Source organism: Noviherbaspirillum massiliense JC206, from assembly GCF_000312045.1.
GTDB lineage: Bacteria > Pseudomonadota > Gammaproteobacteria > Burkholderiales > Burkholderiaceae_D > Noviherbaspirillum > Noviherbaspirillum massiliense.
The window spans coordinates 2,511,105-2,558,588 of sequence record NZ_HE978634.1; the positions used below are offsets into that span (position 1 = coordinate 2,511,105).

The 47,484-nt window shown below is 61.6% G+C and carries 37 protein-coding genes and 1 tRNA gene (1 of these 38 cut by a window edge); 17 read left to right on the top strand and 21 right to left on the bottom strand.

Annotated elements, in window-relative coordinates; genetic code table 11:
• Positions 1 to 1,509 carry the 5' portion of a cytochrome o ubiquinol oxidase subunit I gene (cyoB, locus tag HGHM_RS12355; RefSeq protein WP_019141847.1) on the bottom strand. It extends 495 nt beyond the left edge of the window, so only the first 1,509 of its 2,004 coding nucleotides appear in the window; the start codon lies at positions 1,507 to 1,509; its stop codon lies beyond the left edge, outside the window.
• Between the two features lie 2 nt (positions 1,510 to 1,511).
• Entirely contained in the window at positions 1,512 to 2,525 is a 1,014-nt protein-coding gene (gene cyoA, locus HGHM_RS12360) for a ubiquinol oxidase subunit II (protein WP_034348516.1), read from the bottom strand.
• A 136-nt stretch (positions 2,526 to 2,661) separates the two neighbouring features.
• On the opposite strand from cyoA, the gene HGHM_RS12365 reads away from it, so the two are divergent.
• A complete protein-coding gene (locus HGHM_RS12365; protein WP_019141849.1) occupies positions 2,662 to 4,011 on the top strand; it encodes an MFS transporter in 1,350 nt (449 codons plus the stop codon).
• Positions 4,012 to 4,045: 34 nt separating this feature from the next.
• Here the strand turns inward: HGHM_RS12365 and HGHM_RS12370 are convergent, their stop codons facing one another.
• Positions 4,046 to 5,461 (bottom strand): TAXI family TRAP transporter solute-binding subunit, encoded by a 1,416-nt coding sequence (locus tag HGHM_RS12370; RefSeq protein ID WP_245549212.1) that lies wholly within the window; start codon positions 5,459 to 5,461, stop codon positions 4,046 to 4,048.
• Between the two features lie 760 nt (positions 5,462 to 6,221).
• On the bottom strand, positions 6,222 to 7,058 hold the full coding sequence (locus HGHM_RS22325; RefSeq protein WP_019141851.1) for a hypothetical protein: 837 nt from the start codon (positions 7,056 to 7,058) through the stop codon (positions 6,222 to 6,224).
• Between the two features lie 524 nt (positions 7,059 to 7,582).
• Between HGHM_RS22325 and HGHM_RS12380 the strand changes: the two genes are divergently transcribed.
• Together HGHM_RS12380 and HGHM_RS12385 are read left to right on the top strand one after the other, a co-directional pair.
• Positions 7,583 to 9,061 carry an NAD-dependent succinate-semialdehyde dehydrogenase gene (locus HGHM_RS12380; protein ID WP_019141852.1) on the top strand — a complete coding sequence of 493 codons (1,479 nt, stop codon included), beginning with the start codon at positions 7,583 to 7,585 and terminating at the stop codon, positions 9,059 to 9,061.
• 79 nt (positions 9,062 to 9,140) lie between these two features.
• A complete protein-coding gene (locus HGHM_RS12385) occupies positions 9,141 to 9,431 on the top strand; it encodes a hypothetical protein (RefSeq protein WP_026075966.1) in 291 nt (96 codons plus the stop codon).
• A gap of 30 nt (positions 9,432 to 9,461) precedes the next feature.
• Here HGHM_RS12385 and HGHM_RS12390 read toward each other — a convergent pair whose 3' ends face one another.
• Entirely contained in the window at positions 9,462 to 11,054 is a 1,593-nt protein-coding gene (locus HGHM_RS12390) for an FAD-dependent oxidoreductase (RefSeq protein WP_051155295.1), read from the bottom strand.
• A gap of 358 nt (positions 11,055 to 11,412) precedes the next feature.
• Here HGHM_RS12390 and HGHM_RS12395 point away from each other — a divergent pair, with 358 nt between their 5' ends.
• Positions 11,413 to 12,585 carry a multidrug effflux MFS transporter gene (locus HGHM_RS12395; protein ID WP_245549263.1) on the top strand — a complete coding sequence of 391 codons (1,173 nt, stop codon included), beginning with the start codon at positions 11,413 to 11,415 and terminating at the stop codon, positions 12,583 to 12,585.
• A gap of 14 nt (positions 12,586 to 12,599) precedes the next feature.
• Here the strand turns inward: HGHM_RS12395 and HGHM_RS12400 are convergent, their stop codons facing one another.
• The 9 genes from HGHM_RS12400 to HGHM_RS12440 form a co-directional block, all read right to left on the bottom strand.
• Positions 12,600 to 12,914, bottom strand: coding sequence for a cytochrome C oxidase subunit IV family protein (locus HGHM_RS12400; RefSeq protein WP_019141856.1), 315 nt, complete (start codon positions 12,912 to 12,914; stop codon positions 12,600 to 12,602).
• A gap of 8 nt (positions 12,915 to 12,922) precedes the next feature.
• Positions 12,923 to 13,630, bottom strand: a complete 708-nt coding sequence (locus HGHM_RS12405) for a heme-copper oxidase subunit III family protein (protein ID WP_019141857.1) — start codon at positions 13,628 to 13,630, stop codon at positions 12,923 to 12,925.
• A 21-nt stretch (positions 13,631 to 13,651) separates the two neighbouring features.
• Complete coding sequence (locus HGHM_RS12410) at positions 13,652 to 14,305, bottom strand: cytochrome c oxidase subunit 3 (protein ID WP_019141858.1); 654 nt, start codon at positions 14,303 to 14,305, stop codon at positions 13,652 to 13,654.
• Positions 14,302 to 16,059 carry a cytochrome c oxidase subunit I gene (gene ctaD, locus HGHM_RS12415; protein ID WP_019141859.1) on the bottom strand — a complete coding sequence of 586 codons (1,758 nt, stop codon included), beginning with the start codon at positions 16,057 to 16,059 and terminating at the stop codon, positions 14,302 to 14,304. Before ctaD ends, HGHM_RS12410 begins: the two co-directional genes overlap by 4 nt.
• Before the next feature lie 30 nt (positions 16,060 to 16,089).
• Positions 16,090 to 17,238 (bottom strand): cytochrome c oxidase subunit II, encoded by a 1,149-nt coding sequence (locus tag HGHM_RS12420; RefSeq protein WP_019141860.1) that lies wholly within the window; start codon positions 17,236 to 17,238, stop codon positions 16,090 to 16,092.
• Between the two features lie 147 nt (positions 17,239 to 17,385).
• Entirely contained in the window at positions 17,386 to 17,877 is a 492-nt protein-coding gene (locus tag HGHM_RS12425; protein ID WP_019141861.1) for a hypothetical protein, read from the bottom strand.
• 82 nt (positions 17,878 to 17,959) lie between these two features.
• Positions 17,960 to 18,466, bottom strand: coding sequence for a hypothetical protein (locus HGHM_RS12430; protein WP_019141862.1), 507 nt, complete (start codon positions 18,464 to 18,466; stop codon positions 17,960 to 17,962).
• A 96-nt stretch (positions 18,467 to 18,562) separates the two neighbouring features.
• Positions 18,563 to 18,778, bottom strand: coding sequence for a hypothetical protein (locus HGHM_RS12435; protein ID WP_019141863.1), 216 nt, complete (start codon positions 18,776 to 18,778; stop codon positions 18,563 to 18,565).
• Positions 18,769 to 19,662 carry a LysR family transcriptional regulator gene (locus HGHM_RS12440; RefSeq protein ID WP_019141864.1) on the bottom strand — a complete coding sequence of 298 codons (894 nt, stop codon included), beginning with the start codon at positions 19,660 to 19,662 and terminating at the stop codon, positions 18,769 to 18,771. The genes HGHM_RS12435 and HGHM_RS12440 overlap by 10 nt, the downstream gene beginning before the upstream one ends.
• Before the next feature lie 118 nt (positions 19,663 to 19,780).
• Between HGHM_RS12440 and HGHM_RS12445 the strand changes: the two genes are divergently transcribed.
• A complete protein-coding gene (locus tag HGHM_RS12445) occupies positions 19,781 to 20,875 on the top strand; it encodes a YeiH family protein (protein WP_019141865.1) in 1,095 nt (364 codons plus the stop codon).
• Positions 20,876 to 20,997: 122 nt separating this feature from the next.
• On the top strand, positions 20,998 to 23,307 hold the full coding sequence (locus HGHM_RS12450; protein ID WP_019141866.1) for a tetratricopeptide repeat protein: 2,310 nt from the start codon (positions 20,998 to 21,000) through the stop codon (positions 23,305 to 23,307).
• 117 nt (positions 23,308 to 23,424) lie between these two features.
• Here the strand turns inward: HGHM_RS12450 and HGHM_RS12455 are convergent, their stop codons facing one another.
• Positions 23,425 to 26,655, bottom strand: coding sequence for a DUF6701 domain-containing protein (locus HGHM_RS12455; RefSeq protein WP_161603781.1), 3,231 nt, complete (start codon positions 26,653 to 26,655; stop codon positions 23,425 to 23,427).
• A 303-nt stretch (positions 26,656 to 26,958) separates the two neighbouring features.
• On the opposite strand from HGHM_RS12455, the gene HGHM_RS12460 reads away from it, so the two are divergent.
• A tRNA-Gly gene (locus HGHM_RS12460) sits at positions 26,959 to 27,032 on the top strand.
• A 21-nt stretch (positions 27,033 to 27,053) separates the two neighbouring features.
• Positions 27,054 to 27,818 carry a tRNA (guanosine(46)-N7)-methyltransferase TrmB gene (gene trmB / locus HGHM_RS12465; protein ID WP_154652080.1) on the top strand — a complete coding sequence of 255 codons (765 nt, stop codon included), beginning with the start codon at positions 27,054 to 27,056 and terminating at the stop codon, positions 27,816 to 27,818.
• Positions 27,819 to 27,831: 13 nt separating this feature from the next.
• On the opposite strand, the gene recQ is transcribed toward trmB, so the two are convergent.
• From recQ to HGHM_RS12485, 4 genes are all read right to left on the bottom strand, one after another.
• Positions 27,832 to 29,655, bottom strand: a complete 1,824-nt coding sequence (gene recQ, locus HGHM_RS12470; RefSeq protein WP_019141868.1) for a DNA helicase RecQ — start codon at positions 29,653 to 29,655, stop codon at positions 27,832 to 27,834.
• A gap of 9 nt (positions 29,656 to 29,664) precedes the next feature.
• Positions 29,665 to 30,498 carry an undecaprenyl-diphosphate phosphatase gene (locus HGHM_RS12475; RefSeq protein ID WP_019141869.1) on the bottom strand — a complete coding sequence of 278 codons (834 nt, stop codon included), beginning with the start codon at positions 30,496 to 30,498 and terminating at the stop codon, positions 29,665 to 29,667.
• Between the two features lie 92 nt (positions 30,499 to 30,590).
• A complete protein-coding gene (locus HGHM_RS12480) occupies positions 30,591 to 31,148 on the bottom strand; it encodes a DUF1439 domain-containing protein (RefSeq protein WP_075111714.1) in 558 nt (185 codons plus the stop codon).
• Positions 31,145 to 31,432 carry a YkgJ family cysteine cluster protein gene (locus HGHM_RS12485; RefSeq protein WP_019141871.1) on the bottom strand — a complete coding sequence of 96 codons (288 nt, stop codon included), beginning with the start codon at positions 31,430 to 31,432 and terminating at the stop codon, positions 31,145 to 31,147. The genes HGHM_RS12480 and HGHM_RS12485 overlap by 4 nt, the downstream gene beginning before the upstream one ends.
• A gap of 269 nt (positions 31,433 to 31,701) precedes the next feature.
• On the opposite strand from HGHM_RS12485, the gene HGHM_RS12490 reads away from it, so the two are divergent.
• The 6 genes from HGHM_RS12490 to HGHM_RS12515 are packed head-to-tail and all read left to right on the top strand — an operon-like array spanning position 31,702 to position 39,208.
• Positions 31,702 to 32,355 carry a TetR/AcrR family transcriptional regulator gene (locus HGHM_RS12490; RefSeq protein ID WP_019141872.1) on the top strand — a complete coding sequence of 218 codons (654 nt, stop codon included), beginning with the start codon at positions 31,702 to 31,704 and terminating at the stop codon, positions 32,353 to 32,355.
• Positions 32,356 to 32,366: 11 nt separating this feature from the next.
• Positions 32,367 to 33,539 carry an efflux RND transporter periplasmic adaptor subunit gene (locus HGHM_RS12495; protein ID WP_245549214.1) on the top strand — a complete coding sequence of 391 codons (1,173 nt, stop codon included), beginning with the start codon at positions 32,367 to 32,369 and terminating at the stop codon, positions 33,537 to 33,539.
• A gap of 45 nt (positions 33,540 to 33,584) precedes the next feature.
• On the top strand, positions 33,585 to 36,806 hold the full coding sequence (locus HGHM_RS12500) for an efflux RND transporter permease subunit (RefSeq protein WP_019141874.1): 3,222 nt from the start codon (positions 33,585 to 33,587) through the stop codon (positions 36,804 to 36,806).
• A gap of 41 nt (positions 36,807 to 36,847) precedes the next feature.
• Entirely contained in the window at positions 36,848 to 37,510 is a 663-nt protein-coding gene (locus HGHM_RS12505; RefSeq protein WP_019141875.1) for a protein-L-isoaspartate O-methyltransferase family protein, read from the top strand.
• Positions 37,511 to 37,518: 8 nt separating this feature from the next.
• Complete coding sequence (locus HGHM_RS12510; RefSeq protein ID WP_019141876.1) at positions 37,519 to 37,842, top strand: rhodanese-like domain-containing protein; 324 nt, start codon at positions 37,519 to 37,521, stop codon at positions 37,840 to 37,842.
• A gap of 31 nt (positions 37,843 to 37,873) precedes the next feature.
• Positions 37,874 to 39,208 (top strand): TolC family outer membrane protein, encoded by a 1,335-nt coding sequence (locus tag HGHM_RS12515; RefSeq protein ID WP_019141877.1) that lies wholly within the window; start codon positions 37,874 to 37,876, stop codon positions 39,206 to 39,208.
• A 77-nt stretch (positions 39,209 to 39,285) separates the two neighbouring features.
• On the opposite strand, the gene HGHM_RS12520 is transcribed toward HGHM_RS12515, so the two are convergent.
• Entirely contained in the window at positions 39,286 to 39,933 is a 648-nt protein-coding gene (locus tag HGHM_RS12520) for a TetR family transcriptional regulator (protein ID WP_019141878.1), read from the bottom strand.
• Positions 39,934 to 40,188: 255 nt separating this feature from the next.
• On the opposite strand from HGHM_RS12520, the gene HGHM_RS12525 reads away from it, so the two are divergent.
• From HGHM_RS12525 to HGHM_RS12535, 3 genes are read left to right on the top strand one after another with little or no spacing between them, the layout of a single operon-like run.
• Positions 40,189 to 41,424: an efflux RND transporter periplasmic adaptor subunit gene (locus HGHM_RS12525; protein WP_019141879.1), complete on the top strand. Its 1,236-nt coding sequence runs from the start codon at positions 40,189 to 40,191 to the stop codon at positions 41,422 to 41,424.
• An 11-nt stretch (positions 41,425 to 41,435) separates the two neighbouring features.
• Complete coding sequence (locus tag HGHM_RS12530; protein ID WP_019141880.1) at positions 41,436 to 44,582, top strand: efflux RND transporter permease subunit; 3,147 nt, start codon at positions 41,436 to 41,438, stop codon at positions 44,580 to 44,582.
• The gene (locus tag HGHM_RS12535) at positions 44,579 to 46,024 is read left to right on the top strand and encodes an efflux transporter outer membrane subunit (RefSeq protein WP_019141881.1); all 1,446 of its coding nucleotides are present in this window, start codon (positions 44,579 to 44,581) and stop codon (positions 46,022 to 46,024) included. Before HGHM_RS12530 ends, HGHM_RS12535 begins: the two co-directional genes overlap by 4 nt.
• A gap of 54 nt (positions 46,025 to 46,078) precedes the next feature.
• Here HGHM_RS12535 and waaA read toward each other — a convergent pair whose 3' ends face one another.
• The gene (waaA, locus tag HGHM_RS12540) at positions 46,079 to 47,350 is read right to left on the bottom strand and encodes a lipid IV(A) 3-deoxy-D-manno-octulosonic acid transferase (protein WP_019141882.1); all 1,272 of its coding nucleotides are present in this window, start codon (positions 47,348 to 47,350) and stop codon (positions 46,079 to 46,081) included.
• Positions 47,351 to 47,484 lie beyond the last annotated feature (134 nt).

Below are 47,484 nucleotides of genomic sequence, written 5' to 3' on the forward strand. Positions count from 1 at the left end.
GATCTGCAGCGAAGTATCCTCGAAGTGGCTCATGCGGCGCGTCACGCCCATCAGGCCCAGCACATACAACGGCATGAAGGCGAGATAGAAGCCGATGACCCAGAACCAGAACGAGCACTTGCCCCAGAAGACGTCGAGCTTGTAACCGAAGGCTTTCGGGAACCAGTAGTTGATCGCGGCAAACACGCCGAACACCACGCCGCCGATGATCACGTTATGGAAGTGCGCGATCAGGAACAGGCTGTTGTGCAGCACGAAGTCAGCCGGCGGTACCGCCAGCAGCACTCCCGTCATGCCGCCGATCACGAAGGTGATCATGAAGGCAACGGTCCACATCATCGGCAGCTCGAAGCGGATACGGCCGCGATACATGGTGAACAGCCAGTTGAAGATCTTGGCGCCGGTCGGAATCGAGATGATCATCGTCGTGATGCCAAAGAACGAGTTCACGCTCGCGCCGGACCCCATCGTAAAGAAGTGGTGCAGCCAGACCAGGTAGGACAGGACCATGATCACCGCGGTCGCGTACACCATCGAGGTGTAGCCGAACAGGCGCTTGCCGCAGAAGGTCGCAACCACTTCGGAGAAGACGCCGAACACCGGCAGGATCAGGATGTACACCTCAGGGTGGCCCCAGATCCAGATCAGGTTCACGTACAGCATCGGGTTGCCGCCCAGGTCGTTGGTGAAGAAGTTCGAGCCGAAGACGCGGTCCATGGACAGCATCGCCAGCACGGCGGTCAGCACCGGGAAGGTCACGACGATCAGGATGTTGGTGCACAGGGCGGTCCAGGTGAACACCGGCATCTTCATCAGGCTCATGCCGGGTGCACGCATCTTGACGATGGTCGCAATCAGGTTCACCCCGGACAGCAAGGTTCCCACCCCGGCAATCTGCAAGGACCAGATGTAGTAATCGACCCCCACATCCGGACTGAGCTGCAATCCCGACAAGGGCGCGTAGGCGAGCCAGCCGGTACGCGCATATTCGCCGACGAACAGCGAGACCATCGTCAGCGCCGCGCCACAGGCGGTCATCCAGAAGCTGAAATTGTTCAGGAACGGGAAAGACACGTCGCGCGCGCCGATCTGCAGCGGCACGACATAGTTCATCAGGCCGGTCACGAACGGCATCGCGACGAAGAAGATCATGATCACGCCGTGTGCCGTGAAGATCTGGTCGTAGTGGTGCGGCGGCAGGTAGCCGGTGGCGTCGCCAAAGGCAACCGCCTGCTGGGCACGCATCATGAGCGCGTCGGCAAAGCCGCGCAGCAGCATCACCAGGCCCAGTATCATGTACATGATGCCGATTTTTTTGTGGTCGATGCTGGTGATCCAGTCACGCCACAGGGGGCCCCAGAGGCGGAAACGCGTCAGCGCGGCGAGGACCACCACGCCGCCGATCGCCACCATGGCAAAAGTCGCAATCAGGATGGGCTCATGATATGGAATGGCATCCCAGCCCAGCCGGCCGAAGATGAGCTTCGTCAGGTTAATTTGGTCTAGCATCGTTACTCCTGATGAATGTGGGAGTGCGAGGGGGAGGCTTCGGCGCTGCTTTGCGCAACAGGGCGCACCGGCTTCTCTTCCTCCGTGGCTTTACGCGCGGCATCGGCCTTGATGCGCTCACTGTCGGCAGCCATCATGTCGCTCATGCATACCGTTCCGGGCGCCACGCAGCGGTTGACGATGGCGTCGTACAGATGCGGCGTCACCTTTCCGAAATGCCGCACCGGCTCGCGTTCACTGGGCTTTTCCAATTGCAGGTAGTCGTCACGCTCGAGCGCGCCGCCTCCCGCCTTGGTTTTTTGCACCCAGCCTTCAAAGTCCGCAGCGCTCACGCCGTGGTACTTGAAGCGCATGTGGGAGAATCCCGCGCCGCTGTAGTTGGCCGAAAAGCCTTCGTAGACACCGGGCTTGTTCATGACGGCGTTCAGCGTGGTATCCATACCCGGCATGGCGTAGATCTGCCCGGCAAGCGCAGGAATGTAGAAAGAGTTCATCGCATTGGATGCGGTAATCTTGAATCGAACAGGCACATCCACCGGCGTGACGAGTTCATTGACCGTCGCAATACCCTGTTCCGGATAAATGAACAGCCATTTCCAGTCGAGGGCGACGACCTGGACAACCAGCGGCTCGGTGCCGGCAGGAATTTCGCGCTTGGCATCAAGACGTTGCAGGGGCCGGTACGGGTCCAGCTGGTGAGTGCTGATCCAGGTCAGCAAGCCCAGGGCGATGATGATCAACAGCGGAGCGCCCCAGATCACCAGTTCGAGCTTGGTCGAATGGTCCCAGTCGGGATCGTATTTGGCAGAGGTATTGCTTTTCCTGTAGCGCCATGCAAAGAGGATGGTCAGGGCGATCACGGGAACGATGATCAGGAGCATCAACAGCGTGGAAATAACAATGAGATGCCCCTGCTGGGCGGCAATGTCGCCAGAGGGATTCATTACCACCGTATCACAACCGGCAAGCAAGATGACTGGCAACAACAGCCCGCTACGAATTATCAAGGAAATCATGCGGTAGAGTTACAGAGATTGGCGAACATGGTACTGTACTGCTAACGACGCGCATTTCCGATTGGACATTTTGTCCCACCCTGGAACAAGGCCGGAACAGGTCAGACGCGTCGGGCAAAATGACTGAGGAGACGACATGGCAAGCATGAGCACTTCCGCCACCCGCATTTCTTCCGCTTCGCAGCCGCACCCGGACAGCAGCGGCGCGCGACACATCAATGCCCGCGACGGGCAGATTGCACCCGGCGAAATCGCCATCGGCGTCGTCATAGGCCGCGCATCCGAATACTTCGATTTCTTCGTCTATGCGATCGCCTCGGTGCTGGTGTTTCCCTCCGTATTCTTCCCGTTCGAGGGAAGGCTGGAGGGCACCCTGTACGCCTTCGCGATTTTCGCCCTTGCCTTCGTGGCGCGGCCCTTCGGAACGGTTGCCTTCATGGCGATCCAGCGCCGGTTCAGCCGGGAAGTGAAGCTCACGCTCGCGCTCTTTGTCCTCGGCGCATCGACTGCCGGCATGGCCTTCCTGCCAACCTACGCGCACCTGGGTACGGCCTCGATCGTCCTGCTGGCGCTGCTGCGCATCGGCCAGGGCATCGCGCTCGGCGGTTCATGGGACGGGCTGCCCTCGCTGCTGGCGCTCAGCGCGCCGCAACACCGTCGCGGCTGGTATGCAATGCTGGGTCAGCTCGGTGCACCGGTGGGCTTCATCGTTGCCGCCGGACTGTTCTCCTACCTGCTGTCCACGCTGTCCTCCCTGGACTTTATCGAGTGGGGCTGGCGTTATCCGTTCTACGTGGCATTTGCCATCAACGTGGTGGCACTGTTCGCCCGCCTGCGCCTGGTATCCACCTCCGAATACTCGCGCCTGCTTGACGAACGCGAGCTGGAGCCGACCAATGTCATTGAAATGACCCGTTCGCAAGGACGCAATCTGATCATCGGTGCCCTCGCGGCGCTGGCGAGTTACGCGCTGTTCCATCTCGTCACGGTGTTTCCGCTGTCGTGGATCGCCTTGTATTCCTTGCGCTCGATCAGCGACTTCCTGATGGTCCAGATGGCGGGCGCGGCACTGGCGATCCTCGGCATCATCGCCTCCGGCGTGATCGCCGACCGCTTCGGCCGGCGCACGACACTAGGCAGCCTCGCATTCCTGATCGCCCTGTTCAGCGCATCCGTTCCGACCCTGCTGAACAGCGGCGAGCTGGGGCAGGACTTGTTCATCCTGCTCGGTTTCGGCCTGCTCGGCTTGTCATACGGCCAGGCAGCCGGCGCGGTTACCGCCAACTTCCCGGCAAAGTACCGCTACACCGGCGCAGCCCTCACCTCCGATCTGGCCTGGCTCGCCGGCGCAGGCTTCGCTCCGCTGGTGGCGCTTGGCCTGTCCGCGCATTTCGGTCTGGCCTACGTCAGCCTGTACCTGCTGTCAGGCGCCGCGGGTTCGCTGGCTGCGCTCAGCCTCAACCGCGCCCTCGAAATCCGGGACTGACCACGCTGCGCCGCCGGGCGCAGTAGCCAGAGAATCAACTGCCGCTCGGAGCGCGTTCATGCAACGCGCTCCTGTCACTTCTCCCGGCGTACATCGATTGTTCCGATATCGGGGCGGGCCCTTGGGATCGCAAGGTATTGCGGACAAAACCGATATGCCCGCGCAGACCGTAAAACAGGTCGCCGAAGGAAGCGGGCACCACGATCTTGCTGACCGCATTCTCGATCTCATCAAGGTGTTGCAAGAGCTCTTCGCGCCGCTTCGGGTCCGCGCCGGGCTTGAATGCATCGCGTTCAAGGTCCAGCAAGGCCCGGTACCAGCGGTAGATGCGTGACTCCATGCGCCAGCGATAGATGGCCGGTGCGAGTCTCAGCGCGGGAATCAGCAACAAGGCGAACGGCACGAAGAAGGCCACGATGCGCGTGATGATGCTGGCAACCCCGTAGGGGAACATGCGATAAAAGAAACTCTTGCCCGAGGTGTAGTAGCGGGTCGCATCCGGGCTGATCCGGAATTCATGTTCCTGCGGCGCCGGGAACTCGCCGCGCTTCTTGAAGAGGCTGGCACCGCCGTGTACTTCGCGCGCCGCTTCAAGCAGCAGGTCCGACAGCGCCGGGTGCAGGCTGTCCCGGGCAATGATTTCGACGGTCGGGCCGATGAGAGCAGTGTCTTCGGCAGGAATGTCCTTGCCAAAATCCAGCGACCCCCTGGGCAGGCTCAGCTTGTTCAAATAGTTGATGCGTCGGGTATAGCCATCGGCTTGCTCAAAGTTAAACAGGTGAATGTCCGGCGTATGCAGCAGTTCGCGCATCATGTCGGTGGCCGTGGAATCCCCCATGACGAAAATCGCATCCACCCGGTTCTCGCGCAAGGCGCGCACCAGGTCGCCGGGAACGGTGCTGACGAAGGCCGTGTCACCACCGGGTTCGATGCCATTCGCCTTGAGCAGCGTGAGCGCCAGCGAATGCGCCCCGCTGCCTTCCGGCCCGATGTCGAGGCGCAGTCCCCTGAAATCGGAAAGCAAGGTCTTTGGGCTGCCGCGATAAAAGATCATGAGCGGCTGGTAGGAAATGCTCCCGAGCGACACCAGATTCCCCTTGTCCGCCTTGCCAACTTCGCCACCCAGCACAAAGCCGACATCGACCGCCACTTTAGGATCGGACAACTTCTTGAGGTTGTCCCTGGACCCTTCCGAAGGAAGTATCTTCACCGTGACGCCTTGCCGCGCCAGGATCTGCCTGTACTTCTCGGCATTTCGCTGGAATACGCTGCCATTGGGCCCGCTGGCTATGGTGATGGTGTTGGGGGCGCCGAAATTCGCGAATGCGAGGATCGCCATGCCCGCGACGACGCCGAACACCAGGATGGCACTGACGGACATCACCTGCCCTTTTCCAAACAGGCCGTTGAGCTTCGCGAGCATTCTGGACAAATAGATTTTGGGACTCACTGAAGTCACCCTCCGAGTGTGTTGCTGCTTCGGGAAAGCGCAGATGATATGCGGTTTTCACGCGGTGTACATGCCAGAATGCGGGTTGTCGTCATTGAAAGGTGCCCTTCCGTAGGGACGTTTTGAAATGCCGGCTGTTTCAGTTTAATAGGGTGGCGGAGTTTAATCGGATGGAAAAGCGAATCTGAAACAGGTTGGGGATTTTTTGTCGGCTCGTGTGGCGAGAGGTGTTTACTTAACGCCGCCCTAACCGGCCTGTAGCACTTGCTGCGAAGCGGCATGTCCTCGCTCTCTGGGGCAGTCCATACAGGAACTTCTGGAGTTTAGGAACTCCTTTTCCAACACGCCGACAACAAACTCTAAGAAGGCGTAAACCTCATTCCAATTGGCTCCGAAGAAGTAGGTCCGAATCTCTCCGAGGATTCTTTCGCTCCGATTCAAGTATTGCCATCCCGGCCTTTGGTCGATTGGCTTCTTAAAGTAACGAAACCAGAGGTGTGCGCTGAAATTGTCGACGGTGGGCAGATTGCCCTAACGACCGTGGAGAAATCCGTCCGACTCCCAGACTGACAGCTGCAGCGCATTCCAGAGGGAGTTGCGGAGCTCATCGCTCATCCCATCTGACTAAATGGTTTAGCGCACTGACTTTAGGCCCTTGCGTGCGCTAAATGACTTCATATCTGTAGACCTAACTTAAAAACATCCGGTACCGAAGGCGTCCGTGTTCATTGCCAAGTTAGGCTATATCAGGTTCAGAACGTCACTGAGCCTTGCCATACGCTTTTAACGACGCATCGCAATGCGACTTCACATCATTCCACTTGGCCACAATCGCGTCCACGTCCTTTGCGTTTGTCACCTCTTTCAATACCGCTTCCTGAGCGGCCTTTTGGACGGCAGGCTTTTGAGCCTCGACATAGCCGTATGACGTTGCTTTTTGAGCGGCATCCAGATAGACAACGGATTCTGCTTGCGCCTTTTGTGCCGCGGAAGCCGTTCCGGGGCCAAGGCCGTAGGTGGCATTTTGGTAAGCGCATGAAATCATTTCGCTGGCAAACGCTTCGGCGGTCAATGCATCGCTAGCCATCGCTACCGCTGGCATGGCAACGAGCAGTGCAAGTGTCTTACGCATAAGCATCATTTTCTCCCTGTAAGTTGCGCCTAACAACTTAAATGACCGGCAGTCCGGGTTCATTGACAAGTTAAGTTTCATTAATACCCGCACTATTGGTGCACTTCTGGAGAGGACGGAAACGCATTCCTGGTAACCGGCAACTAAATATTCGGTAATCTCTGCGGCATGATACTTTGAATAAAAGTCTTCTCGCGTTGCTTCAAAATCAAACCAGCCTCCACGGTTGACCTTAAAAAGCCAACTTTCAGCTAATTTTGTTTTAGGCGTATTCAACCAAAAGCCGGCCACGTCTAATTCATCCAATATTCTTAGCCCAATATCGTCCGAAAAGATAACCTCTGCGCGCTCATTGGTGGTTTTGAGCCATACCTCAATAACTGTGCCCGCATCATGAGTCCATTGAGCTTCAACTACTTTGACGGAGGTCCCGTTGAACGGAACTTCAATAACCTCGATATCCATAACTCTTTAGTTTCCCCCAATGGCGGTATGAAACTTAACTGTTACGTTATACGGACACAACCGTCCGCTATACACAAGCATCCGCCCGACATGCACGGAATTCCATACCCTTGAAAGCAGGGCCACACCTTGAACTTGATAAGGCCGACCACGGATACGGCAAATGCCATTCCGTGAAATACGGCAGTCGGATCCCGTTATCACGTTGGCAATCACCGCCGTATGCTGTCATGGAATAGTTACAACAGCAACATTAAACCACGTGGGCAATTGCAGCTTTTTCGGCGTCCGGCAGCCGATTGCCGCTTGGTGCGCTCTACGCCGCGATTCCCATTCGTTTCCGTTTCGGGTCAACCGGGCCTCATGTTAGCGCGGAAGGTTCCCTCGACTAGGAGGTGCACCGGCTGGGCCCTTTCGTCTACGCGTCCCCTAGGGCAACCAAGCCCGGTTCCCGTCAGCAGCCTGTCAGCGATTGCGCTATTCTTGGTTTTTTACTCAGTTTCAAAAATGACGAGGAGAAGACCATGCTGCAACAAGTCAAGGGACTGCCCAAACTCAAGGACGAGGCGCTGCTGCGCAACCAGGCTTATCTGAATGGCGCTTGGGTTGGCGGCGCATCGACTTTCGATGTGACTAACCCGGCCGACGGCGTGACGATTGCCTCGGTGCCGAACCTTGGCGCCAAGGAGGCACAGGCCGCGATCGAGGCCGCTGCAGCCGCCTTCCCCGCCTGGTCTTCCAAAACCGCGAAGGAACGCGCCGGCATCATGCGCAAGTGGTTCGACCTGCTGGTCGCGAATGCCGACGATCTGGCCGCATTGATGACCGCCGAGCAAGGCAAGCCGCTGGCGGAAGCGAAAGGCGAAGTCGCCTATGGCGCGAGCTTCGTCGAATGGTTCGCAGAAGAAGCGAAGCGGGTATGCGGCGACGTGATGGCATCCACATGGAGCGACAAGCGCATGGTGGTGCTCAAGCAGCCGATCGGCGTGTGCGCCGCTATTACTCCATGGAACTTCCCGATCGCGATGATCACGCGCAAGGTCGCGCCCGCGATTGCAGCCGGCTGCACCATCGTGATCAAGCCGGCCGAACAGACGCCCCTGTCCGCGCTGGCCATGGCCGAACTCGCACACCGCGCCGGCCTGCCGCCGGGGGTGATGAATATCGTGACGGCCGATGCCCAGCGTTCCATCGAAGTCGGCAAGGTGCTGTGCGAGAGCCCGACCGTACGACATCTGTCCTTCACCGGATCGACCCCGGTCGGCCGCATCCTGATGCAGCAGTGCGCGCCCACCGTCAAGAAACTGTCGCTCGAACTCGGCGGCCATGCGCCCTTCATTGTGTTCGAGGATGCCGACATCGATGCCGCGGTGGAAGGCGCGCTGGCCTCGAAATACCGTAATGCCGGCCAGACCTGCGTGTGCACCAACCGCATATACGTGCATGAATCCATCCATGACAAGTTCGTCGAAAAGCTGGCCGCCGGCGCGGCGAAGATCAAGGTCGGCAACGGCTTCGAGCAAGGCGTGGTACAGGGGCCGCTGATCGACGACCAGGCGGTCGCGAAGGTGGAGGAGCATGTCGCCGATGCGGTCGCCAAGGGTGCGAAAGTGCTCACCGGCGGCAAGGCGCATGCGCTCGGCGGGCATTTCTACGAACCGACGGTGCTGGCCAACGTCACCGGCGACATGAAGGTGATGCGCGAAGAAACCTTCGGGCCGGTCGCCGCAGTGACCAAGTTCCGTACCGAGGAAGAAGCGATCGCCGCCGCCAACGATACCGAGTTCGGCCTGGCGAGCTATTTCTATTCGCGCGACATCGGCCGCGTCTGGCGGGTTGCGGAAAAGCTGGACTACGGCATGGTCGGCATCAACACCGGGATCATCTCGAACGAAGTCGCCCCCTTTGGCGGCGTCAAGCAGTCGGGCCTAGGGCGTGAAGGCTCGAAATACGGCATCGAGGAATACCTGGAAATGAAATACCTGTGCATGGGCGGCGTCTGAGCCTTTGCGAAAGCGCACTGCCGGCCGCGGCGATGAAGCGGCGGCCGGTTTTCCCGCCGACCGCCGTCACGAGAAGAACATGAACGAGACGCTTTGCAGGGCTATCCAGGAAAAACGGGTGCTCGAACTGCGCTACCACGGCTATTCGCGCATCGTCGAGCCCCATGTCTACGGCCGCAACAAAAAGGAAGAGGAAATGCTGCGCTGCTACCAGCTTGCCGGTGGCAGCGACAGCGGCGAACGCGCGGGCTGGAAGATGCTCAAGGTGGACGATACCTTCCTCGTGCACCTGACGGAGACGCAATTCCTTCCCCGTCCCGATTACCAGCCCGAGGACAAGGTGATCGTGGACGTGTTCGCGCGGATATAGCCCGGGATTCCTGCTTGCCAAGCAAGCGCTTCACTGCCGCGGCGCCTGCCGGCTGATCGGCGTGCCTATTCCTGCGGCCGGACGATCGGGCCGCCCGCTCAGCACCATCTCTTCCAGCGGCTCCACCGCCGGCCCGTGCAGGACTTCGCCATCGACGTCGAAGCGTGATCCATGGCAGGGGCAGTCCCAGGATTTTTCCGCGGAATTCCAGGACACCATGCAACCCAGGTGGGTGCAAGCGGCTGACAGCACATGCAGCTCGCCTTCCGGATCCCGGTAGATCGCGAGCTTCTTGCCGCCTTCACTCACCACCGCACCCTGTCCGGGCGCGATCGCCTGCACCGATTCGAGCTCGCCCGCCTTCAGCCAGTCGCCATACTGCGACAGGGCGTTGGCCTGTTCCTTGAAAAACTCGGAGAAGCCGTGCACCACGTGCCGTGCCGGGTCGTACAGCTCGGCCCACGGATTGTTGCGGCCCATGATCAGGTCGGTCACCAGCATTGCGCCTGCAGTGCAATGCGTCATGCCGTTGCCGGAGTCGCCGGTGATGACGTACACGTTCGGGTCGTCCAGCGGGTTGCGGCCGAGATAGGCCAGGCCGTCGGCCGGTTCCATCACCTCGCCCGACCAGCGGTATTCAACCGCGCCGGCCATCGGATAGCGTTCCCTCACCCAGGTTTCGATTTCATCATAACGATGCTCGGGATGCGTGTCCTGCCCCACCTTGTGGTCGGCCCCGCCCACGATCAGGACATCATGATCGGCATCCTGGTCCGGCGTTTCCACGCGCACGTAGTAGTACGGAGCGCCGTTATCCCACAGCAGGATCCGTGGCACCGAGTCCTTCGGCACGCGCAGGCCGAGCACATAGGTCCGGTAAGCTGCCTGCTTGGTATGCATGACGACGCGGTTGTTGAAGGGCGTGTTGGTCGCCACCACTACCGCTGCGGCATGGATCTGGCCGCCCCTGGTCGTCACCATCTGGCGATCCTGGCTGCGCTCCACGCTGAGCGCGCGGGTATGGGTGTAGATCCGGCCGCCATAGCGCTCCACGGCCTCGGCCAGGCCTGCAAGGTATTTCAGCGGATGAAACTGTGCCTGATGCGCGAAGCGCAGGCAGGGGCCGGTATCGAAGCCCAGCTCCGGCACGCGCACCAGCTTGGTCACATCCACGCCGGCGCGGCGCGCAGCCGCCAGTTCCTTGTCCAGGTCCGGATAACCGTCGCTCGTCAGCGCAAACAGGTAGCCGTCCAGCCGTTCGAACTCGCAGGCGATGTCTTCCGTTTGCGCGATCGCTTCCACCAGTGCCGTCGCCCGGGCAAAGCTGTCGGCAAGCAGGCGCGCCTTCTCGACGCCGAAAGCGCGCTCGATGGCGCAATAGCGGTTATCGGGCGGGAAAAAATGTGCGGTGGTGCGCGCAGTTTCGCCCGCGCCGATCTGCATCGCTTCCACCAGCACCACCGACTTGCCTTCACACGCCAGCAGGTACGCCGTGGTGAGGCCCGCAATGCCGCCGCCGATGACGCACACGTCAGCTTCGAGATTTTCTTGCAAGCTGGAATAGCGCGGCAATTGCGCCGTTTTCATCCAGACTGAGGTTGAACCCTTTGATTCGACTGTCATTTTCCGATTTTTCCTTCCGCATGCACCGCAATACCGGCCTGCAAAGATTAGGCTTCGGTGCGGCGCACAAGTTCAGCAGGCAAGCCGGCGGGCGCCGCCGGTGTTTTCGAACAGCAGCTTCGGGAGCAAGCCTGTAAAATTTCGCCCGCACCGGCCAAAACACCGGCTGCCATCAAGTATCAAGAACATTCAGCTCTGGCCGATGCCGGCAGGAATCCGGCGGAAGGCTGCTGCGAGCAATCCCACAAGGAAAAAACAAACCGTGTCCGCTCACCCCGAAACCAGCCTTTCTTCCTCAACAGAAAACAAGCACTTGCCCGGCGCCAACGCGCTGGCCCTGATCCTGGCCGCTCTCGCCATGATCGGCCCGTTCTCCGTCGACACCTATCTCCCCGCATTTGCCAACATCCAGTCGTCGCTGCATGCCAGTCCGCTGCAGGTGCAGCAAACCCTGACTGCGTACATGTTTTCCTTCGGCATGATGATTCTTTGGCATGGCGCCCTGTCCGATGCCTTCGGCCGCCGCAATATCATCCTCGGGGCGCTCGCGGTATTCGCCGTCGCCTCGCTCGGCTGCGCCGCCGCGCACAGCGTCGAATACCTGTGGGCCTTCCGCATGCTGCAGGGCATATCGGCGGGCGCGGGTGTGGTGATCGGCCGCGCCATCATCCGCGACGTGTACTCGGGGGCCCCGGCAGCGCGCCTGCTGTCCCTGGTCACCATGATCTTTTCGATTGCGCCGGCGATTGCGCCCATCCTCGGCGGCTGGATCGTGAAGCTGCTGGACTGGCGCTCCATCTTCCTGTTCCTGTTCGTCTATACCGTCCTGCTGCTATGGATGTGCTTCAAGCGCCTGCCGGAAACCCTGCCTCCGGCCAAGCGCCAGCCATTCAATCCCCGCTTCCTGGCGCAGAGTTACACCCAGGTATTCCGCTCGCTCATGTTCCAGCTGATCGCCGGCACCGTCGCCTTCAACTTTGCCGGACTATTCCTCTACATTTCCGCCGCGCCGGTCTTCATCACCCAGCACCTCGGACTCGGCCCCGACCAGTTCGGCTGGCAATTCGTGCCGGCGGTGGGCGGCATCTTCAGCGGCGCATTGGCAGCCAACCGGCTGGCAGGCCGGGTTCCGGTGCCGAAGCAGGTCAAGATCGGTTTCATCCTTCTGCTCGGCGCGTCCCTGTTCAACGTCCTCTACCACGCCTTCTTCCCGCCCGCCCTGCCTTGGTCGGTAGCGCCGCTGTTCTTCTATACCTTCGGCATGTCGGTCGTGGCTCCCGGCGCGACGCTGATGGTGCTCGACCTGTTCCCCAGCATCCGCGGCATCGTCGCTTCCTGCCAGTCCTTCACACAGACCATGCTGGCCGCGCTGGTATCCGGCCTGATCGCACCCATCCTGTCGCATTCGGTATTCCTGCTGGCGGCGGGCCAGTTCGCTTTTGTCCTGATTGCGCTGGCACTGTGGTCGGGCGGACGTCACTGGCACAACATCCAGACACGCCGCCATCCGCATGCCTGCCAGGCTGAGTGACGCCTGCAAGAAAGTCAGCGGAAAAACAGCAGGCGCGTGGCGAACACGTAATCGGCTTCCGTCGCCATCAGGATCACCAGCACCAGCAGGCACAATGGCGGGAGCAGGATGGCATAGATCAGCGCCAGCCTTTCCCATGCCATGTGCATGAAGACCGCGACGATCAGTCCGGCCTTCATCAGCATGAGAAGAATGATCAGGCTCCAGCGCAGGTAACCGTGAAAATTGAAGTAATCGACCAGGTAGGACAGCGTGCTGAGCACGAACAGCAAGCCCCAGATCTTCAGATAGAGGCTGATCGGATGTTGTTGCCCGGTGGCGGAACTCATGGGCGGCCTCACCAGAGATAGAACAGCGCAAAGATGAATACCCAGACCAGGTCGACGAAGTGCCAGTACAGGCCGGCGATCTCCACGATCTGGTAATTGCCGGTTTTCTCGTAGCGCCCGCGCAGCACGCGCACCGCCACGGTCAGGAGGTAGATCACGCCGGCGGTCACATGCAGGCCATGAAAGCCGGTGATCATGAAGAAGCTGGCGCCGAACTGCTCCGCGCCCATGGGATTGCCCCAGGGCCGCACACCTTCGCCGACGATCAGCTTGGTCCATTCGAAAGCTTGCATGCAAACGAAGGTGGCGCCGAACGCGGCAGTGACGAACATCAGCGCGGCGGTGCGCACGCGGTCACGACGATAGGCGAAATTGACCGCCATCGCCATGGTGCCGCTGCTGCTGATCAGCACAAAGGTCATGATCGCGATCAATAGCAGCGGGACTTCCACGCCCCCAACGTTCAGGCCGAACACGATGCTCGGATTCGGCCAGGGCACGGTGGTCGAGACGCGCACCGTCATGTAGCCGGTCAGGAAGCAACTGAAGACGAAGGTGTCGGACAGCAGGAAAATCCACATCATCGCCTTGCCCCAGGATACCTGGAAGGCCTGGCGGTCGGACGACCAGTCCGCAACCAGTCCACGCCAGCCGCCGAATGATGCGTGGGCGACGGGAACGGGAGTTTCCGGTGGCGGGGAAAGTTGTGCACTCATGGGTACTCCTTGGTTTCCAACTCATCCGGTGCCGCAGATCAGCCGCACCGTTTCCGGCGTCAGCCAGCCCAGCGCCGCAAACAGCACCAGCCAGACCGCCAGCAGGAAATGCCAGTAGCGCGCGCACAGACCGATGCGCGCTGCGACACGCGGGCGGGCAGCATGGCCGGCGGCGCCGTACATTGTCCATCCCCAGCCTGCCAGCCCGCCCAGAACATGCAATCCATGCATTGCGGTGAGCAGGTAGAAGAAGCTGGCGGCAGGATTGCCGGTGGCCCTCACCTGATTCATCTGCAAGGCCTGCCAGGCTGAAAGCTGCACGCACAGGAATGCGAAAGCGCAGCTGCCTCCGACCAGCAGCAGCGTGCGGGCCCTGTCCCATTGCGCATGCCGGGCCGCTGCACTCGCCCGCTGCAAGCTCACGCTGCCGGCCAGCAGCAGGGTCGTGCTGATCCAGAGCTGCCAGGGCATGGCGATCGGCGACCAGTCGCTGCTTGCCATGCGCATGACATAGGCGGCGAGGAAGAGCGAAAACAGGGAGGTTGCCACGCCGATGAATGCCCATAGCCCGATGCCCCCCGGCGTGCCGCGGCGCCAGCGCCAGCCCGCTGCATCCGGCGCGCGTGGCTCTTCCCGTTCATCGCGCGCGACCTTGAAGACCACAGTGGTGTTCATGCCAGCGCCTCCTTGCCGGTATAGGGTTCGGGTTCCATCCCGCCGTCGCCGGGCGGCGCGTTCTGGGCAATGAAATCCTGCGGCGCGCCCGGCACACTGTAGGCATAGGCCCAGCGGTAGACCACCGGCAGATGCGGTCCCCAGTTGCCATGCACGGGCGGCGTGTCCGGCGTCTGCCATTCCAGCGAAGCGGCGCGCCAGGGATTGCCATCGGCCTGTCTGCCGCGAAACGCACTCCAGACGAGATTGAAGACGAAGACCAGCTGCGCCGCGGCGACCACAAACGCGACCACGGAAATGAACATGTTCAGCGTATGCGCCGATTGCGGGATAAAGGCATAGTTGTCGAAGGCATAGTAGCGGCGCGGCATGCCGAGGATCCCGAGGTAGTGCATCGGGAAAAAGATGGCATAGGTGCCGAGGAAGGTGACCCAGAAATGCAGCCTGCCCAGCCTATCGTTCAGCATGCGGCCGGTGACCTTGGGATACCAGTGATAGATGCCGCCGAACACTACGAGGATGGGCGCCACGCCCATCACCATGTGGAAGTGGGCCACCACGAAATAGGTGTTCGACAAGGGGATATCGACGCTCACGTTGCCGAGGAACAGCCCGGTCAGCCCGCCGATGGCGAAGGTGCTGACGAAGGCGAGCGCAAACAGCATCGTCACCGACAGGTGTATGTCGCCGCGCCACAGCGTCAGCAGCCAGTTGTACATCTTGATCGCGGTCGGTACGGCGATGATCAGGGTGGTGGTGGCGAAGAAGAAGCCGAAGTACGGATTCATGCCGGAGACGAACATGTGGTGTGCCCACACCACCACCGACAGCACGCCGATCGCGAGGATGGCCCAGACCATGTTGCGGTAGCCGAAGATGCTCTTGCGCGCATGCACGCTGATCAGGTCGGACACGATGCCGAAGGCGGGCAGCGCGACGATGTAGACTTCCGGATGGCCGAAGAACCAGAACAAATGCTGGAACAGCAGCGGGCTGCCGCCCTTGTAGCCGGTCGCCTGTCCCATCGATACCAGTGAAGGCATGAAGAAGCTCGTGCCGAGCGTCTTGTCGAGCAACATCATGACGCCGGACACGAACAGCGCCGGAAACGCCAGCAGTGCGAGGATGGTCGCGGTGAAGATGCCCCACACGGCGAGCGGCATGCGCATCAGCGTCATGCCTTCGGTACGCGCCTGCAGCACCGTGGTGACGTAATTCAGACCGCCCATGGTGGCGGCCACGATGAAGATCAAGAGCGACACCAGCATCAGGATAATGCCCCAGTCGGCGCCTGGCGTGCCGGGCAGAATCGCCTGCGGCGGATACAGGGTCCAGCCGGCGCCGGTCGGCCCGCCGGGCACGAAGAAGCTGGCCATCAGCACCAGCACCGACAGCAGGTAGACCCAGTAGCTCAGCATGTTCAGGAAGGGGAATACCATGTCGCGCGCGCCCACCATCAGCGGGATCAGGTAATTGCCGAAGCCGCCGAGGAACAGGGCGGTGAGCAGGTAGATCACCATGATCATGCCGTGCATGGTGACGAACTGGTAGTAATGCTGGGCATCGATGAAGGCGAACTTGCCGGGGAAGCCGAGCTGCAGCCGCATCAGGTTCGATAGCGCCACGCCGACCAGCCCGACGATGATCGCGGTGCTCGCGTACTGGATCGCGATCACCTTGTGGTCCTGGCTCCAGACATACCTGGTCCAGAAGCTCTGCGGCGCGTGCTGCGCATCATGATCGGCGTAGGGCATGGCCTTCTCCCTTGAACGGTTGCTGCGGTTTCATTTCTGCGCCTTCTGTGCCGGCGGCTTTTCCGTGCCGCCCAGGGACTGGATATAGGCGACCAGCGCGTTCACTTCCTCGTCGCTCATCTCGATCTTCGGCATGATGGGCGCGAAGCCTTTTACCACCTGTGCATTCGGGTCCCGGATCGACTTCTTCAAATAGGCTTCATCAGCTGCTGCAGTAGAGCCGTCGGCCATGGGTTCAGTCTTGCCGTACAGCCCTTTCCAGGTCGGGCCGACGCCCGGGTTGCCGTCGATGGAATGGCAGGCCACGCATCCCTTGGACTGGGACAGCGCCCTGCCTTTTTCCGCCATCCCGCCGGCAGACGCGACCGCGGACGTGCCGGCGCGCGGCGGTGCCATCGATTGCGCAAAAGTCGGCTGCCCCCGCAGCCATACCCGGAACTTGTCTTCCTCCTCCACCACCACGTAGCTGCGCATGTTGTAATGCCCCATGCCGCACAGCTGCGCGCACAGGATTTCATAGCGGCCCGGCCTGGTGGGAGTGAACCAGAAACTGGTCACCATGCCCGGCACGATGTTCATGCGGGCGCGGAATTGCGGGACATAGAAGTCGTGCAGCACATCATGCGAGCGCAGCAGCATCTTGACCGGCTTGTTGAGCGGCAGGTGCAGTTCGTTACCGCCGATCAGGACATTGTCCTGGCCGGATGGATCGCCCGGGTCGACGCCGAAGGGATTCGTGGCATTCACGAAGCGGATATCGGTCGGGCCCAGCCTGCCGTCGGCGCCCGGAAAGCGGAAGCGCCACTGCCACTGCTGGGCCAGCGCTTCCACCTCGATCGCATCGCGCGGCGCCCGCACATAATCGGCATAGACGAACAGGCCGGGCATCAGCAGCGCCATGATGCCGAGGGAAGTGGCGACCAGAAGCCAGCGCTCCAGCCTGCGGTTGTCCGGCTGGTAGGCGGCACTGCTGCCTTCGCGATGGCGGTAACGCAGCAGGGTGTAGACGACGAACAGATTGATGGCGACGAAGAAGATTCCCGTGATCACCAGCGTGATGATCAGGGTGTCATCCATCTGCCTCCAGTTCGAAGCGAGAGGCGTGGTCCACCACGGGCTGATGAAATGAAACAGCAAGGCCCCGAGGACGATGACGATCAGTGCGACAGCCATGGCCATACCAATCCCCTTCCTTCGGGACCGGGCCGCGCACTCCGCCATGTCCGGACATGCGCCGGCCCGCTTCCCATGCGAAAACGGACGAAAGGCGAACGCCTTTCGTCCGCTCGATCAACGCACCACGGCCTGCAATTCAGGCAGGCCGGTTCATCTCATCAAGGCCGGCCGTTCCAGCTTCCAGTACATGCCGGCGGCCACCATGCCGAAAATCAGGTGGGCGATCAGGGCCGGCCAGCCCCGCACATCGGCAAACCAGGTGAAGATGCGGGCCATGCCGTAGAAGTTGACCAGGTAAAGCACCAGGCCATACGCCGCCCCCACGAGCAGCACCATGGCGGGGCTCGAATCCAAATGGAAGGGAGCGATGATGGCAGCCAGGATCATGCCGAACACGATGCCCAGCACATAATGGATGACCAGCGACAGGGCCACGATGCTCACGCTGAACGCATGCGACTGCAGCGCGTCGGGTCCCGTCACGATGGCGGCGATCATGTGCGACATGGTCCAGGGAGTGGCGCCCATGAGATTGGTCGACCACAGCATTTCCAGCACCATCAGGACTGCGCCGGCGACGAAGCCGGAGACTGCCGCCGCCGTCCAGTCGGGGGAGCGCGCTACCCTGCGATGTGAACGCATATGAATTTCCATGCTACCTCCTGCCAATTGTCAGGCGCCGGCCGGTGCCGCGAACCTGCTCGTTGCCGGCAAGCAGCTGCCACTACGGGAACACGGGCACGTTCGGTTCTTCGCCGTTGAACTTCATTTCAGGATGACGATCGGCCATCACTTTCTCGATCTGCTCCACCTTGCGCGCGGGCACATCGACGATCAGGAGAATCTTGCCGCGTTCAAGTTCGGGGTAAAACGATTTCAGCCTGGTATTCGGCAAGGCTGCCGCGACCATGCTGGCCGCCCATCCGCCGAACAGAACCCCGACCAGTGCCGAAACGAGGACCACCAGCGCTTCCGAAGACAGGCCGTAGTAGTAGACGAGCAGAAAACCGAAAGCGATGCCCAGGATTCCGCCGACGATCATGCCGGAGCTGGCACCATGAACTACATCGGTTTTATGGAACAGCGTGCCGTCCGGCAGATCAGGGGGCAACATGGTTCCGCCGGTTACGAAATGGATATGCTTTTCCTCGATCCGGTTGAGCAGCAAGTCATCCAGGGTTTTCCGGGCGCACTCGATATCCGGAAGCAAGTAGTAAAGCGTGTGTCGCATGATTGAACCTCCTGCGAGGTACGTTGGCTGGTCGATTCAGTATAGGCAGCGGTGCCTCACTTTCAATATCGCGTCCAAGGAAAATCATGAGGCAGGTCAATTCGTTTGCGTACCGGCGGCCCGCCTTGTCTTGATGCCGGGCAGGATGGCGAAGGCGATGCCGAGATATGGCAGTACATCAGCAAGCGTGGCACCAATCCGATTCAGGCGCAGGGCAGCATGGATGGCGGCAGTGCGCGGGATCAGCCAGCGCAGGAATTGCAGCGAATTGTCGAACCGCAGTGATACAAGCGGCAAATCCGTCAGGACCATATCCTGCAGAAATCCCTGAACTCGGTCAGCGGCTTCGACAGGTTTTTCCTGGCGCTGTAAATCATATAAAGACTGCGCATCATCTTCGGCAGTGTGCTGTGGACTTCCACCAGCCGCCCCTGGGCGAGGAGATCGGCCACGACCAGGCGCGACAGGCAGGCGAGCCCGAGCCCGACCATGCAGGCCTGGGTGATCGCCTCCGAACTGCTGAACACGCCGCCTTCGGCCATGTGATGCAAATGCGGAATCAGGGCGTCTTCCACCGCTTCGCGGGTGCCCGAGCCCGGTTCGCGCAGCAGCCATTTCGCCTGTGCGAGGACGGCGGGCGTGGCCTTGCGGCGCGTGTTCCCCGCTGCCAGTGCATGGCTGGGCGCGGCGACGATGATGAGTTCATCCCTGATCCATGGCTCGACTCTCAGGTCGCGCACATGGGAGGGCCCTTCGATGAATCCGATGTCGACGTCGAAGTTGGCCACGGCCGCCGCCACCTCTGCCGTATTCGCGATCAGCACCCGTGGAGTGATCTCGCCGTGGCGGCTGGCGTAGCCGGCAATCAGTCCGGGCAGGATGTAAGTGCCGATGGTGGTACTGGCGCCGATGACCAGATCCCTTTTCACCCCCTCCGCGCCGCTGAACTGGCTCTCGATGGTGCGCGCGAGCGCCAGCATCTGCCTTGAATGCGCGAGCAGCAGCCGGCCGTTGTCGTTGAGAATGAGTCGTTTGCCAACCCGGTCGAACAAGGCTGCATTCAGCAGGCTTTCCAGCTCGTTGAGCGCGGCGCTGGTAGCGGACTGCGACAGCGCAAGCTGTTCGGACGCCGCCGTGGTGCTGCCGCTCGATGCGACCGCTTCAAAGATCTGCAATTGCCTCAGGGTGATGCGCATGAATTTCAGATAAATTACATAGCCAAAAAACAGGTAGGTTTTAGAAGAATAACCTGTTTTACTTATATCGTGCCGCTGCGTAGACTCGAGGCATTCTTTTTCGCAGGCACAAACCCTCATGAATCAGTTCCCGGCGCCCTTGCAGGCAGCCACGGATCCTCTTACGCCCGAGAGCCGGCTGCGCCGCGCGCTGCCCCTGTTGCCCGGCGTCGTCTTGAGCGCGCTGATCGCGCTTGCCTCCATGTGGCTCGGCGAAGCGCCGTGGCTCAAGCAGCATGGGCTCAGCGCGCTGGTGATTGCGATGTCGATTGGCATGATCGCCGGCAATACCTTGTATGCCCGCCTTGCGCCCGCCTGCGCGCCGGGTGTCGCATTTTCCAAGCAGAGACTGCTGCGGCTCGGCATCATCTTTTTCGGCATTCACCTGACGCTGCACGACATCGGCCGTCTCGGCCTGCCGGTCATACTGACCGACGCCCTGATCCTCACCTCGACCTTCGCTCTCGCACTCCTCATCGGCAAGACGGTGCTGAAGATGGATACCAACACCGTTTGCCTGATCGGCGCCGGCAGCTCGATCTGCGGCGCGGCGGCAGTGATCGCGACCGACCCGGTGCTCGGCAGCCGTTCCGAGCAGGTGACTGTCGCCGTATCGACGGTGGTCGTGTTCGGGACCATTGCCACCTTTCTCTACCCGCTCCTGTACCAGCTCAATCTGGACTGGCAGGTCCTGCCGTCATCACACACCGCTTTCGGCATGTATGCCGGCTCCACCATCCATGAAGTGGCGCAAGTGGTGGCCACCGCGCGCTCCTTCGGGCCGGAAGCGGCCAACACCGCGGTGGTCGCCAAGATGCTGCGCGTGATGATGCTGCCGCTCTTTCTCCTGGCGCTTTCGTTTTACATCGTGCGGCGTCGGCAGACATCTGCCGCAGGAACCAAGGCACGCGTGACGATTCCCTGGTTTGCCTTCGGTTTCGTCGGCGTGGTGATCCTGAATTCGCTGCTGCCAGTGCCGCAGATCCTTGCGCAAAACATCGCCCGCATCGACGCGCTGGTACTGACGATGGCGATGGCGGCGCTCGGCTTGACGACGCATGCATCGGCGTTTCGCCTTGCCGGGAAAAAGCCCATCCTGCTGGCCGCCATTCTTTTCGCCTGGCTGATTGCCGGCGGCGCGTGGATCAATTCCTGTTTTACTCTTGCTTCCTGAAAATGCTTCTTTTGGGAACTCATTGATACTAATCAATGGCATTGCTGCCCTGGTAACTATCATCGTAAGTTCGACATCGAGCAATTGGTGCCGAACTCACGAGACGTCCAAGGAAATGCAGAATGCCGTTGACCAAACTCCTTTCCGCTTTCGCCAAGCGCAAGTCGCCGCACCCGATCACCTCCTCTGCCCTGTCCGCCCACTCGGCGCAGAAGACAGCGTTCATGCCGGCCAAGGCATCCGACATCGGCAGCAAGCTGCTGGATGCGGTGGCGTTGCACAAGCAGGGACAACTGGCGCGCGCCGAAGCGGCATACCAGGAAATCCTGCAGGCGCAGCCACGGCATTTCGATGCCCTCCACTATCTCGGCCTCATGGCTTTGCAGCGCGGGAAGACCGAAGAGGGCATCGCACTGATCGGGCAAGCCCTGGAAATCGACGCCAAACACCCTGCCGCGCTCGGCAACCTGGCAATGGCACTGCGCCAGCTGGGACGCCACGAGGAAGCGCTCGCACACTACCGGCGCGCGCTGGATATCAAGCCGGATTCGGCCGACATCGGCTACAACTTCGTGAATACCCTGCTCAACCTGCAGCGGCATGAAGAAGCTCTCGACATCTGCAGCCGCACGCTCCGGCTCATTCCGAACGCCGCCCCCCTGCTCCAGCAGCGCGGAACCGCGCTGCTGTTGCTGCGCCGGTATGAAGAATCGATCGCGGACTTCGATCGCGCGCTTGCTCTTCAGCCCGACTATCCCGAAGCGCTCGCCAACCGCGGGGTGGCGCTGACCGCCATCAATCGGAATGCCGACGCGGTGGCAAGCTACACCCGGGTCCTGCAACTGAACGCGAACGATGTCGAGGCGCGCTACAACCGCGGCATTTCACTGGCGAAGCTCGGCAGGCTGGCGGAAGCTCTCATCGATTACGAGCAGGTATTGCAGGGCAAGCCGGACCATCTCGGTGCGCTCAACAATCTCGGCACTGCCTTGTCCGCGCTGGGACGCTTCGAAGCCGCGATCCCGGTCTATAAAAAATTGCTGGCTCTCGCGCCCGACTATGATTACGCGCCCGGCAACCTGTTTGCCTGCCAGCTTTACTGCTGCGACTGGTCGGACTATGAAAAGAGCAGGCAAGCGGTGGTCGAGATGAACAGGCAAGGCCGGAAGGCGGCAGTCCCCTTCCCGTTTCTCAATGCCTCGGAATCTCCGGCGGACCAGCTCGCATGCGCCCGCGCTTTCGTTGCGCACACTTTTCCCGCTTCTTCGCATCCCTTGTGGACGGGCCGGCGCTACCAGCACGAGAAGATCCGCGTGGCCTATCTCTCTGCCGACTTCCAGGAACATGCGACGGCGCACCTGATGGCCGGGCTGTTCGAAGCGCATGACCGGCAGCGCTTTGAAACGATCGCGATTTCCTATGGTCCCGATGCGCGCGGTGGCATGCGCGAGCGGCTGCAATCCGCGTTCGACCGCTTCATCGACGTGCGCGAAAAAAGCGATCTCGAAGCCGCGCGGATCATGCAGGCGCTGGAAGTCGATATCGCCGTCGACCTCAAAGGGTTCACCGAAAACAGCCGCCTCGGCATCCTCGCCCATCGCCCCTCCCCGGTGCAGGTCAGCTACCTCGGCTATCCCGGCACCACTGGCGCCGACTACGTCGATTATGCGATTTGCGACAAACACCTGGTTTCCGAAGGCGAACTGGGAAGCTTTTCGGAACAACTGGTCTTCCTGCCCGACTCCTACCAGGTCAACGACTCGAAGCGCCCGATTTCCGCGCAGGTTCCGACCCGCGCCGAAGCCGGCCTGCCGGAGAAGACGTTCGTCTTCTGCTCATTCAACAACAACTACAAGATTACGCCGGCCGTCTTCGATATCTGGATGCGCCTGCTGCACCAGATAGCAGGCAGCGTGCTCTGGCTGTATGAAGGCAATGCCGCCGCGGCGGCGAACCTGCGGCGCGAAGCGCAGGCACGCGGCATCGCTCCGGAGCAGCTGGTGTTCGCGCCAAGGCTTCCCCAAGCCGAACACCTGGCGCGTCAGCAGCTGGCCGACCTGTTCCTCGACACCCTGCCCGTGAATGCGCATACCACCGCCAGCGACGCGCTGTGGGCCGGCCTGCCGGTGCTGACCTGCACCGGTCAGGCTTTCGCCGGGCGGGTGGCGACCAGCCTGCTGCATGCCGTCGGCTTGCCGGAACTGGTCACGCAAAGCCTCGATGAATACGAAGCCCTGGCGCTGCGGCTGGCAAGCATGCCTGCCGAGCTGGCGCGGATCAAGGCGAAGCTCGCGCACAACCGCAGTACTTATCCGCTGTTCAATACGGTACGATTCTGCCGCCATCTTGAAGCGGCCTATGTCGAGATGTGGGAGCGCAGCCAGCGCGGCGAAGCGCCTGCCGGCTTTTCAGTGCCGGCCATGCTGCATTGATGCGGTGTCCGGCATGATCAACGTGCGCGATTACGGCATGTCGTTGTTTTTCGTGGCCCGCTCGTTTGACAGCAAGCGGGCTGCAGACTTGTTGCGAACCCTTGCTTCACACCCGGCTTAATACAGTTCCCGAAGATAAATCGCCGGCCCTGCCTTGTAGATGCCGAAAGTCTCCCGCCCGACGCCTGGCAGATAAGGAATCGTTGACTTTATATCCTTGCTTCCCTTGCTTGTCATTCCCGTTGGCTTCGTGAGCGTAATCCGGCCTGTTCCCGAAGACATGGTGCCGCCGCCGGTAATAGTCGTACCAAATGAGCCTCCGCTCGCTGCAGCCAATTCAAAACTGGAACTGGCAAGCGGTGTACAACTATCGAGCGTATTGGTGATAAAGGATGTGCCCTTCCAATACTGGGCCACCACATTGAGCGACAGCGGCAACTGTTCGGAGCCGTAATTGTTTGGGATCATCAGGCGGCCATAGCGCAGCATGGTGGATGCCACTTTGCCCTTGTTCGGGCTGGAGCCCGGATTCGTCGCCGTCGCGGTATCGATATCGAAGGGCACTGTTACTCCGTCCGAGTCGACCGGATTGATGCCCACGTCCACCGCTGCATACGCGCCCTCCGGCGACGCGGCACGCGTGAAGAAGAATGGCGCTGTAATGGTCGCCGTCCCGCGCGAACCGGTATTCGAAAAACACGAGGTTCCCGCGCAAGTTGACGCCGGCATGCCTGAATTGCTGATCTTCGATGTCAACAGATAGGGCGGTGGCGGCGTCAGCCCTGTCGTCCGGTCGACCGCTCCCATCTGCAGATTTCCGAAGACAGTCGGATCCAGATACGCAAACTTGCCGGTGTAATTCTGCGTGGTTGCACCGCTCAATGATTTCGCGATCAGGGTGAACACCGCATTCAATTGCTCGCCGAAATAGGTGAAGGCCGGCGCTATCGTGCAGGACAAGTCTGCGCGATTCGTGATTTCCCCTCCCGAAATCGAAAAATGATCCGGGTAAAAGCGCCCTATGTTGCCGATCGTGCCGGTCGCAGCATTTGGAGCGGGACCGGCGCCAAGATAGTCATTAGTGCCGGCATTGTCTGCTATTGCATCGAGTTTAATGATGCCGGCTTCATCCCATGCGAGATTGTTAACGGTAGCCCAGCCGTTTTCATCCGTTGCGACCAGCCCGCTTGGCCCGAATTCGCTCCCCGCGATCACCGCATTGGTTAGCGCAGGATTGTGCCCGCCGGCCGGCGCAACCAGGGTAGGCAGCAAGCGCACGCCTTGCGGGATAGTTTCCCTGCCGTAGTTGGACGCGACCGCACCGCCCGATGTCATCGCCTTCACCGTGGCCGTGAAGCTGGCGCCAGCCTTGATGAAGGCCTGTCCCGCAGCATCTGCCGCGGCAGGATTGGCGAAATTGTCGGCAGTCCGCTTGATGTCCGATATATCGAAATGGTCCGGCTTGACCACGAAGGAATTGGATGAACCAGTCAGGGAGGTGAGCAGCGCGCCGCCCGCGGGTTTGCTGACCAGGAGCGTTACGAGGCCCACGTCGTTGTAGTTCAGCGTGAATGGCGCATTGCCATTGGCATCAAAGGTCAGACTGACTGGCTGGTTGATATTGGACCGGCCGCCATTGCCGTTGCTCGAGTTGTTCAATGTCGTTCCGTTGACGCTCATCAGGTATCCGCTCGAGCAAGTCGTCGGATTTTTGCATTCATACCCGAAGTTGACGGTCGTCGCTCCGGTCAATGCCGACGCACAAGCCTGCGTCGAGGTAGCGCTGCTCTTCACGGCCCGCAGGTAGTAGGTGCCGGATGTCGTGCCCGCCACCTGGGCCGGGATCGTGCTGGTTGCGGGAGGGCCGTTCGGCGCGCTGGCGAACACGAAGCCGGCTGTGTTGAAGGTGCTGGAACAACTGTTCGCAATCGTGCAACTGCTGCCGTTCGGACAGCATAGGCGCGCATTGCTGCCCCCGACCGACTCCCCTGACAAGGTCACGGTCGCTACCCTGCCATCGGGAGCGCCGGGATAACTGAGGGTCGTCGTGGCGATGCCGCCGGCATTGAATGTGACGATACTGGAGCCCAGCGTGCCGGCATTGCTTGCCAGCATAGCGGTGGCTCCGGCAACGGCAGTCGATGGATTGGTGCAGGGGCTGTTCGCATCCGCGCAAGCCGTCACGGTCACCGTACTCGCCAGGCAGGATACGCTGCTTGATGGCAGCGACAGCTCGTAATGATGCACCGACGCAGTAATGGTGTCCGTGTCGCTGGCGGTATTGGATGTCGACTTGACCGTGACGCTTGCGGTGTTGGTAAGCGAAGTCGGCGCGGCAACGTACCCGACCGTGCCGGTCACCGTGAACGTCAATGTGCTGTCGACAGGCATGCTGGGCAAGGTGATGCCCGTCCCCTGCATCGCTGCAACGGTACGAGTAGCGGGGCATGTTGCTCCGCCGCCCGCGGTGCATGTGACGCTGCTGGCGGTGAAATTGGCTACAGCCGGATCCTTGAAGACCGCGCCGCTTAGAGGACTGCCCGTCGTATTGGTGATGACGATCGTATAGGTGATCGTGCTTCCCGAGCCAACCGTGGTGACACCATCGGTAATGGTAATGCCCGGCAGGACGATGATGCTGGTGCCCGGCGGGAAACTGACGGTACCTGTATTGCACTTCGAGGTCGTGCCCGGCGCCGGGTAGGTATTGCCGGTGCAGGCGCCATAATTGTCGCTCTGATCCCAGGACACCAGATAGGGAATGGTCAAAAGTGCATTGCCGCTGCCATCGGTGGTGCAGGGAACGGCCACGCCCGTCATCCTGAACGTGCCCTTGCCGGTATTGCCGCTGATTGCGCCACTGCCATCGCCGCAGCTGCCGCCGTCGAGATTCTGGAACGGGCTGGCATTGGGCAGGACGGCGACCGAACACGAGGCAGAACCGCCATTGGCGGGCAATTGCCGCGGGTTTTTCCCGTCACTGGAAACAAAGACCCCGACGTTATAACGCGTAGGCGACGCAAACTGAATCGTCACGTCGAGATCCAGTGGCAGGGTTTGGCCACCAACACAGGATGACGGAAATCCGCTCACGACCGTGATGGTATTGATCGAAACATCATTGGCGGTGCAATTCAGGTCCGAGCCGAAACGTGGGGCCGCGCATTGCGTTGCTTCATAAGGAGGAGCAGCATGGCTTGTGACAGGGACTTCGAACAGCAAGCCAAGCATCAGCAGGCGACACAGCCAGGAAAGGAACCCGAGCCCCGAGAAGCGCATTGCCTTCAATGCAATTGATCTTCCACGGGACAGATGATCCCGGAAGAAGGCTGCGAAAACTGCGAACATGCACCACCTTCTAAAACAACCGTAGGGAGACAACCACGACCACATCTTTTTTAATTCTCCCTACGACTTTGTGCTTGATGCATGATGATGCTCTTGCGGTCTGATAACCGCATTCGATGAAGGGCGCTATGGTACCAAGGGCGCTGTCGAGTTAGCAGATACTTTGCAAAAAGTGGCGCCGATCGTACAGTGGATATCTTTGTCCGCGTGGCACCGGTTCCCTGGACCCTGGTCAATACGGCAATGCCGGGCCGGAACTGATGTCGACCGCCATCACCTTCCGTCGTATAATCCAGATCTATCGCGGGTGTAGCTCAATGGTAGAGCAGAAGCTTCCCAAGCTTACGACGAGGGTTCGATTCCCTTCACCCGCTCCAGATTTGCCAGGCACCGTTGCGGTGCCTTTTCTTTTTATCGACATCCGTAAATTCGCCACGCTACCCAGCATGTCCGACAAGATTTCCGACGCCGCACCCAGGCAGATGCTTTACGACCCGACCGAACGGCGCATCCGCAGCTTTGTCACGCGCGCCGGCCGCCTGTCCGATGCGCAGGCGAAAGCGATCGAAACGCTCGGGCCGCGCTTCTGCATTCCGTATGCAAAGGCACCCTTCGATTTCCGCCAGGCCTTCGGACGCGAGGCGCCGCTGATCCTGGAGATCGGGTTCGGCATGGGCGATACCACGGCGAAGATCGCAGCCGGCATGCCGGACAAGGATTTCCTCGGCGTCGAAGTCCATACGCCGGGCATCGGCAGCCTGCTGAAGCTGATCGGCGAGCAGGGACTGAGCAACCTGCGGCTGATCCAGCATGATGCAGTGGAAGTGCTGCGGGACATGATTGCGCCGGAGTCGCTGGCAGGCGTGCACATCTTCTTTCCCGATCCCTGGCACAAGGCGCGCCACAACAAGCGGCGCCTGATCCAGCCGCCCTTTGTCAGCCAGCTGGTGTCACGCATCGCGTGCGGCGGCTACCTGCATTGTGCGACCGACTGGCAGGACTATGCGGAGCAGATGCTGGAAGTGTTGGGCGCGGAACCGGCGCTGGAAAATACGGCGGAAGGCTATGCGCCGCGTCCCGAATATCGCCCGGTCACCAAGTTCGAGAACCGCGGCCTGAAGCTGGGCCACGGAGTGTGGGACCTGGTGTTCCGCAAGCGCTGAGCGCCCGCAGGGCTCACTCCAGGCTGGCGATCAGCGCCACGATCTCGTCGCCGTAGGTCTCCAGCTTCTTCTCGCCCACGCCGGAAATCGTGCGCAATTCGTCGATCGACAGCGGCTTTGCCTTGGCGATCTCGCGCATGGTGGCGTCGTGGAAAATCACATAAGCCGGCACATTGTGCCTGCGCGCCGTCTCCATTCGCCACCAGCGCAACTTCTCGAATAGCGCCTGCTCGGTCGCAGACAAGTCGCTTTCGACAAATCCTCTTGGCTTGACCGCTTGCCGCCTGGATTTGGCCGGCTTGCGGTATTCCCGCAGCTGGATACTCTGTTCCCCGCGCAGCACCGGGCGCGCCTTTTCCGTCAGCTTCAGGGTGCCGTAGGCATCGTGGTCGACTTCGACCAAGCCGAGCGCGATGGCCTGCCGCATGATCGCGCGCCATTCGGTGTCGCCGAGGTCGCGCCCGATGCCGAAGGTCGACAGCTGGTCGTGCCGCCATTGCTTCACCTTGTCCGAATCCACGCCGCGCAGCACGTCGATCACATGCGCCGCGCCGAAGCGCTGGTCCACCCGGTAGATCGCCGACAGCAGTTTCTGCATCTGCACCGTGCCGTCATAAGACACCGGCGGATTCAGGCAGATATCGCAATTGCCGCACGGCGCGGAAGTCTGGCCGAAATAATCGAGCAGGCGCACCCGGCGGCAGGACAGCGTTTCGCACAGGCCGAGCATCGCATCCAGCTTGGCCGACTGCACCCGCTTGAAATTCTCGTCGGCATCCGATTCATCGATCATGCGCCGCTGCTGCACCACATCCTGCAAGCCGTAAGCCATCCAGGCATCGGCCGGCGCGCCATCGCGCCCGGCACGGCCGGTTTCCTGGTAATAGCCTTCTATGCTCTTGGGCAAATCCAGGTGCGCGACGAAGCGCACGTCCGGCTTGTCGATGCCCATGCCGAAGGCGATGGTTGCGACCATTACCAGCGATTCCTCGCGCAGGAAGCGCGCCTGGTTTCCGGTGCGCTGCGCCATCTCCATGCCGGCGTGATACGGCAAGGCGGGCACGCCATGCGCATTCAGGAACTCCGCCGTTTCTTCCACCTTCTTGCGCGACAGGCAATAGACGATGCCGGCATCGCCCGGGTGCTCGCCCTGGATGAAATCCAGCAGCTGCTTGCGGCCATTGGCTTTTTCGACAATCTGATAGCGGATGTTGGGACGGTCGAAGGACGAGACGAATTGCCGCGCGTCGTCGAGCTGCAGGCGGTGCGCGATTTCCGCGCAGGTCTGGGGATCGGCGGTGGCGGTCAGGGCAATGCGCGGCACCGCCGGAAAGCGCTCATGCAGCACCGACAGCTTGATGTATTCCGGACGGAAGTCATGCCCCCATTGCGAAACGCAATGGGCCTCGTCGATGGCGAACAGGGCAATCTTCGAGGCTTCCAGCAGTTCGAGGCAGCGCGGCGTCATCAGCCGCTCCGGCGCAACGTACACCAGGTCGAGCTCGCCATTGCGGACCTGGCGCTCGGTGCGCATTGCTTCATCAAACGACTGGGTGGAATTCAGAAAAGCGGCACGCACGCCGACTTCGGCCAGCGCATCGACCTGGTCCTGCATCAGCGCGATCAGCGGCGACACCACGACACCGACGCCATCGCGCAGCAATGAAGGGATTTGATAGCAGAGGGACTTGCCGCCGCCGGTCGGCATCAGCACCAGCGCATCGCCGCCGCGGGCGACATGGTTCACGATCTCGGCCTGCTGGCCGCGAAAGGAGGGATAACCGAAAACGGATTGCAGTATGTGCAGCGCCGGGTCGCTGCTGTTCTTGTCAGGCATCCCGCTATTTTAATCCGCCCACACGACCCAGCCGCTGTAGGCGCTGGCGATCACGACCAGCCCGAACACGATGCGATACCAGGCGAATACCGTGAAATCGTGCGAGCTGATGTAGCGCAGCAGCCAGCGCACGCACAGGAAGGCGGAGACGAAGGCGGCAATGGTGCCGATGCCGAACACGGGCAAGTCGGCCGCGGTGAGCAGGGCACGTTCCTTGTACAGCGAATAGATCGTGGCGCCGATCAGCGTCGGCATCGCAAGGAAGAAGGAGAATTCGGTGGCCGCCTTGCGCGACATGCCGAACAGCATGCCGCCGATGATGGTTGCGCCCGAGCGGCTGGTGCCCGGGATCAGGGCGAAGGCCTGGGCGATGCCGATTTTCAGGGCATCCAGCGCGGACATCTCATCGACCGAATTGATGCGCGCCTTCACCGGATTGCTCTTGTTGCGGCGCTCGACCCAGAGGATGAGCAGGCCGCCGACGATGAAGGCGATCGCGACCGGCACCGGTGCAAACAATGCCGCCTTGATCTTCTTGCCGAACAGCAGTCCCAGCGCTGCCAGCGGCAGGAAGGCAATCGCCAGGTTGATCACGAATTTGCGCGCACTGGCATCGCTGGACAAGCCGCCGAGCACGCGGGCGATGCGCGCGCGGTACTCCCAGCAGACCGCCAGCATGGCCCCGGCCTGGATCACGATCTCGAACACTTTCACGGTCTCGCCGGTGAAGTTCAGCAGACTGCCGGCGAGGATCAGGTGGCCGGTGGAGGAAATCGGCAGGAATTCCGTCAGGCCTTCCACGATCCCCATGATGAGCGCCTTGAGCGCGAGAACGAGATCCATGTCGTATTGATATGCTGGTGAAGTGGATAACAAAAAGCCCGCTGGTTGCGACGCTGCGGGCTGATCCCTCCAAATAGACCGTTCTGTTCAGGCTATCTGGCGGGCTCAAAGGTTACCACGAGACCATCGCGTTTTGTCGTGATTTTCGACAAGCTGAAACGGGTGCCGCCATAACGCAGATCGTCCGGGGCAAAAGTGTAGAGCGGCACTTCCCCGATCAGCTGCTCCGCCAGCTCACTAGCTGCGCGCGCAATGCGATTGGCGTACGGCGAGTCGACGCCATCCAGTGCAAATCTTTCCATGCGGGGCTGCGCCAGCACGAGCGCATTGCGCGCGGGATCGAATTTCAATTGCCCGGAGATGGCAAAATTGCCTTGCCATTTCTGCTTGAGGAAAGGCGGCGTCACGGCCGCATCCATGCTGGTCAGGATGCGGTTACTGTCGGGCTGCAGACTTACCTGCGGATTGGCGAGATGCATGTCGAACAATTCCAGGTAGCGGTAATCGAATGGGAATTTGCGCGCTACCGCTTCCTGCAACCGGGACAGAGGAATATCCACGTTGCGCGGCCCGAGCAGGCTGGCGCAAGCGGACAGCATGAGTGCGAGAACGAATGCCGTGGCCATTGGCACGATGGTTTTTAATTTCATTGCGGCAACTCCTCCGGCTTCGATGATGACGTCAATCGTTCCAGGTGCAGCAGATAGACCATCGCTTCCCCGGCGCTGTTGCCGCACATATCCGGCGAGGGCTGGAGGCTGGCGCAGACGGCCGGTCGTTCGGGGCGGCCGAAAATCCTGCAGCGGTTGGCTTCGTCCAGTTGCACGCAGCGTACGCCCGCCGGCTTTCCATTCGGCATGCCCGGGATGGGAGATGAAATCGAGGGCGCAATGCAGCAGGCGCCGCAGCCGGAACGGCATGAAAGTTTGTTCATAAGAAAAACAATGCCCGATGGACAAGGATGTCGGCATCGCGGGAGCCGTACACATTGTGATCCGCACGAGGGTGTGCGGAAGCATGGGGGAATAATCAGGCAACGGCAGATTCTACCTTCAATCCGGCCATGCCTCTGGCAGCTTGCCCGGCTCATTCAGGCATGGCAATAGCACATCGATGAAAGCGTTCCGCTCAGCCTTGACGCTGCCGGTATTGGCCCCTATATTGCTGACTCACGAGTAAGTTATTTTTCTTTGCCCAAACGAAATGGATTGCCCTTTCAAGAACAAGCCGCGCTGGACCCGACGCAAGGAAGCACGTCCTCAGGAACTGCTGGCGGCCGCGCTGGACCTGTTCGTCGAGCGCGGCTACGCGGCAACCCGCCTGGATGACGTGGCGGCGCGGGCCGGCGTATCGAAGGGCACGCTCTATCTCTACTTTGCCAACAAGGAAGAACTGTTCAAGGCGGTGGTGCGGGAAAACGTGATTCCCGTGCTGGGCGAAGCGGAACAGTTCATCGGCCGCCACGAGGGCAACAGTGTCGAACTGTTTCGCAAGCTGGTGCTGCGCTGGTGGGAGCGGGTCGCCAATACCAAGCTCTCCGGCATCACCAAGCTGATCATGGCAGAGTCTTCCAACTTTCCTGAAGTCGCCAAGTTTTACCATGACGAAGTGATCGCGCGCGCCCATGTGATGGTGGCCGGCGTGCTGGAGCGCGGCATCCGGCGTGGTGAATTCCGCCAGATCGAAGTGAGCCAGGCGACGTCCGTGCTCATCGCCCCGATGCTGATGCTGATGCTCTGGCAGCATTCCTTCGCCGGCTGCGAGGTGAAAGCGGTGTCGGCCGAGGAATATTTGCAAAGCTTTATCGACCTGTTCTTGAATGGCCTGCTGAGTCCCGCGCCCGCACCGTCAAGATGAATGGAGCAGTCATGTTGAAACGCCGTTCGCGTTATCTGATCATTCTTGCGGTATTGCTCATGGCCGCAGGCGGCGGCGCAGCCGTGCTGAAAAAGAAGCAGGCGCAGCCGGCCACTCCCGCGATGCAATCCGCCCAGGCGCCCGCGGTGCTGGAATTCCTGCCCGGCGATGTGATGCGGGTGGAACCGCGCGACCTGCGCCGCCGGCTGCCGGTGTCCGGTTCGCTGCGCGCGGTCAACCAGGCTTCGGTGAAGGCCCGGGTCGGCGGCGAAGTGCGCGAGGTGCTGGTGCGCGAAGGCGAGGCTGTGCACGCCGGCCAGGTGCTGGTCAAGATGGATGTGAGCGAATACCAGGCGCGCCTGGACCAGGCCAAGGGGGCGCTGGCGGCCGCACGCGGCCAGCTCGAGATCGCCTCCAAGACCCGTGACAACAACAAGGCGCTGCTGGAAAAAGGCTTCATTTCCAAGAATGCCTTCGACAACGCGGAGAGCCAGTTCAATATCGCCAGGGCCAATGTCGATTCCGCCCGCGGCGCGCTCGATGTGGCGCAAAAGGCACTCGGCGACACGGTGATCCGTGCACCGATCTCGGGGCTCGTCAGCAGCCGCTCAGTCCAGCCCGGCGAAAAAGTGTCGCCCGACAACCGCCTGCTCGATATCGTTGACCTGCGCCAGATGGAGATGGAAGCCGCGGTGCCGGCCGCAGACATCGTCAACATCACGATCGGCCAGGAAGTCCAGGTGCGGGTTGAAGGCCTGTCCGCGCCGCTGACCGGGACGGTGGTCCGCATCAATCCCTCCACGCAGTCGGGCTCCCGCTCCATCCTCACCTATGTCCAGATCGCCAATCCGCAGGGCTTGCTGCGCGCGGGCATGTTCGGCGAAGCGCAGCTGACGATTGCCCGGAAAGCCGGCGTGCTGACGGTTCCGCAATCCGCCATCCAGAGCGATGCCGGCCAGACCTATGTCTATGCGATCGAAAACGGCAAGCTGTTGCAAAAGCCGGTCGAGCTCGGCATGCGCGGCGACGATGGCGGAGGCAACGCGGTCGAAATCCTAAAGGGACTGGAAAGCGGCGCGCAGATCGTCCGGAACAATCTCGGCACCCTGCGCACCGGCACCCCGATCAGGATCGCGCAGCCGGCCGGCATGGCTGTCGCAGGCAACCTCCCCGCTCAAAAATGACAAGGCGCGCCCGCTCTGCAAAAGAGCGCGCCTGAAGGATCAATCATGTGGTTCACCCGCATCAGCATTGGCAACCCGGTCCTCGCGACCATGATGATGGCCGCCTTCCTCGTGCTGGGATTGTTTTCCTACCAGCGCCTGCAGGTCGACCAGTTCCCGGACGTCACCTTCCCGGTGGTCGTGGTCCAGACCGATTATCCCGGCGCCTCGCCGGAGACGGTGGAATCCGATATCACGCGCAAGGTCGAGGAAGCGGTCAATACCATCAGCGGCATCAACAGCCTGACGTCGCGCTCGTATGAAGGCACCTCGATCGTCATCATCGAATTCGTCCTCACCGTTGACCCGGCACAGGCGGCGCAGGACGTGCGGGAAAAGGTGGCGCTGGTCAAGGCCGCATTCCGCAAGGAAGTCGAGGAGCCGCGCGTCACCCGCTACGATCCCGCCAGCCAGCCGATTTTCTCGATCTCGGTCAGCAATGAAGCCGGGGCCAGCGAGCGCAGCCTGCGCGAACTGACCACCATCGCCGACCAGGTGGTGAAGAAGCGCCTGGAAAACGTGCGCGGCGTCGGCTCCGTCACGCTGGTGGGCGGCGTCAAGCGCGAAATCAATATCTATGTGAAGCCGACCGAGATGGAAGCGCTCGGCATCGGAGTTGACCAGGTGATCAGCGCAGTGCGCAACGAGAACCAGGAATTGCCGACCGGCGCCATCCGCTCTTCCGCCACCGAGCAGGTGGTGCAGATCCAGGGCCGGGTGAAAAATCCGGAGGAATTCGGCCGTATCATCGTCGCACGGCGCGGCGGCCAGCCGGTCACGCTGTCGCAGATCGCGACCGTGGTCGACGGCCAGGAAGAGCAGGAAAGCCTGGCCACCTTCAACGGACAGCGCACGCTTGCCCTCAATATCCTGAAAGCGCAGGGGGAAAACACGATCGCCGTGGTGAATGGGCTGCAGGCCGCGCTGAAGGAATTGCAACCCACCATCAGTGCGCTCTATCCGGGGGTCAAGCTCAGCGTGATCCGCGACAGCTCGCGCCAGATCCGGGTCGGCGTCGAGAATGTGCGCCGCACTTTGATCGAAGGCGCGGTGCTGACGGTGCTGATCGTGTTCCTGTTTCTCAATTCCTGGCGCTCGACCGTCATCACCGGCCTCACCCTGCCGGTGGCGCTGGTCGGCACCTTCCTGTTCATGTACATGTTCGGCTTCACCATCAACATGATCACGCTGATGGCGCTGTCGCTGTGCGTGGGCCTGCTGATCGACGATGCGATCGTGGTGCGGGAAAACATCGTGCGCCATGCCGGCATGAAGGTGAACGGACGTTACAAGGATCACAAGACGGCGGCGCTGGATGGCACGGCCGAGATCGGCCTGGCGGTGATGGCCACCACCTTTTCCATCGTCGCGGTCTTCCTGCCGGTCGGCTTCATGGGCGGCATCATCGGTCGCTTCTTCCACCAGTTCGGCGTGACCGTGACGGCTGCAGTGCTGATTTCGATGTTCGTGTCCTTCACTCTGGACCCGATGCTGTCCTCCATCTGGCCCGACCCTGCGGTGCATGGCGCACATCACGAGCGCAAGGGCTGGTACGGCCAGACCATCGGCCGCGTGCTGCATCAGTTCGAGCGCATGGTGCAATGGCTGTCGGATACCTACCAGGTATTGCTGAAATGGTCGCTGCGCCATCGCAAGGCTACCCTGGTGATCGCGGTCGCGACCTTCTTCGGCGGCTTTGCGATCCCGATGAGCGGATTGATCGGCAGCGAGTTCGTGCCGCAGGCTGACTATTCCGAAACCGGCGTGGTGTACAACACACCGGTCGGTTCCTCGCTGGAATTCACCGAAAGCAAGGCGCGCCAGGTGGAAGCGGTGCTGCGCGAGTTCCCGGAAGTGCGCGATCTCTACACCACCGTCAATACCGGCACCGCGCAGGGCAAGAATTATGCGACGACCTATGTGAAGCTGACGCCGCGCGACCAGCGCACCCGCAACACCTCGCAGATGAGCATTCCCCTGCGCGAGCGGCTGTCACAGGTCGCCGGGATCACGGTCACCCATATCGGTTCGCTGGAAGGCGTGGGCGGCGACAACAAGCAGATCCGCCTGTCCCTGCTCGGCACCGACCTCGACCAGCTGGCGAAGCTGTCCGCGGAAGCGCAGGATAAAATCCGCGCGATTCCCGGCGTGGTCGACCTCGATTCCAGCCTGAAGCCGAACAAGCCGACCATTTCCATCGAACCCAAGCGCGACATTGGCGCCGACCTCGGCATCGGCGTGGCCCAGATCGGTGGTGCTCTGCGTCCGCTGCTGGCGGGCGAAGCTGCCAGCACCTGGCGTGCGCCGGACGATGAAAACTATGACGTCAACGTGCGCCTGTCTCCATCCGACCGCAACAATGTCGACGACCTGTCGCGGCTGATGCTGAGCAGTTCCCAGACCAATGCGGATGGTTCGCCGCGCATGGTCGCGCTGCGCCAGGTGGCCAGCATCCAGCCCTCGACCGGTGCCAACCAGATCAACCGCCGCGACCTCAACCGTGAAGTCGAGCTTTCCGCCAACGTGGTCGGCCGCTCGGCCGGCCAGGTCAGCGCCGATATCAGGAAGGCATTGGACGGCATGCACTGGCAGCCGGGCTACCGCTATCAGATGGGCGGCTCCGCCAAGAACATGCAGGAATCCTTCGGCTATGCCCTGTCGGCGCTGATGCTGGCGATCGTCTTCATCTACATGATCCTGGCATCGCAATTCGCCAGCTTCCTGCAGCCGGTTGCCATCATGTCATCCCTGCCGCTCACGCTGATCGGGGTGTTCCTGGCGCTGATGTTCTTCCGTTCCACGCTCAACATCTTCTCGGTGATCGGCTTCATCATGCTGATGGGCCTGGTGACGAAGAATGCAATCCTGCTGGTGGATTTTGCCAATCACGCGCGCAAGGCCGGCGCGGACCGTGCCGCCGCCCTGCTGGAAGCCGCGCATGTGCGCCTGCGTCCGATCCTGATGACCACTTTGGCAATGGTGTTCGGCATGGTGCCGCTGGCCTTCGGCATGGCCGAAGGCGCCGAGCAGCGCGCGCCGATGGGACAGGCGGTGATCGGCGGGATCATCACTTCTTCCCTGCTGACCCTGGTAGTGGTGCCTGTGATCTATACCTACCTCGACGATTTCGCCGTCTGGGCGCGCCAAAAATGGCGGCGCTCCGCCCCGCACGAACCAACGCATGGCACGGCGGAGGGAAAACATGCCGAAAAGGAAGATGCTGTTTGATAGAATGATGTGTTTTCGTCTGTAACCCTTGAGTGCCAAGAATGAATATCGAAAAAGCCCGATTCAACATGATTGAGCAGCAGATCCGTACCTGGGATGTACTGGACCAGGACGTGCTCGACCTGCTCGTGGTCGTCAAGCGCGAAGCCTTCGTACCGGCCGCATACAAGAGCCTGGCGTTCGTCGACACCGAAATCCCCCTGGCGGGCGGTGCCCACATGTTCACCCCGAAAATGGAAGCGCGCATCCTGCAGGAAGTCGGGCTGAAGAAGCATGAGACCGCCCTCGAAGTCGGCTCCGGCACCGGCTACATGGCTGCGCTGATGGGCTACAAGGCACGCCACGTCACCACGGTGGAGATCGACCCCGAAATCAAGCGCATGGCGGAAAAGAACCTGGCAAGCTACGGCATCTCCAACGTCGAGGTCGTGCAGGGCAACGGCGCCTGGGGCTGGCCTGCGGGGGAGGAAAAACCGCTGTATGACGTGATCGTGCTCTCCGGCTCGCTGCAGATACTGCCCGACGTCTTCCTCAAGCAACTCAAGGTTGGCGGACGTCTGTTCTCCATCATCGGAGAATCGCCGGTCATGACAGCGCAACTCACGACGCGGACATCGGACGCAGGTTACGAAACGGTCAAGTTGTTCGAGACCGATGTCGCACCCTTGCGCGATGCGCCGGCCCCGTCCCCCTTCAAGTTCTGAGAACGACAATGAATATGCTGACGGCGCCCGAGCTGGCTGCCTGGCTCGCGGACGACGCGCGCGCCAGGCCGCTGCTGCTCGATGTGCGTGAACCCTGGGAATTTCAGACCTGCCATATCGAAGGCGCGGTTTCGATTCCGATGAACACGATCCCGGCGCGCATGGCGGAGCTGGAAGAGGATGCCCCCATCGTTTGCATCTGCCATCACGGCATGCGCAGCATGCAGGTGGCGGCCTATCTCGAACGCAACGGCTTTACCCAGGTGAACAACTTGACGGGCGGCGTGCACGCATGGGCCCAGCAGGTCGACAAGAGCATGCCTACCTATTGATGACAAGATCAAGAAGCAAGCGGAGAACCTGATGCGCAAATCCCTCGTCGCGACCCTGCTCGGCGGCGTCTTCATGTCCATGAATGCGCAGGCGATCGACCTGCTGCAGGTGTATAAGGAAGCGCTCGCCAACGATGCGCAGTACGCCAGCGCGCGCTCTGCGCTGGCAGCCGGGCAGGAAAGAGCGCCGCAGGGACGCGCCGGGCTGCTGCCGGTCGTCGGCCTGACCGGCAGCTATACCCGATCGAACCAGGATACGACGGCAAGCGGCGTCGAAGCTTCGTCGCCGAACTTCAACAGCAAGGGCTATACGCTATCCCTGTCCCAGCCGCTGTTCCGCCTGGCCAACTGGGAAGCGTATCAGCAGGGCAAGCTGGCAGTCGCCATCAGCGAGGCGCAGTTCGCACAGGCGCAGCAGGACCTGATCCTGCGTGTCGCCCAGGCCTATTTCGATGTTCTGACCGCGCAGGATGCCCTGGCGTCGGTGCAGGCGCAGAAAGAGGCGATCACCGAACAGCTGGCCGCAGCCAAGCGCAATTTCGAAGTCGGCACCGCCACCATCACCGACACTCATGAAGCCCAGGCACGCTACGACCTGGCAGTTGCGCAGGAATTCGCGACACAGAACGATCTCGAAATCCGGCGTGCGGCCCTGCAACAGATCATCGGCAAGCCGGCCGGCGAACTCGCCACCCTGCGCCCGGGCGTACAGCTGAACAGCCCGGAGCCGGCGCAGATGGAGAAATGGGTCGAAAGCGCGGAACAGCAGAATTACGGTGTCGTCGCCCAGCAGCTGCTGGTGGAGAACGCGCAGCGTGAAATCACCCGCAACCGTGCCGGCCATCTCCCGACTGTCGACCTGGTTGCCAGCCGCAACTACAACAACGCCGGCTGGTCCTCCCAGTTCCCTGCGGGTGCGAGCGTCACCAGCAATGCGATCGGCGTGCAGGTGGCGATCCCGATCTTCTCCGGCCTTGGCGTTACCAGCCGCGTGCGCGAAGCCATCGCGCTCGAAGACAAGAGCCGGTCCGACCTGGAAAATGTGCGCCGCACTGCCGCCCAGGGCGCACGCCAGGCATTCTTCGGCGTGAACGCCGGTCTGGCGCAGGTCAAAGCGCTGGAGGCGGCGGAGGTTTCCAGCCAGTCCTCCCTTGAATCGAACCGCCTCGGCTATCAGGTCGGCGTGCGGATCAATATCGACGTCCTGAATGCCCAGCAACAGTTGTACTCGACACGCGAAAGCCTGGCGAAGGCGCGCTACGACACGATCATGAACGGCCTGCGCCTGAAAGCCGCGGCCGGCACATTGAAGGAAGAAGACCTGCTGCAGGTGAACGGCTTGCTGATGGAGCAGACGCAACCCTGACGCGCCTGGATGCGCATGGCCTCATCTGCCAGTCTTGATTGCGTTGCCCGGAGAATTCGCCGCGCGTAGCGCTGCGCTCAGCCGCCCTGCTTCTGCTTGCGCAACGAAGGCGAATAGCGCAGGGAATCGAGGCAGGCGTCGATCAGCCGTTCGGCATTGTCGTCCAGGCTGAAACTCTCCGGCGCAAACAGCCAGTTGTTCAAAAGTCCATCGATGGCGGCTTGCATCGACGCGCGCGCCAGGTGGATATCCAGATCCTGGGGCAACTGACCTTTCGCAATTGCGTTGCGCAGGACGCGCTCGATGTGCGCCGTGCCGCGCAGGAACCACTCCCGCCGCCGCGCGAATATCGGATCGGCCGGATCGACGAATTCGCATTTGTGGAACAGGATGTCGAAGACTTTCCGCGAATGCGGATTGCGCACCGTTTCCTTCAGCACGAAGATGCAGCTGGCGCGCAGGCGGCCGAGCGGATCGGCCTCTTCTGCATGGGCATCGGCTTGCGCCATGGCTTCCATCGGCAGGCGAACCCGTTCGCACATTGCATCGAACAAGTCGCTCTTGTTCCTGAAATGCCAATAGATGGCGCCGCGTGTCACGTTCGCCGCTTCCGCGACGTCCGCGAGCGAAGTGCTGGCTACGCCCTGCGCATGAAAAACCTGTTCGGCAGCATCGAGTATGCGGTCACGCGTTTCCAGCGCTTCCTCTTTTGTACATCTGGCCATTTCAGATATGGGACGGTGTCATTGATTGCATCAACATGCATGAATTGCGGATATTTTCAGGACTCCCGCAAGTCGCATGATCTCTTTGGCATAGAGGCATACATTCATGCATGTATGTATAATAGCACCCTTTGCTTTTCCAAAAAATGAAACTGTCGCAGGTACTGAGCGTGAAGTTGCATTCATTTAATGCACTTCATGTTTGAGCTGCCATTCCGACATCGGTTCACCCTCCAACTTACCGTGCGAGATTTTATGAATTCACTTGTTCATGCTCCGCGCATTGCCGCGGCTGTGTTGATGTTGTCTGTCATCAGTGGATGCGGAGAAAAAAATGCGGCGGCTCAGGCACCGGGCGGCATGCCGCCGCCGGAAGTGTCGGTTGTCACCGTTCAGCCGGAACGCATCGTGATCACGACCGAATTGCCGGGACGGCTGGAAGCCACCCGCGTAGCGCAGGTGCGCGCACGAGTGCCGGGCATCGTGCTCAAGCGCGTGTACCGCGAAGGCAGTGATGTGAAGGCAGGCGATGTCCTGTTCCGCATCGACCCGGCGCCCTACCAGGCAAGCTACAACAATGCCCAGGCCGTGCTCGCCAGGGCCGAGGCGAACCTGGCGCAGGCTAACCTCAAGGTGCAGCGCTACAAGCCCCTGGTTGAAACGCATGCCATCAGCAAGCAGGAATACGATGATGCGGTAACCGCCCAGAAGCAGGCGACGGCAGATGTCGCATCGGCCAAGGCGGCAGTGGAAACGGCGCGCCTGAACCTCGGCTATGCCACCGTCAACGCACCGATTTCCGGCCGTGCCGGCCGTGCCCAGGTCACGGAAGGCGCGCTGGTCGGCCAGGGCGAGGCAACACCGCTGGCGACGGTCCAGCAACTCGACCCGATTTACGTCACCCTCACCCAGTCCAGTGGCGAATTCCTGGAGCTGCAGCGGGCGATGGCCAGCGGCAAGCTGAAGAGCGTTGCGCGCGGCGAAGCCAAGGCCACGCTGGTGACCGAAGACGGGCGCACCTACTCGCATACGGGCAAACTGCTGTTCTCCGACCTGTCGGTTGACGAAAGTACCGGCGCAGTCACCCTGCGTGCCCAGTTCCCCAATCCCGACCGGTTCCTGCTGCCCGGCATGTATGTGCGTGCCCGCCTCGAACAGGCAGTGAGCGAGAACGCCATCACCGTTCCGCAGCAGGCCGTGCAGCGCGACGCCAACGGCGCCGCGGTCATGGTAGTGGGCGCCGACGGCAAGGTCGAAGTGCGGCCGATCAAGGCGAACAGCACCCAGGGCAATTCCTGGGTCGTCAGCGAAGGCTTGAAGGCCGGCGACCAGGTCATCGTCGAGGGATTCCAGAAAGTGCGTCCCGGCGCGCCGGTAAAGGCTGTGCCGTGGAAAGCCCCTGCCGGCAACGCAGGCCAGCAGGCATCCCAGCCGAGTCCCGACAAGACCAAGGTCGCCTCCTCGGCAGACCCGAAATCCAAGGCTAAATAAGGGAGCATTGCATGCCTAAGTTCTTTATCGATCGCCCGATCTTTGCCTGGGTGATCGCTCTCTTCATCCTGCTGGCCGGCGCACTGTCGATCCCGCGACTGCCGGTCTCGCAGTATCCGACCATTGCGCCGCCATCGGTCGTCGTCACGGCCACCTACCCCGGCGCCACCGCGCAGACACTGGACGAGAGCGTCGTCAGCCTGATCGAACAGGAAATGAATGGCGCCGACGGTCTGCAGTACATCGAGTCGCAGAGCCAGGGCAACGGACAGGCCCAGATCACGGTCACCTTCGTGCCGGGCACTAATCCGGACCTGGCGGCGGTCGACGTGCAGAACCGCCTCAAGCGTGTCGAGGCGCGCCTGCCCCAGGCCGTGACCCAGCAAGGCGTGCAGGTCACCAAGTCGCGCTCCAACTTCCTGCTGGTGACCACCCTGTCATCGACCGATGGCCGGCTGGATCCGATCGCACTCGGTGATTACCTGTCGCGCAACGTTCTGAACGAAATCAAGCGGGTTCCCGGCGTCGGCCAGGCGCAGCTGTTCGGTACCGAGCGGGCGATGCGCATCTGGATCGACCCGGCCAAGCTGGTCGGCCTGAAGTTGACGCCGGCCGATGTCTCGACCGCAATCCGTAACCAGAATGCCCAGGTGGCATCCGGCACGCTGGGCGAACTGCCGAATCCGAATAGCCAGCAGATCACTGCGCCTATCGTGGTGACCGGCCAGCTCCAGACCGTAGAAGAATTCGGCAACATCGTGCTGCGCGCCAATCCCGACGGCTCCACGGTGCGCCTGCGCGACGTGGCCCGCATCGAGATCGGCGGCCAGATGTATGCGACATCGGCCCGCCTGAACGGCAAGCCGACCTCCGCCATCGGCGTCCAGCTCTCGCCCACCGCGAACGCGCTGGCCACCGCCAAGGCGGTGCGGGAACGCATGGACGAGCTTTCGAAATACTTCCCGGCCGGTGTCAAATACGAAATCCCCTATGACACCTCGCGCTTCGTGCAGATCTCCATCGAGGAAGTCGTCAAGACCCTGCTCGAAGCGATCGTGCTGGTGTTCCTGGTGATGTATCTGTTCCTGCAGAACATCCGCTACACCCTGATTCCGACCATCGTGGTGCCGGTGGCGCTGATGGGTACCTTCGCCACGATGCTGATGTTCGGCTTCTCGATCAACGTGCTGACCATGTTCGGCATGGTGCTGGCGATCGGTATCCTCGTCGACGATGCGATCGTGGTGGTGGAAAACGTCGAACGCATCATGAGCGAGGAAGGCCTGTCGCCGCGCGAAGCGACGCGCAAGGCCATGGGCCAGATCACGGGAGCCATCATCGGCATTACGCTGGTGCTGATCGCGGTGTTCCTGCCGATGGCGCTGTTCGGCGGCGCGGTCGGTGCGATCTACCGCCAGTTCTCGCTGTCCATGGTGGCGTCGATGGTGTTCTCGGCCTTGATGGCATTGACCCTGACGCCTGCCCTGTGCGCGACCATCCTCAAGCCGGTCGAGGCCGGGCATCACCATGAAAAGAAAGGCTTCTTCGGCTGGTTCAACCGGGTGTTCAATCGCACCTCGACCAGCTATCAGGGCATGGTGGGCAAGATCATCGGCAAGTCCGCGCGCTATATGGTGGTGTACGGCCTGATCCTGGTTTGCGTCGGATTGCTGTACGTGCGCCTGCCATCGGCCTTCCTGCCGCAGGAAGACCAGGGCTATCTGGTCACCAACATCCAGCTTCCGCCTGGCGCCAGCGCCAACCGGACAATGAAGGTGATCGAACAGGTCGAGCAGTACTACATGCAGCAGCCCGGCGTGGAGCGCATCGTGGCGGTGGCCGGCTTCTCCTTCTCCGGCAGCGGCCAGAATGCGGCATTGGCCTTCACCCCGCTGAAGGACTGGAGCCTGCGCGGTCCCGACCAGTCGGCCGAAGCGATCGCGGGACGTGCCTTTGGCGCGTTCTCGCAAATCAAGGATGCGATCGTGTTCCCGTTGAGCCCGCCCCCGATCCCGGAACTGGGCAATGCGACCGGCTTCACCCTGCGTCTGCAGGACCGTGGCGGCGTCGGCCATGACGCCCTGCTGGCAGCGCGCAACCAGCTGCTGGGAATGGCAAGCCAGAGCAAGGTCCTGACCGGCGTACGTCCGGAAGGCCTGGAAGACACGCCGCAGCTGCAGCTGAACATCGACCGCGACAAGGCCAACGCCCTGGGCGTGACGTTTGCAGACATCAACAGCGCCTTGTCGACGTCATTGGGTTCCGCCTACATCAACGACTTCCCGAACCAGGGAAGGCAGCAGCGGGTGGTCGTCCAGGCCGATGCGCCGCAGCGCATGCAGCCGGAAGACCTCATGAACATCTATGTGCGCAATGCAAAAGGCAACATGGTGCCGCTGTCCACCTTCGTGTCGACGAAATGGATCATCGGCCCAGTCCAGCTGTTCCGCTACAACGGCTATCCGGCGATGAAGATCACCGGTAATGCTGCACCGGGGCGCAGCACCGGCGAAGCGATGGCTGAGATGGAAAGGCTGGTCGCACAGCTGCCGGCAGGCATTGGCTACGAATGGACCGGGCAGTCGCTGGAAGAGAAGACTTCCGGCGCTCAGGCTCCGGCACTGTTCGCGCTGTCCCTGCTTGCGGTGTTCCTGGTGCTGGCGGCCCTGTATGAAAGCACCACGATTCCGCTCGCGGTGCTGCTGGTGGTGCCGCTCGGCGTCCTCGGTACCCTGATCGGCGCCTTCATGCGCGGCATGCCGAACGACGTGTACTTCAAAGTCGGCCTGATCGCCATCATCGGCCTGTCGGCCAAGAACGCGATCCTGATCATCGAGTTCGCGAAGGACTTGCAGTCACAGGGCAAGAGCCTGCGGGAGGCCACGCTGGAAGCGGTGCATCTGCGGTTCCGCCCGATCATCATGACCTCGCTCGCCTTCATCCTCGGCGTGCTGCCGCTGGTGATTGCCCATGGCGCCGGTTCCGCAAGCCAGCGTGCCATCGGTACCGGGGTGATGGGTGGAATGATCACCGCAACCGTGCTGGCCGTGATTCTGGTGCCGGTGTTCTTCGTGGTGGTGCGCAGTCTGTTCAAGAGCAAAGAGCCCCAGCACAAGACGCATGCCGCGCACTTGGCACCGACTGAGGAGAAAGTATGATGAAGCATATGAACGAGCAACTGGGTCGTCCCCTGGCCATCGCTCTGCTGTCGGCCAGCGTGCTGGCAGGCTGCTCGCTGGCGCCGACCTACGTGCGGCCGGAAGCGCCGGTGGCGAACGCCTATCCGACGGCCGAAGCCCAGGCCGCGGGCGACGCAACCGCCATCGGCTGGCGCGCCTTCTTCCCTGACCCGCGCCTGCAGGCGCTGATCACGGCGGCGCTGGAAAACAACCGCGACCTGCGGATTGCCGCGCTGCGCATCGAGGAAGCACGCGCGCAGTACAACATCCAGTCGGCCGACCAGTGGCCGAACCTGAATGCCAATGCGGCGGGTTCGCGCTCGCGCACGCCGGCTGACCTGTCCCCGACCCGCACCGCGGTCATCAGCAACAGCTACCAGGTCGGCCTCAACCTGGCCGCGTTCGAGCTCGATTTCTTCGGGCGGGTGCGCAGCCTGAAGGATGCGGCCCTGGCCCAGTACCTGGCGACCGAAGAAGCGCGCCGCGCCGCTCAGATCAGCCTGGTGGCGGAAGTGGCCAAGGCTTACCTGGCCGAGCGTGCATTCGCCGAGCAGGAAGAGATCGCGCAGAAAACCTATGAAAGCCGCCGGACCGGGTATGACCTGGCCAAGCAGCGCTTCGACGTGGGCGCCTCTTCCGCACTCGACCTGCGCCTGAACGAGACGCTGGTGCAGACGGCCCGGGTGTCGCTGGCGACGCTGAAACGGCAGCGTGCGCAAGCAGAAAACGCGCTGACCCTGCTGATCGGCAGGCCGCTGACGGATCTGCCGGCACCGCAGCCACTGTCGGAGCAGAACATCGTCACCGACATCCCGGCGGGATTGCCGTCCGACCTGCTGGAGCGCCGCCCGGACATCCGGTCCGCAGAACAGCAGCTCAAGTCAGCCAATGCCAACATCGGCGCAGCGCGGGCGGCCTTCTTCCCGCGCATCTCGCTCACGGCCGGCATCGGCACTGCAAGCAGCGAGCTGTCGGGCCTGTTCGATGCCGGATCGCGTACCTGGTCCTTCGTGCCGCAAATGGTGCTGCCGATCTTCGACGCCGGACGCAATCGTGGCAACCTGAACCTGGCGGAAGCACGGAACAACATCGCGGTCGCCAACTATGAAAGAGCCATCCAGATTGCTTTCCGTGAAGTGTCCGACACGCTGGTGGCGCGCGCGACGCTGGAAGAGCAGATCGATGCGCAGCAGGCGGTCCTGACGGCGGAAGAAGAGCGCCTGAAACTCGCCGAGCAGCGGTATCAGAATGGTGTGGCGAGTTCGCTCGACGTGCTGGACGCACAGCGTGAGCTGTTTTCAGCACAGCAGTCGCTGGTTCAGGCGCGTCTGCTGCGACTGACCAATGCGATCGACCTGTATCGGTCGCTGGGCGGCGGCTTGAATGAGCAGTCGGTAGCCGCGAACGGCTCGCAGAAGTAGTAGAAGTAGTTTGACTATGAAATGCCGGAAGCCGAGGATGGCTTCCGGCGAATGCTAGGCAACAAGCGGCTGCAGCAAGGCCAATGTCCGCGCCGTTGCGCCCCGATGGTGTTGCGCGAATGCCTGCGCCCTCTCCCCCATCGCGGCACGCGCATCCCCATCTTCCAGCAGGCGCAACGCCTGGCGCAACATCTCCTCGGAATCCGCAATCCGCAGGGCCGCACCGGCCGCGATCGCATCTTCGCTCACCACGCTGAAATTGAAGGTATGCGGACCGATCAGCACCGGCTTGCCGACAGCACAAGCTTCAATCAGGTTCTGCCCGCCTAGCGGCAGCAGGCTGCCGCCAATGAAGGCGATGTCACAGGCGGCGTAATAAGCAAACATTTCCCCCATTGAGTCGCCCAGCAAGACCTGCGTGCCGGCTTCCAGCGGCGTATCACCCATCTGCGATCGGCGCTGCAGCGTGAAGCCGCGCGCGGAAATCTCGCGCGCCACTTCGTCGAAGCGCTGCGGATGGCGCGGCACGATGAGCACCAGCGCATTACCCATCTGTGCATTACGCATGGCATCGAGGATGGGCATCTCCTCGCCTTCGCGCGTGCTGGCGCACAGCAGCACCGGACGCGCGCCGATTTGCCGCCGCAGTTGCGCGCCCTTGCGCAGAACATCCTCCGGCGGCGTGACATCGAACTTGATGCTGCCGGTGACATGTACATTGTTTGCACCGAGCTGCTTCAGACGCATGGCATCAGCCTCCGTCTGGGCTGCGACGCAGGACATGCCTTTCGCGGCTTCGGTAATTAGGGCCGACAGCTTTTGGCCCCGGGCGAGAGAACGCTCCGACAGCCGCGCATTCACCAGCGCCACCGGAACCCGCTGCTTTGCGCATTGCGCAACGAGGTTCGGCCACACCTCGGTTTCCATCAGCACACACAGGCGCGGCGCAAAATGCGAGATGAAACGCTGCACCATCCAGCCGATGTCGTACGGCAGATAGGATTGCACCACGCGCGGTGCGTGCCTGGCGAACAGCGCCCGGCCCGTTGCGCGGCCGGTCGGCGTCATGTGGGTGAGGAGGATTCTGTGCTCGGGATAGGCGTGCAGCAGCGCCTCGATCAGCGGTTCGGCGGCACGGGTTTCGCCTACGGAGACTGCGTGCACCCACAACGTGGGTATGCGCGCCTGGCTGACTGGCGAAGGATAGAAACCGAGCCGCTCGGCCACGTGCTCGCGGTAGCCCGGCTCCTTGCGTCCGCGCCACCACAAGCGGCCGAGGACAAGCGGTAGCGCCAGATGCCAGGCAAACGAGTAAATCGCTCGCATCAACCCCGATTCCCTACGACTGAAGGAGCAAAGTACACCCCTTCCCCCTGGCAGGAGGAAGGTTGGGATGGGGGTTGAGTGAGCCTGACATCTACTGCGTTCACAGCCATTGAAGAATCGTGGGCCATCAGCTT

Coding starts and splice junctions, on each gene's coding strand:
- HGHM_RS12480 (WP_075111714.1), bottom strand. CDS start 31,148: ATGAAATTAAAAACCATCGTGCCAATGGCCACGGCATTCGTTCTCGCA.
- HGHM_RS12395 (WP_245549263.1), top strand. CDS start 11,413: ATGATCGGCCCGTTCTCCGTCGACACCTATCTCCCCGCATTTGCCAAC.
- HGHM_RS12475 (WP_019141869.1), bottom strand. CDS start 30,498: ATGGATCTCGTTCTCGCGCTCAAGGCGCTCATCATGGGGATCGTGGAA.
- HGHM_RS12455 (WP_161603781.1), bottom strand. CDS start 26,655: ATGTTCGCAGTTTTCGCAGCCTTCTTCCGGGATCATCTGTCCCGTGGA.
- HGHM_RS12485 (WP_019141871.1), bottom strand. CDS start 31,432: ATGAACAAACTTTCATGCCGTTCCGGCTGCGGCGCCTGCTGCATTGCG.
- HGHM_RS12490 (WP_019141872.1), top strand. CDS start 31,702: ATGGATTGCCCTTTCAAGAACAAGCCGCGCTGGACCCGACGCAAGGAA.
- recQ (WP_019141868.1), bottom strand. CDS start 29,655: ATGCCTGACAAGAACAGCAGCGACCCGGCGCTGCACATACTGCAATCC.
- HGHM_RS12500 (WP_019141874.1), top strand. CDS start 33,585: ATGTGGTTCACCCGCATCAGCATTGGCAACCCGGTCCTCGCGACCATG.
- HGHM_RS12450 (WP_019141866.1), top strand. CDS start 20,998: ATGCCGTTGACCAAACTCCTTTCCGCTTTCGCCAAGCGCAAGTCGCCG.
- HGHM_RS12445 (WP_019141865.1), top strand. CDS start 19,781: ATGAATCAGTTCCCGGCGCCCTTGCAGGCAGCCACGGATCCTCTTACG.
- HGHM_RS12405 (WP_019141857.1), bottom strand. CDS start 13,630: ATGAGTGCACAACTTTCCCCGCCACCGGAAACTCCCGTTCCCGTCGCC.
- HGHM_RS12520 (WP_019141878.1), bottom strand. CDS start 39,933: ATGGCCAGATGTACAAAAGAGGAAGCGCTGGAAACGCGTGACCGCATA.
- HGHM_RS12495 (WP_245549214.1), top strand. CDS start 32,367: ATGTTGAAACGCCGTTCGCGTTATCTGATCATTCTTGCGGTATTGCTC.
- HGHM_RS12510 (WP_019141876.1), top strand. CDS start 37,519: ATGAATATGCTGACGGCGCCCGAGCTGGCTGCCTGGCTCGCGGACGAC.
- HGHM_RS12525 (WP_019141879.1), top strand. CDS start 40,189: ATGAATTCACTTGTTCATGCTCCGCGCATTGCCGCGGCTGTGTTGATG.
- HGHM_RS12435 (WP_019141863.1), bottom strand. CDS start 18,778: ATGGTCCTGACGGATTTGCCGCTTGTATCACTGCGGTTCGACAATTCG.
- HGHM_RS12430 (WP_019141862.1), bottom strand. CDS start 18,466: ATGCGACACACGCTTTACTACTTGCTTCCGGATATCGAGTGCGCCCGG.
- HGHM_RS22325 (WP_019141851.1), bottom strand. CDS start 7,058: ATGGATATCGAGGTTATTGAAGTTCCGTTCAACGGGACCTCCGTCAAA.
- HGHM_RS12420 (WP_019141860.1), bottom strand. CDS start 17,238: ATGGCCATGGCTGTCGCACTGATCGTCATCGTCCTCGGGGCCTTGCTG.
- waaA (WP_019141882.1), bottom strand. CDS start 47,350: ATGCGAGCGATTTACTCGTTTGCCTGGCATCTGGCGCTACCGCTTGTC.
- HGHM_RS12440 (WP_019141864.1), bottom strand. CDS start 19,662: ATGCGCATCACCCTGAGGCAATTGCAGATCTTTGAAGCGGTCGCATCG.
- HGHM_RS12410 (WP_019141858.1), bottom strand. CDS start 14,305: ATGAACACCACTGTGGTCTTCAAGGTCGCGCGCGATGAACGGGAAGAG.
- cyoA (WP_034348516.1), bottom strand. CDS start 2,525: ATGATTTCCTTGATAATTCGTAGCGGGCTGTTGTTGCCAGTCATCTTG.
- HGHM_RS12535 (WP_019141881.1), top strand. CDS start 44,579: ATGATGAAGCATATGAACGAGCAACTGGGTCGTCCCCTGGCCATCGCT.
- HGHM_RS12385 (WP_026075966.1), top strand. CDS start 9,141: ATGAACGAGACGCTTTGCAGGGCTATCCAGGAAAAACGGGTGCTCGAA.
- HGHM_RS12400 (WP_019141856.1), bottom strand. CDS start 12,914: ATGAGTTCCGCCACCGGGCAACAACATCCGATCAGCCTCTATCTGAAG.
- ctaD (WP_019141859.1), bottom strand. CDS start 16,059: ATGCCCTACGCCGATCATGATGCGCAGCACGCGCCGCAGAGCTTCTGG.
- HGHM_RS12380 (WP_019141852.1), top strand. CDS start 7,583: ATGCTGCAACAAGTCAAGGGACTGCCCAAACTCAAGGACGAGGCGCTG.
- HGHM_RS12505 (WP_019141875.1), top strand. CDS start 36,848: ATGAATATCGAAAAAGCCCGATTCAACATGATTGAGCAGCAGATCCGT.
- HGHM_RS12390 (WP_051155295.1), bottom strand. CDS start 11,054: ATGACAGTCGAATCAAAGGGTTCAACCTCAGTCTGGATGAAAACGGCG.
- HGHM_RS12530 (WP_019141880.1), top strand. CDS start 41,436: ATGCCTAAGTTCTTTATCGATCGCCCGATCTTTGCCTGGGTGATCGCT.
- HGHM_RS12425 (WP_019141861.1), bottom strand. CDS start 17,877: ATGCGTTCACATCGCAGGGTAGCGCGCTCCCCCGACTGGACGGCGGCG.
- HGHM_RS12365 (WP_019141849.1), top strand. CDS start 2,662: ATGGCAAGCATGAGCACTTCCGCCACCCGCATTTCTTCCGCTTCGCAG.
- HGHM_RS12515 (WP_019141877.1), top strand. CDS start 37,874: ATGCGCAAATCCCTCGTCGCGACCCTGCTCGGCGGCGTCTTCATGTCC.